The organism is Rouxiella sp. Mn2063 (genome assembly GCF_049319665.1).
GTDB lineage: Bacteria > Pseudomonadota > Gammaproteobacteria > Enterobacterales > Enterobacteriaceae > JBMOUD01.
In genome coordinates this window covers 1-57,671 of sequence record NZ_JBMOUD010000019.1, presented here as the reverse complement: position 1 = coordinate 57,671, position 57,671 = coordinate 1, and the positions used below count along the sequence as shown (strand labels likewise).

42 protein-coding genes (1 of these 42 running past the window's edge) are annotated in these 57,671 nt (G+C 48.9%); 21 read left to right on the top strand and 21 right to left on the bottom strand.

The genetic code is table 11. The annotated features are described in order from the left end of the window. Nucleotides 1-316 carry the 5' portion of a prepilin peptidase-dependent protein gene (locus ACL9RG_RS20415; RefSeq protein WP_422794483.1) on the bottom strand. 278 nt of this gene lie to the left of the window's left edge, so the window shows 316 of its 594 coding nt (coding positions 1-316); the start codon lies at nucleotides 314-316; its stop codon lies off the left edge, out of view. Between the two features lie 13 nt (nucleotides 317-329). Here ACL9RG_RS20415 and ACL9RG_RS20410 point away from each other — a divergent pair, with 13 nt between their 5' ends. Continuing rightward, complete coding sequence (locus tag ACL9RG_RS20410; protein WP_422794482.1) at nucleotides 330-473, top strand: hypothetical protein; 144 nt, start codon at nucleotides 330-332, stop codon at nucleotides 471-473. 12 nt (nucleotides 474-485) lie between these two features. On the opposite strand, the gene thyA is transcribed toward ACL9RG_RS20410, so the two are convergent. The 4 genes from thyA to rppH all read right to left on the bottom strand — a co-directional run bounded on the left by thyA (nucleotide 486) and on the right by rppH (nucleotide 5,295). After that, nucleotides 486-1,280: a thymidylate synthase gene (gene thyA / locus ACL9RG_RS20405; RefSeq protein WP_422794481.1), complete on the bottom strand. Its 795-nt coding sequence runs from the start codon at nucleotides 1,278-1,280 to the stop codon at nucleotides 486-488. Between the two features lie 6 nt (nucleotides 1,281-1,286). Beyond that, the gene (gene lgt, locus ACL9RG_RS20400; RefSeq protein WP_422794480.1) at nucleotides 1,287-2,156 is read right to left on the bottom strand and encodes a prolipoprotein diacylglyceryl transferase; all 870 of its coding nucleotides are present in this window, start codon (nucleotides 2,154-2,156) and stop codon (nucleotides 1,287-1,289) included. Nucleotides 2,157-2,509: 353 nt separating this feature from the next. After that, the gene (gene ptsP / locus ACL9RG_RS20395; RefSeq protein WP_422794479.1) at nucleotides 2,510-4,756 is read right to left on the bottom strand and encodes a phosphoenolpyruvate--protein phosphotransferase; all 2,247 of its coding nucleotides are present in this window, start codon (nucleotides 4,754-4,756) and stop codon (nucleotides 2,510-2,512) included. Nucleotides 4,757-4,767: 11 nt separating this feature from the next. Beyond that, nucleotides 4,768-5,295, bottom strand: coding sequence for an RNA pyrophosphohydrolase (gene rppH / locus ACL9RG_RS20390; RefSeq protein WP_422794478.1), 528 nt, complete (start codon nucleotides 5,293-5,295; stop codon nucleotides 4,768-4,770). Between the two features lie 698 nt (nucleotides 5,296-5,993). Here rppH and mutH point away from each other — a divergent pair. The 3 genes from mutH to ACL9RG_RS20375 all read left to right on the top strand — a co-directional run bounded on the left by mutH (nucleotide 5,994) and on the right by ACL9RG_RS20375 (nucleotide 8,312). Further along, complete coding sequence (mutH, locus tag ACL9RG_RS20385; protein ID WP_422794477.1) at nucleotides 5,994-6,680, top strand: DNA mismatch repair endonuclease MutH; 687 nt, start codon at nucleotides 5,994-5,996, stop codon at nucleotides 6,678-6,680. A 188-nt stretch (nucleotides 6,681-6,868) separates the two neighbouring features. Next, on the top strand, nucleotides 6,869-7,087 hold the full coding sequence (locus tag ACL9RG_RS20380) for a YgdI/YgdR family lipoprotein (RefSeq protein WP_422794476.1): 219 nt from the start codon (nucleotides 6,869-6,871) through the stop codon (nucleotides 7,085-7,087). 184 nt (nucleotides 7,088-7,271) lie between these two features. Continuing rightward, nucleotides 7,272-8,312 carry an NADP(H)-dependent aldo-keto reductase gene (locus ACL9RG_RS20375; RefSeq protein ID WP_422794475.1) on the top strand — a complete coding sequence of 347 codons (1,041 nt, stop codon included), beginning with the start codon at nucleotides 7,272-7,274 and terminating at the stop codon, nucleotides 8,310-8,312. An 88-nt stretch (nucleotides 8,313-8,400) separates the two neighbouring features. Here the strand turns inward: ACL9RG_RS20375 and lplT are convergent, their stop codons facing one another. From lplT to ACL9RG_RS20360, 3 genes are all read right to left on the bottom strand, one after another. Further along, nucleotides 8,401-9,603 (bottom strand): lysophospholipid transporter LplT, encoded by a 1,203-nt coding sequence (gene lplT, locus ACL9RG_RS20370; protein WP_422794474.1) that lies wholly within the window; start codon nucleotides 9,601-9,603, stop codon nucleotides 8,401-8,403. Beyond that, nucleotides 9,600-11,768 carry a bifunctional acyl-ACP--phospholipid O-acyltransferase/long-chain-fatty-acid--ACP ligase gene (gene aas, locus ACL9RG_RS20365; RefSeq protein WP_422794473.1) on the bottom strand — a complete coding sequence of 723 codons (2,169 nt, stop codon included), beginning with the start codon at nucleotides 11,766-11,768 and terminating at the stop codon, nucleotides 9,600-9,602. Before aas ends, lplT begins: the two co-directional genes overlap by 4 nt. A 747-nt stretch (nucleotides 11,769-12,515) precedes the next feature. After that, nucleotides 12,516-13,595 (bottom strand): linear amide C-N hydrolase, encoded by a 1,080-nt coding sequence (locus ACL9RG_RS20360; RefSeq protein WP_422794472.1) that lies wholly within the window; start codon nucleotides 13,593-13,595, stop codon nucleotides 12,516-12,518. A gap of 150 nt (nucleotides 13,596-13,745) precedes the next feature. On the opposite strand from ACL9RG_RS20360, the gene ACL9RG_RS20355 reads away from it, so the two are divergent. Continuing rightward, nucleotides 13,746-14,633, top strand: coding sequence for a LysR family transcriptional regulator (locus ACL9RG_RS20355; protein WP_422794471.1), 888 nt, complete (start codon nucleotides 13,746-13,748; stop codon nucleotides 14,631-14,633). A gap of 171 nt (nucleotides 14,634-14,804) precedes the next feature. Then, a complete protein-coding gene (galR, locus tag ACL9RG_RS20350) occupies nucleotides 14,805-15,809 on the top strand; it encodes an HTH-type transcriptional regulator GalR (RefSeq protein WP_422794470.1) in 1,005 nt (334 codons plus the stop codon). Nucleotides 15,810-15,838: 29 nt separating this feature from the next. Here galR and lysA read toward each other — a convergent pair whose 3' ends face one another. Continuing rightward, nucleotides 15,839-17,110: a diaminopimelate decarboxylase gene (gene lysA, locus ACL9RG_RS20345; protein ID WP_422794469.1), complete on the bottom strand. Its 1,272-nt coding sequence runs from the start codon at nucleotides 17,108-17,110 to the stop codon at nucleotides 15,839-15,841. A gap of 189 nt (nucleotides 17,111-17,299) precedes the next feature. Here lysA and ACL9RG_RS20340 point away from each other — a divergent pair, with 189 nt between their 5' ends. After that, on the top strand, nucleotides 17,300-18,256 hold the full coding sequence (locus ACL9RG_RS20340; RefSeq protein WP_422794468.1) for a LysR family transcriptional regulator: 957 nt from the start codon (nucleotides 17,300-17,302) through the stop codon (nucleotides 18,254-18,256). A gap of 8 nt (nucleotides 18,257-18,264) precedes the next feature. Here the strand turns inward: ACL9RG_RS20340 and ACL9RG_RS20335 are convergent, their stop codons facing one another. Both ACL9RG_RS20335 and ACL9RG_RS20330 read right to left on the bottom strand, forming a co-directional pair. Further along, nucleotides 18,265-19,416, bottom strand: a complete 1,152-nt coding sequence (locus ACL9RG_RS20335) for an MFS transporter (protein ID WP_422794493.1) — start codon at nucleotides 19,414-19,416, stop codon at nucleotides 18,265-18,267. A 404-nt stretch (nucleotides 19,417-19,820) separates the two neighbouring features. Beyond that, nucleotides 19,821-20,732: a LysR family transcriptional regulator gene (locus ACL9RG_RS20330; RefSeq protein ID WP_422794467.1), complete on the bottom strand. Its 912-nt coding sequence runs from the start codon at nucleotides 20,730-20,732 to the stop codon at nucleotides 19,821-19,823. Nucleotides 20,733-20,851: 119 nt separating this feature from the next. Here ACL9RG_RS20330 and ACL9RG_RS20325 point away from each other — a divergent pair, with 119 nt between their 5' ends. After that, entirely contained in the window at nucleotides 20,852-21,727 is an 876-nt protein-coding gene (locus ACL9RG_RS20325) for an MBL fold metallo-hydrolase (protein WP_422794466.1), read from the top strand. An 839-nt stretch (nucleotides 21,728-22,566) separates the two neighbouring features. On the opposite strand, the gene ACL9RG_RS20320 is transcribed toward ACL9RG_RS20325, so the two are convergent. Further along, entirely contained in the window at nucleotides 22,567-23,283 is a 717-nt protein-coding gene (locus tag ACL9RG_RS20320) for a tetratricopeptide repeat protein (protein ID WP_422794465.1), read from the bottom strand. Nucleotides 23,284-23,423: 140 nt separating this feature from the next. On the opposite strand from ACL9RG_RS20320, the gene ACL9RG_RS20315 reads away from it, so the two are divergent. The 7 genes from ACL9RG_RS20315 to ACL9RG_RS20285 all read left to right on the top strand — a co-directional run bounded on the left by ACL9RG_RS20315 (nucleotide 23,424) and on the right by ACL9RG_RS20285 (nucleotide 34,983). Further along, the gene (locus ACL9RG_RS20315; RefSeq protein WP_422794464.1) at nucleotides 23,424-25,163 is read left to right on the top strand and encodes an ABC transporter ATP-binding protein/permease; all 1,740 of its coding nucleotides are present in this window, start codon (nucleotides 23,424-23,426) and stop codon (nucleotides 25,161-25,163) included. A 1,081-nt stretch (nucleotides 25,164-26,244) separates the two neighbouring features. Then, on the top strand, nucleotides 26,245-27,375 hold the full coding sequence (locus ACL9RG_RS20310; protein ID WP_422794463.1) for an efflux RND transporter periplasmic adaptor subunit: 1,131 nt from the start codon (nucleotides 26,245-26,247) through the stop codon (nucleotides 27,373-27,375). Between the two features lie 10 nt (nucleotides 27,376-27,385). Next, nucleotides 27,386-30,535: an efflux RND transporter permease subunit gene (locus ACL9RG_RS20305; RefSeq protein ID WP_422794462.1), complete on the top strand. Its 3,150-nt coding sequence runs from the start codon at nucleotides 27,386-27,388 to the stop codon at nucleotides 30,533-30,535. After that, nucleotides 30,528-31,937, top strand: coding sequence for an efflux transporter outer membrane subunit (locus tag ACL9RG_RS20300; RefSeq protein WP_422794461.1), 1,410 nt, complete (start codon nucleotides 30,528-30,530; stop codon nucleotides 31,935-31,937). Before ACL9RG_RS20305 ends, ACL9RG_RS20300 begins: the two co-directional genes overlap by 8 nt. Before the next feature lie 517 nt (nucleotides 31,938-32,454). Further along, nucleotides 32,455-33,105 carry a hypothetical protein gene (locus tag ACL9RG_RS20295; RefSeq protein ID WP_422794460.1) on the top strand — a complete coding sequence of 217 codons (651 nt, stop codon included), beginning with the start codon at nucleotides 32,455-32,457 and terminating at the stop codon, nucleotides 33,103-33,105. Between the two features lie 468 nt (nucleotides 33,106-33,573). Then, the gene (locus ACL9RG_RS20290; RefSeq protein WP_422794459.1) at nucleotides 33,574-34,224 is read left to right on the top strand and encodes a hypothetical protein; all 651 of its coding nucleotides are present in this window, start codon (nucleotides 33,574-33,576) and stop codon (nucleotides 34,222-34,224) included. A 279-nt stretch (nucleotides 34,225-34,503) separates the two neighbouring features. Next, nucleotides 34,504-34,983 (top strand): Hcp family type VI secretion system effector, encoded by a 480-nt coding sequence (locus ACL9RG_RS20285; protein ID WP_422794458.1) that lies wholly within the window; start codon nucleotides 34,504-34,506, stop codon nucleotides 34,981-34,983. 151 nt (nucleotides 34,984-35,134) lie between these two features. Here the strand turns inward: ACL9RG_RS20285 and ACL9RG_RS20280 are convergent, their stop codons facing one another. The 9 genes from ACL9RG_RS20280 to ACL9RG_RS20240 all read right to left on the bottom strand — a co-directional run bounded on the left by ACL9RG_RS20280 (nucleotide 35,135) and on the right by ACL9RG_RS20240 (nucleotide 50,398). After that, entirely contained in the window at nucleotides 35,135-36,022 is an 888-nt protein-coding gene (locus ACL9RG_RS20280; RefSeq protein ID WP_422794457.1) for a restriction endonuclease, read from the bottom strand. 1,197 nt (nucleotides 36,023-37,219) lie between these two features. Further along, on the bottom strand, nucleotides 37,220-38,632 hold the full coding sequence (locus ACL9RG_RS20275; protein ID WP_422794492.1) for an efflux transporter outer membrane subunit: 1,413 nt from the start codon (nucleotides 38,630-38,632) through the stop codon (nucleotides 37,220-37,222). Nucleotides 38,633-38,672: 40 nt separating this feature from the next. After that, nucleotides 38,673-41,798 (bottom strand): efflux RND transporter permease subunit, encoded by a 3,126-nt coding sequence (locus ACL9RG_RS20270; RefSeq protein WP_422794456.1) that lies wholly within the window; start codon nucleotides 41,796-41,798, stop codon nucleotides 38,673-38,675. Beyond that, nucleotides 41,799-45,020 (bottom strand): efflux RND transporter permease subunit, encoded by a 3,222-nt coding sequence (locus ACL9RG_RS20265; protein ID WP_422794455.1) that lies wholly within the window; start codon nucleotides 45,018-45,020, stop codon nucleotides 41,799-41,801. Beyond that, a complete protein-coding gene (locus ACL9RG_RS20260) occupies nucleotides 45,017-46,390 on the bottom strand; it encodes an MdtA/MuxA family multidrug efflux RND transporter periplasmic adaptor subunit (RefSeq protein WP_422794454.1) in 1,374 nt (457 codons plus the stop codon). Before ACL9RG_RS20260 ends, ACL9RG_RS20265 begins: the two co-directional genes overlap by 4 nt. 506 nt (nucleotides 46,391-46,896) lie before the next feature. Continuing rightward, complete coding sequence (locus ACL9RG_RS20255) at nucleotides 46,897-47,661, bottom strand: SDR family NAD(P)-dependent oxidoreductase (protein WP_422794453.1); 765 nt, start codon at nucleotides 47,659-47,661, stop codon at nucleotides 46,897-46,899. 15 nt (nucleotides 47,662-47,676) lie between these two features. Then, nucleotides 47,677-48,705, bottom strand: a complete 1,029-nt coding sequence (locus tag ACL9RG_RS20250; RefSeq protein ID WP_422794452.1) for a ketopantoate reductase family protein — start codon at nucleotides 48,703-48,705, stop codon at nucleotides 47,677-47,679. Between the two features lie 15 nt (nucleotides 48,706-48,720). Continuing rightward, nucleotides 48,721-49,416: a creatininase family protein gene (locus ACL9RG_RS20245; protein WP_422794451.1), complete on the bottom strand. Its 696-nt coding sequence runs from the start codon at nucleotides 49,414-49,416 to the stop codon at nucleotides 48,721-48,723. Further along, entirely contained in the window at nucleotides 49,406-50,398 is a 993-nt protein-coding gene (locus ACL9RG_RS20240; protein WP_422794450.1) for a GntR family transcriptional regulator, read from the bottom strand. Before ACL9RG_RS20240 ends, ACL9RG_RS20245 begins: the two co-directional genes overlap by 11 nt. A 320-nt stretch (nucleotides 50,399-50,718) precedes the next feature. Between ACL9RG_RS20240 and ACL9RG_RS20235 the strand changes: the two genes are divergently transcribed. From ACL9RG_RS20235 to ACL9RG_RS20210, 6 genes are all read left to right on the top strand, one after another. Continuing rightward, nucleotides 50,719-52,311 carry an ABC transporter substrate-binding protein gene (locus tag ACL9RG_RS20235; protein WP_422794449.1) on the top strand — a complete coding sequence of 531 codons (1,593 nt, stop codon included), beginning with the start codon at nucleotides 50,719-50,721 and terminating at the stop codon, nucleotides 52,309-52,311. A 98-nt stretch (nucleotides 52,312-52,409) separates the two neighbouring features. Continuing rightward, a complete protein-coding gene (locus ACL9RG_RS20230; RefSeq protein WP_422794448.1) occupies nucleotides 52,410-53,348 on the top strand; it encodes an ABC transporter permease in 939 nt (312 codons plus the stop codon). Beyond that, nucleotides 53,345-54,196 (top strand): ABC transporter permease, encoded by an 852-nt coding sequence (locus ACL9RG_RS20225; protein WP_422794447.1) that lies wholly within the window; start codon nucleotides 53,345-53,347, stop codon nucleotides 54,194-54,196. Before ACL9RG_RS20230 ends, ACL9RG_RS20225 begins: the two co-directional genes overlap by 4 nt. Nucleotides 54,197-54,316: 120 nt before the next feature. Continuing rightward, nucleotides 54,317-55,381, top strand: coding sequence for an ABC transporter ATP-binding protein (locus ACL9RG_RS20220; protein WP_422794446.1), 1,065 nt, complete (start codon nucleotides 54,317-54,319; stop codon nucleotides 55,379-55,381). 1 nt (nucleotide 55,382) lies between these two features. Next, nucleotides 55,383-56,381, top strand: coding sequence for an ABC transporter ATP-binding protein (locus ACL9RG_RS20215; protein WP_422794445.1), 999 nt, complete (start codon nucleotides 55,383-55,385; stop codon nucleotides 56,379-56,381). Between the two features lie 26 nt (nucleotides 56,382-56,407). Then, nucleotides 56,408-57,370: an isoaspartyl peptidase/L-asparaginase family protein gene (locus tag ACL9RG_RS20210; protein WP_422794444.1), complete on the top strand. Its 963-nt coding sequence runs from the start codon at nucleotides 56,408-56,410 to the stop codon at nucleotides 57,368-57,370. Nucleotides 57,371-57,671 lie beyond the last annotated feature (301 nt).

Below are 57,671 nucleotides of genomic sequence, written 5' to 3'. Positions count from 1 at the left end.
CCCAAAGTATCGCGGTGCTGTTATGCCAGTTGGTGTAAGCCTGTAGTCCTGTCAGATAGAGACGTAATTGCTGAACACTTTGTTCTAATTTCAAGGCCTGTTGATACCCCTGCCATCCTCTTATCATCCACAGGCTACACAGCGCGATCAGTCCCAAAACCATCATAATTTCAATCAGCGTCATACCTTGTTCATTTTCCAGTGTCTGTTTTTTCATACGCTGAATGTTATGCGCAGCCGGGTTTATCACCAGCGGGTTTACTGATGTTTGCGGCACATTACGCAAGGTTTTTCCGGCAGCATAGGTAACCGACATTTAAGGATGCGGCATGCTTGGCAAAATTAAGGATGATGCAGACAAAGCGCTAGATTTTGCTCAGCAAATCAGTAGCAATAGTCGAGAAGGAAATAGGATGTGGTTAAATAAAACAAAAAAATCGCCTGACCGAGATCAGGCGATTTCAAGCAACTAACAAAGAGAGTTATTAGATAGCAACCGGGGCTTTAATCGCCGGATGCGGGTCATAACCTTCCAGCTCGAAGTCTTCAAAGTTGTAATCAAACAGCGAATCTGGCTTACGTTTGATTATCAATTTTGGTAAGGCGCGAGGTTCACGGCTTAATTGTAGATGCGTTTGTTCCAGGTGATTGCTGTAAAGATGGGTATCACCACCTGTCCAGACAAAATCGCCAACTTCCAAATCACATTGTTGCGCCATCATATGTACGAGCAGCGCATAACTAGCAATGTTGAATGGCAAACCCAGGAAGATATCGCAAGAGCGTTGATAGAGCTGACAAGACAGCTTGCCATTCGCCACATAGAACTGGAAAAACGCATGGCAAGGCGCCAAAGCCATTTGGTCCAGCTCACCCACGTTCCAAGCCGAAACAATAATACGGCGAGAGTCTGGGTCTTGTTTCAGTTGCGTGAGCACTTTAGCAAGCTGATCAATCTGTGTGCCATCAGAGGCACCCCAAGCGCGCCATTGCTTACCATAAACAGGGCCAAGGTCGCCGTTTTCATCGGCCCACTCGTCCCAGATAGTGACTTTGTTGTCACGCAGGTAAGCAATATTGGTTTCGCCTTTCAGGAACCATAACAACTCGTGAATGATCGAGCGCAGGTGACAACGCTTGGTTGTCACCAATGGAAAGCCATCTTGCAGATTGAAACGCATCTGATGACCAAAAATCGACAAGGTGCCGGTACCGGTACGGTCAGCTTTTGGTGTGCCTTCATCAAGCACTTTTTGCATTAAATCCAGATACTGTTTCATTTTACCTCACGACAATTGTTTCTGCGGGCGACGGTAAGCCCAGATAACCATAATCAGTCCGAAGACAATCATAGGAATAGAGAGAATTTGTCCCATGCTGATAATGCCGTCAAACAGGCCAAGCTGAGCATCAGGCTGGCGGAAGTATTCGACGATGATGCGGAATGCACCGTAGCCGATCAAGAACAGGCCAGACACACTACCAACAGGACGAGACTTGCGAATGAATACGTTGAGAATGATAAACAGCACAACGCCTTCAAGCAGCAATTCATAAACTTGTGATGGATGACGCGGCAACACGCCGTATTGATTAAGCAGCGGCAACCATTTTGGATCAGCAGCGGCTATAGCAATATCTTCCTGACGAGAACCTGGGAATAGCATCGCCCAAGGCACATCAGTAGTAACACGGCCCCACAGCTCGCCATTAATGAAATTACCCAAGCGACCGGCGCCTAAACCAAAAGGAACCAATGGGGCAATAAAGTCAGAAACCTGGAAGAAAGAACGCTTAGTACGGCGAGCGAAAATCAACATCACGGTGATCACACCCAACAAACCACCGTGGAAGGACATTCCACCGTCCCATACCTTAAACAAATACAGTGGGTTATCGAGGAATAGCGGCAGGTTATAGAACAACACATAGCCGACTCGGCCACCGATGAATACACCGAGAAAACCAGCATAGAGCAAGTTTTCCACTTCTTCTTTTTTCCATCCGCTGCCCGGTTTGTTGGCACGACGGGTTGCCAACCACATGGCAAAAATAAAGCCAACCAGGTACATCAATCCGTACCAGTGTAGAGAGACCGGACCTACAGAGAAAATGACCGGATCAAACTTGGGAAACGCCAGATAGCTATTACTCATCTATCACCACAACTTGTTGATTATTTTAGCCAAGAAGCCTCCACCGCATTGCACGCAGGTGAAAACACAAATTCAACGTCAGGAAATAACAATTTCGCCCAAAAAACGTATTTACTGCCTTATTTCAACGTAATACGGTCGCTGCGAAGAGTGTTAAGGGTCTGCAGGATGCGAATGATAGCACAATTGAATTAGGCTCAGGGCAGCGTTAAAGGAAAGTAATGTAAAGAAAAGTCCCAAGATACGACAGATGAAACCTTAGCAGCACCAAGGTCAGTTTCTCTATGGCCTTGGCGGCATTTTCCTTTTAATTATTTGTAATAAAACAGCTTTAGTATCATCTGCATTGAGAACTATTTTCCGCCGCGAATCAATCCGCCGAGCCCACGTCGCTCCATAAAAGCAGAGGTCATGTGGCGAACATCTGTCGTAAATTGTGCTTGCAGCACCTGCTGAGCTAGCTCCTGCGCATCGGCCAAATCAATATGTCTAAACAGGTATTTGATACGCGCGACACTGCGGCCATTCATACTAAAGCTGCGGTATCCCATACCAGCCAGCAACAATGCTCCCATAGGATCACCGGCCATCTCGCCACATAAACTCACGTCAAGACCACTGGCATTGCCTTCGGTATTGATGTGTTTCAACACGCGTAGCATCGCCGGATGCAGGCTATCATATAAACCAGCAACCCTTGTGTTGTTGCGATCTACTGCCAGCATGTATTGCGTCAAGTCGTTAGTCCCTACCGAGATAAAATCAACCCGGCTTGCTAATGCAGGCAACATAAATACCATTGACGGTACTTCAATCATGATACCAATCCGTGGCCTTGGCAGGTCATAGCCCAAAGACTCTTGCACTTCACGCGCGGCACGGTCGATCAAACGGCGAGCTTCGTCGATCTCTTCCAGGCTGGTGATCATCGGTAACAAGATCCCCAAATTACCTGTCGCCGCATTAGCACGCAGCATTGCGCGCAATTGGATCAAAAATATTTCGGGTTGGTCAAGGGTGATACGAATACCACGCCAGCCCAAGCAAGGGTTTTCCTCACTGATTGGCATGTAAGGCAATTGCTTATCAGAACCGATATCCAGCGTACGCAAAGTAACCGGTTTCGCCGGGAACAGCTGCAACATCCCTTGATATTGCGCGACTTGCTCTTCTTCAGAAGGGAAGCCACTTTGCAACATAAACGGAATTTCTGTGCGGTATAAGCCAACACCGTCGACACGACCACCAAAGAGTTTTTCGTGATCGGCACTCAGCCCGGCATTGAGCATTACCTGAACCCGCTCACCACTCTGGAATACAGCAGGCTGCTCAACATTGTTTTCAGCTCGCTCACTCAGCTCGATTTCTTCGCTGATTAAGCGTTTATATTCTTTAACTAATACCGGCTCAGGGTCGATCAATAACTCGCCACGGTAGCCGTCAACGATCAGCTGGCGCTGGTTGAGCAGCGAAGGCTGGATATCTGCCCCCATTACCGTTGGCACGCCCATCGCACGTACCAAAATCGCAGCATGCGAGTTGGCGGCACCGTCTCGCACCACCACGCCTTTCAAACGCTCTTGCGGCACTTCAGCCAGTAACGTTGCGGTAAGTTCGTCGGCGACCAGGATAAAGTGTTCAGGCCACTGCGTCTCCCCCTGGAAATTATCGTCGAGATGGAAGACCAGGCGCTGACCTAACGCACGTAAATCGCTGGCACGCTCACGTAAATAAGTATCTTGCAGGCTGGCAAATTGGGCAGCGAATTCCTCCACCACCTTTTTCACGGCCCACTCGGCTACCGCGCCATTATCCACCTCAGAGAATAATTCACGTTTGAGGCGCGCATCATTGAGCAGGTGGGAATAAAGGTCGAATATAGCCGCACTTTCTTTTTGTGCGCTGGCGGTAAAACGTTTACTGAAACGTCGGAACTCAGCGCCCGCATCTTCTAAGGCACGAGTTAAACGTTCACGCTCGCGCTCAGTATCTAGCGTCGAGGCCATATAAACATTATCAAGCGAAGGCTGGTTGCTATCTTGCCAACCAATACCAATCGCGACCCCCGGAGAGGCGGCCAGTGCACGAACTCGCGTCTGGCGAAAACGGCCATAAAGCACATTAAGCTGCGCTTGAGAAAGGATCCCCGCCATTTGTGTCGCGAGCGTCACCATGAAGGACTCTTCCCCTTCATCAAACTGGCGATGTTCACGCTGCTGGATGACCAATACGCCCAGTAGCTGGCGGCGATGAATAATCGGCACACCCAAGAATGAGCGGAACAGGTCTTCTTTTACCTGGGGAATATATTTAAAGCTCGGGTGGCTTTGCGCATCAGCGAGGTTGATAGGCTCGGCAAGACGCCCCACTAGCCCGACAATACCTTCGTCAAATGCCAGAGCAATAGTACGCCCACGAGGCTTTTTCAAACCTCGCGTCGCCATCAGGTAATAGCAACGACGGTCGTTATCTGCCAGATAGATAGAACACACTTCTGTGTCCATCGCCTGACAGGTTTCATTGACCAATACATCCAGCGCATCAGTAAGGCTGGATGCCATCGCGACCTTTTCAACAATTTCTCGCAAACGCGTAAGCATTTCTTGGTAATTTAGCCTCTTTTACGGCGGTAAGCGGGTGGTGTCCTGTTAACAGGTAATTCCTGTAACGGCATCACGGTTGTGGAAAACTCTTTCATTACCCGGCGGTACACATCGCGTTTAAATGACACGACTTGACGCACCGGATACCAGAAACTCACCCAGCGCCAACCATCAAACTCAGGTGTACTACTACGTTGCATATCGATGTCAGCATCATTACACATCAGTTGCAGCAGAAACCATTTTTGCTTTTGGCCGATACACACCGGCTTTGTGTCCCAACGCACCAAACGTTTTGGCAATTTATAGCGCAACCAGTTGCGGGTCGAAGCCAGAATACGAACATCCTTTCTGTTTAAACCCACTTCCTCAAACAATTCACGATACATGGCTTGCTCTGGGGTTTCGCCGGGGTTAATCCCCCCTTGCGGAAACTGCCATGAGTGCTGTCCATATCGCCGGGCCCATAACACTTGCCCCTGCTTGTCACAGATTACGATACCAACATTCGGGCGGTAGCCATCATCATCGATCACCGGACTACCTCAATAAGCTTTAAAATGCATAGATGTACTGATTGTTTCACACTACCAACAGACGGTAAACCACTGGTTACACTCGCTGACTTACCAACATTACTGGGATAACTTGTCATTTTATCTGAAGTTATAAACAGAGTGGCCGAGTAAAAGCCAATTTTATTCACTTTTTCTGTGGATAGATATGTGCAGAACTTAAGAATAATCAGGGTAAAACTATTTATCACTGGATATGAACCATTAATGACAATAAAAATAAACACATTAAAAACAATAAACTAAATCAAAAAACCAGCTTATACAGAACATAATTAACGTCGACCAAACTACGCACGATCCACACCTGACTAAAGATCAACCAATGTGGTTTTTATCCACAGATTGTTGGCAATACTTGGTCAGATATGGGACAAACCTGTAAAAACAGTGGGTCGTCAAGCCTGTAAATCGAACCAGTAATCCTTAAAATGTGGGTTATCCCACAAATCTGTGGATAACTAGGGGGAAGATCCTGTTCATTGTCACCGTTAACGGGTGATCAACTTACTTTACTCACATCGACAATAAGAATAAATCTGAAAAAAAACCATTTTAAATCATGCTATTATTCATCTTAATCACAGGGTAGAGATTTAATTCTCAACCCCTGCCATTTAGCGTATGATTTTTAATCAGTTTCGCGGAAACTTTTATTTATGTCATTCCCCATACCAATGCAGACGTCTCCAGAAGATCAGCAAGCCCTATTACAACGGGCACAATCGTTGTCAGGTTTTTCTCTGGGTGAGCTAGCAACACAGGCTAATTTAGCCATTCCACCCGATTTAAAACGCGAAAAGGGATGGGTTGGGATGCTGTTGGAAACTTATCTCGGCGCTAGCGCAGGGAGTAAACCAGAGCAAGACTTTCCAGAAATCGGTGTTGAGCTAAAAACAATTCCTATTGATGCGCAGGGTAAACCGTTAGAAACCACTTTCGTTTGCGTCGCGCCATTAACCGGCAACAGCGGCGTAACTTGGGAAAACAGTCACGTCAGACACAAATTAGCTCGAGTATTGTGGATACCGGTCGAAGGCGATCGCCAAATCCCGTTATCCGAACGGCGGGTCGGTTCACCATTAATGTGGAGCCCATCGGTAGAAGAAGAGCAGCAACTGCGTCAGGATTGGGAAGAGTTGATGGACTTAATTGTGCTGGGAAAAGTGGAAACGATTACAGCACGTCACGGCGAAGTATTACAACTACGCCCCAAAGCCGCCAATAATAAGGCTAGAACCGAAGCTATCGGTGAATTTGGCCAACCTATCATGACATTGCCTCGGGGTTTTTACCTGAAAAAGAGTTTTACCGGCGCATTGCTCGCTCGACATTTTTTGCTGTAATAAATTGGAGAATAGCGGAGAAATTCGTTTATTAAGCATCGAGAAAATACGCTTTATCGTCCAATGGCGCATGCAGCGCAAAGAATGTATTAAAAATAGGCGCAATACTCGATAATCGCCTACTATTTTGTAGGCTGTTTGCTAGTCTGAATATTGATTTTCTACTTGGCAAAAAAATGGGAGCAACAATGAAAATAAGCCTAAAATGTGTAAGTGCACTGCTAGTGGCATTTGCTTTGGCAGGATGCGCCAGCAATTATGTGATTGCGACTAAAGATGGCGGCATGATCCTGACACAAGATAAACCTCAGTTAGATAAAAAAACCGGTTTAATTAAATATACCGATGAACAAGGTAATGAACGTCAGCTAAATGCTAACGAGATCACTCAAGTGATCAAACGTTAATAATGCCCTTGGCTGGCAGTATCTGCTGCCAGCTAGCTAAATGCGATAAATTCAATTGCTTTGCCATCCCCGCTACTTTCCCCATTAGATTCCCTTGTATATAGTCGTTACAGGCTCTTGGCCTTGTGTATCGTCGTTAAAGGCCGCAGGCCTGACATCCTCAAGAAACAAAGGAAGATCGGTAATGCAATATCATCGAATACCTCATAGTGCTTTAGAAGTGAGCCTTTTAGGTCTGGGTACCATGACTTTTGGTGAACAGAATAGTGAAGCCGAAGCGCACCAACAGCTTGATTACGCTATTGCCTCTGGTATCAACTTTATTGATACAGCTGAAATGTATCCCGTTCCCCCACGCCCAGAAACCCAAGGCCTGACTGAAAGCTATATCGGCAGTTGGATTAAAGCTCGTGGCAACCGAGATAAAATTATTCTCGCCAGCAAAATCGCCGGCCCTATTCGCGGTAACGATAATCATATCCGCCCGGGTCAGAGCCTGGATCGTAAAAATATCCGTGCCGCATTAGATGCCAGCCTGAAGCGCCTAAATACTGACTATGTGGATCTTTACCAGTTGCACTGGCCACAACGCCCAACCAATTTTTTTGGCAAGCTTGGCTATCAATATACTGAAAATAACTCGCCAGTGACGCTGCTAGAAACCTTAGAAGCGCTGAATGAACAAGTACGTGCCGGTAAGATTCGCTATATCGGCGTGTCTAATGAAACCCCTTGGGGCGTGATGCGCTATCTGCAACTGGCTGAAAAACACGACCTGCCACGTATCGTCTCAATTCAAAACCCATATAGCCTGCTAAATCGCAGTTTCGAAATAGGTTTGGCTGAAATAAGCCAGCATGAAGGCGTTGAATTGCTGGCTTACTCTTGTCTGGGCTTTGGTACCTTGAGCGGCAAATACCTCAATGGAGCGAAACCGGAGGGGGCACGTAATACCTTGTACAGCCGCTTCACCCGCTACTCGTCACCACAGTCAGAAGCGGCTATCGCCGAATATGTTGCACTGGCTAAGAAGCATAATCTTGACCCGTCGCAGATGGCACTGGCTTTCGTGCGTCAACAGCCATTCGTTGCCAGTACCTTGCTAGGGGCAACAACCCTTGAGCAGTTGAAGGTAAATATCGCCAGCCAGGATTTAACGCTTGGTGCGGAGGTGCTCGACGCACTGGAAAGCATTCACAAGCGCTTTACGATCCCGGCGCCGTAATTTTTCCTCGCTGAAAAAAAGGGGCGCGATATAAATCGCGCCCCTTTTTACATTAAGGCCCATTACGTTAAGGCCTGGTCGCACTTAACTAGTGGCGAGGCTGACGCACCTTCCACCACCACAGCCCAACAATCGCTAACGCAAATATCACACCAAAACCTGCGCCGATACCAATGACCGGAACACCTAGCTTTACCACCAGCGAATAGAGGCCGAGCATTAATAGCATGGCGGTATTTTCGGCCAGATTTTGCACCGCAATCGCATTACCTGCACCTACGGTTTCTTTGCCACGATGCTGTAGCAACGCATTAAGCGGCACAACAAAACTGCCCCCCAATATGCCAATCAGGATCAGTAAAGCGTAGGTATTCATCATGTTATGTTGCAGCGCAAAGACCACCACTGCTACCCCCATAGCGATACCAGCCGGCAAACAACGATTGACAGTTTTTAAGGTGATCAATTTCGCGGCAATACCGGCACCGACAACGACGCCAATAGCTACCATCGCATTCAACAGCGGCGGCGTCGCACTATCAGTGATATGTAGAGCAGCCGGTACCCAAAGTACCAACAGCAAACGTAGCGTTACGCCCGCGCCCCAAAACAGGCTGGTGCCGATCATCGAAAAGCGTATCTCGCTATCTGCCCACATTGCACGGCAAGCGCTAAAAAAGCCCGCAGCCATCTTATAAGGATTCCAAGAATTCCCCGGTCGCGCGGCCGCCAGTTTAGGAATAAACATGTTAGCCCAAACCGCACCGGCATAAGCGGCAACGCAGACAATCAGCGCGGCAATCAAACTGGCGTCAACCAGCACGCCGCCTATTACAGAACCCAATAAAATGGCGGCAATAGTCGAACCTTCCATTACGCCATTGGCTTTCACCAGCTGTTCGCCCGTAGTGATTTCGCCAAGAATACCGTATTTGGCCGGTGAATAAGCTGCCGCGCCAACGCCGACTAGCGCATAACCGAGGAAAGGATTAAGCCCGATGCAAATCATTAACGTACCGAGCAATTTGAGGATGTTAGACGCCATCATCACTCGTCCTTTGGCAAAGCTATCGGCAAACTGCCCGACAAAAGGAGCGAAAATAATATAGGCCGCCACAAATCCCATTTGCAGTACCGGCTGACTCCACTCGGGATACTTCTGCTGGATAATCAATGCCAGCGTCACAAACAGCAGCGCATTGTCGGCGAAAGCTGAGAGAAACTGCGCAAAAATCACCGCAATCATGCCGCGAGACATCAATGGTGATTCGCTTTTTACCGCCGACTTCATTGTTTACTCTCCGCTTTTTCCGCCATTTCCCGCAGCGTAACAAAATCTGGTTTACCGCTGCCCAGCAGCGGCAATGCTTTAATGACACGAATATCACGTGGCACAGTTAATTCTGGCAGCCCTAATTCTCGAGCGGCTTTCGACAACGCGTCACGCTGTAATTGGACATCGGTAGTAAACAACACTAATGCTTCACCTTTGCTGCTATCGCTACGTGAGGTTGCCGCATGTTGTCCATCTGGCGAAGCGGTGATAGCCAACTGTTCTACACTTTCCAGCGATACCATTTCACCGGCCAGTTTGGCAAAACGTTTAACACGGCCACGAATAGCGCAGTAGCCCTGTTCGTCGAGCGTGACAATATCACCAGTATCATACCAACCTGCCTGCATTTCACCGGCGGCATTCTCAGCCTGAGGTAATTCAAGCACGCCCGGATTTTCTACCCGTAAATAGCCTTTCATGATATTCGGCCCGCGTAACTGTAAACGCCCGCCTTGATCAATACCCGGCACCGGGATCAGGCGCGCTTCCATTGCAGGTAAGATCCTACCAACGGTATTAGCCTTAGCAGACATCGGCACGTTAATTGCCACCACTGGCGCACACTCGGTCACCCCGTAACCTTCAAGGATGCGAATACCGAATTTGTCCTGCCAGATTTTCTTGGTGCTTTCGGCCAGTTTTTCCGCGCCTGCAACTACATAGCGCAAGCGCGCGAAATCATAAGGATGGGCAAAACGCGCATAATTGCTAAGGAAAGTCGATGTGCCAAACAGCACATTACAGTTCTGGTCATACACCAGCTCAGGCACGATGCGATAATGCAGTGGACTCGGATAAAGAAAAATGCGTGCTCCGGTCATTAACGGTGTTAATAAACCGACGGTCAGACCAAACGCATGGAACAACGGCAGAGAAGACATAAAACGGTCGCGCGGCGTAAAATCGGCTACTGTGCGAATTTGCTCGACGTTAGCCAGCAGGCTGGCGTGCGAATGCACCACGCCCTTAGGATTACCTTCAGAGCCAGAGGTGAATAATACCAATGCAGCATCATCGGCACGCTGGGGCAACATAGCACGACGCGGGAACACCAGATGGAACAAGATCCACAGCTTATCGTCGCGGGTAACGGTATCTTTCAGATCTTCAAGATAGACCCAGTTAGCTTCGGGAACTTGCTCAGGTAAGTGAGTGAGTTTGCCTTTCTCCAGAAACTGACGCGACGTTACGATAGTCGCAATTTGTGCCGCTTTCATGGCGCTTTTCAGTCCTTTCGCGCCAGAAGTATAATTCAGCAAGGCAGGAATACGGTTACGCATGGAGGCGCCGAACAACGCTGCCGCCATAATTGTAGCATTGGGTAATAGCATCCCAACATGTTCACCCTCGCGGGTAAAACGCTGTAAAATCCGGCTCACGCCAAGAGATTTTTTCAACAACCCTTGATAGCTATCTTCTTTAAACGAAACATCGGCGATACAAGGTTTCCAGCGCCCATAGCGCGTTTGTGCAGAGAGCAACGCTTGATACAAGGTTTCTGGCTCACGGGTGGCCATCCGCGCTGACATCATCACATCATGCAGGCGTTCTCCGGCCAATACACGGCGTTCTCGCGCACGTGGAGCATCAGGCATGGGTAGCGTCAGAGGCGGTAAAATATTAATGGTGATTTTAGGAAACAGGCGCAGTTTGAAGCTGCCAAAGAGGCGCCCAAAAAAAGTAAACTCCGCACCGTCGATACGAACAGGTATTACCGTCGCCTGCGATTTTGCGGCAACAAAAGCGGCACCATCGTAGATTTTCATCAATGAGCCGGTCACAGTGATACGCCCTTCAGGGAATACCACAACCGGACGGCCTTTTTCGATTTCTCGCACCAGACGCTTTATCGCCATTGGCTTGGTAGGGTCAAGCGGCACAAAATCAACATAGGCTTTAAGCCAGCGCATGTACCAGGTTTCGGTAATGTTGGAATAGACCGCAAATACAGGTTTAACAGGCAAGAATAACGCTAAAAGTGCGCCATCAAGAAATGAGACATGGTTAGGTGTAATCAGCAGTTTCTGATGATCAAAACGCGCATGATCAGGCGTTACGCTAACCCTAAAAGCAATGCGGAAAATCATCCGCAACAGCTTGAAAACAACATTGTAGATCATTCCCATCTCCTTATGAGTTTTCCCTTGTTTTACTAGGGACAAGGGATAAAAAAGGAAAGAATACTCTATAACACAGCGGATTGACGACTTTTAGGTTTAATTCTTGAATATCAGAGATCAAGGCAAAAAAAAAACCTACGCATCTGCGTAGGTTGGTGCAAATATAATCGGTTTCAACATAAATGTTACGTTGATTGATTCACCAATCAATACCTCTGGGATCACCAACTCTAGAGATCTGTCGCACGTTCCTCCACTCAACAATCGCAAGTTTGCTACGCAAAATGCAACCAAGTGTAAAAATAATCCTAACCATGTAAATATCACTTTGAAATTTCGGATAAGGAGAAATGAGTCGGGCAACAAAACATAAAAGCGTAGAAAAAATAATAAATGGCGGGCAAAAAAAAACCTACGCATCCGCGTAGGTTGGTGCAAATGTAATCGGCTTCAACCAAGAAACTATCGCGACAAAATTTTTCACGATAGAGGCTAGGTTGATGATTCACCAATCAATACCTCTGGGACGTTCAATGTATCCGCTAAGCCTGTCAGGCAACTAGCTGGCAATCGCAACATTGCACCGCAAAGTGTAACCAGCAATGTATAGTCGTCATACTTGATACTGTCTCTGCGTTGATTACATTACCCGGCCCATTAGTGGATACTGCTAGCAGATGTGCCACTTACCTGAATCGCTAAACCTCAGTAAGCTCATCAGGACGTGCTCCCTTAACACAAGGCCAATTATTTGGCTTGCGCCAACACGTTTCCTTCCCAGCCTTTCTGGGCATAATCATTTAGATGCTCGATTTTTTTCACCGGTTGGCCGGCGTTGAAATTAATTTCCGCCAGAGAAACCCAAATCTGCGCGGGTGCATAAACCGATTTAAAGTGATATTCGCCATGACTGAGGTCAGAGATAGTCGTCCAATAAGTGCCAATACCTTTATTCTGATCGGGACGTTTAGTGTATTTCGCGTACATATCAATAACCTTCTGCTCCCCCGGCTCCGTAGGGGAACCAATCGGGTAAGCTACGTTATTCATCACCGTCTGAATAAAGCCCTGCGCCTGGTTTTTGTTGTCTGGTTTTGGCAGGTTTTTAAGGTCATAGCTGGCACGAACTAAACGCTGGTCGGCATCTAATCCACCGGGAATTTCACTGCGTTTGGCATGCTGATACTTAGCCAGATTTTTAAGCTGTTTGTCGTAAGATGGCGGGTTAGTCATGACTCGGTAATCTTTATTGTGATAGATATTCACCTTACCGTTATCGATCTCAATGATCGCAGAGTCACCGCTCACATCTTCAATAGCGATATGCTTGGTGTCAGAAGCATAATCAATCGGTACTAAAACCGCGCTAAGACGAACGTCATTACTGATGGCTTTCACTGCCTGCTCAACCGTCGAGAAATTATCTAAAATATAGCTCAACCAGGCACGGCTCTCGATAACAGGCTTATCTTGATGGGCTTTCTCATCCTGGCTACCGTGAGTGTAGAACAGCGTGTGTCCTGCTAATCCTTTCTCATTCATACCATCCATTGGGAACACGCCATCGGCATACACCACCACGCTGCCATATTGCGTTTTCCACTGCGCAGCATTTTTAGCATCACCGCCGTTATGTTCAATGCCGCGAGGTGTAATCACCAGCGCCGGATCAACCGGACCGAAGAAATCCAAATTACGGGCACTGACCATATAACCCGGATACATATTCATAAACGCACGGGTACAAGCCTCAGCACCGCTGACAACACTGGCACTGAGTGCTGCACCAACCAACAAAGCTGAAATGGTCTTAGTATGCTTTTTCATATTGCTTCCTTATTTTTTCACTGTCCTATGCAGGGCATGTTCATTGCCACCGCTTTTCAATGCAGCGATAGTAAAGCGACAATCGCCTCTGTTAGAGTGCATTAACGGGGGAAATCCCCCCGTAAAAATTCAAGGAGCGAATAGGAAAAGATGGCGCAAATACGGTTTTCATTGGCACAAATTGAAGCCTTCACCAGCGTCTGCGAAGCAGGCAATTTGACGCAGGCGGCTAAACGATTAAGAAAAGATCGCACTACCGTCAGCGAATTGATCGAGTATTTAGAATTAGACCTCGGTTATGCGCTGTTTGATCGCAGCACTCGCCCGTTACAACTTACCGCCGCAGGCCAGCGCCTCTATCGTCAGGCTCGTTTATTTCTACAAGAAGCAGAAGCCTTTAATTTATTAGCTGAGCAGATCCCACAGCAAGTCAGTCAACAACTCACCTTATGCTATGACCCTTTCACACCGCGTCCCTTCTTAGTAGAACTAACCCAAGCCTTACACCAGCAAGGGATTCGGCTCGATTTATTAATGATGGAACGGGCTGATGCTGAGTTAGCTTTAGAAAAGGGAAACGCCGATATGGGGATCTATCAGGCCGTTAACCGTTCAATCAGTGAAAAGTTTAAATGGCGTGCCGTCGGCGCTATTGAATTTGCCGCGTATGCCCGCGAGGGATTTTTCCCCACCTCAACACCGGTTCCGCTGTTGTCACTGGCCTCCAGCATGCAGCTTATGCCCTTTAGACACTTGCCAGATCCAATGGCTAAACGCCTGCAGATTTCCGATCATATTCAGATCGTCAATGAGCTGGCATTGTTACAATCCTTACTGGCTTTGGGGCAAGGTTGGGCGTTTTTACCTACCCATTTACAGCCGCAACAATCTCCACAGGTCGTGCAATGGGATACCGAATTAGGGCAACGTGGATTGCTTCATCCGATGGTCGCACTGTGGAAACCTGGGGCGGGGGCGGAATTGCTCAATATTGTTGAGCAAATGCAGCAAATTTATGGCCGCTACGAATCAGAATAATAGTAGAAGTTTGTCAAGGAAACAGCTGAAAAATTAGCAATTTGCGTCTTTTCTAGCGGTAGCAGATTTTCATTTTAAAAGTTGCGATCGCTGTCCCTTGCGGAGCGTGTATTTTTCCGCAAAACTAACGGGCTATGTAAACGTTTACCCAAACAAAGTGATGGATTATTTATGGCTACGATAAAGGATGTCGCTCGGCTGGCCGGTGTTTCAGTAGCAACGGTTTCACGGGTGATCAACAACTCGCCAAAAGCGAGCGAAAATTCACGCCTGGCGGTATCTAATGCCATGCAGGAGCTGCAATATCACCCTAACGCCAATGCCCGGGCGTTAGCGCAGCAATCAACAGAAACATTAGGGTTAGTGGTTGCTGATGTTTCGGATCCATTTTTCGGGGTGATGGTAAAAGCGGTCGAAAAAGTGGCCTACAACACCGGCAATTTTTTGTTGATCGGCAATAGCTATCACAACATTGATAGAGAGCGTCAGGCGATAGAGCAGTTAATCCGCCACCGCTGCGCCGCGTTGGTGGTACATGCCAAAATGTTGCCAGAACAAGAGCTGACTAATCTGATGACTGAGATCCCTGGCATGGTATTAATTAATCGAACCCTGCCCGGTTTTGAGCAACGTTGTATCGCACTTGATGACCGTTATGGCGGCTGGCTGGCTACACGCCATTTGCTGCAACATGGTCATCAACGTATCGCCATTATCTGCTCAAACCACTCAATTTCTGACGTAAAAGACCGCTATCAGGGCCATATTGATGCTCTGCAAGAACACGGCATAAGCTTAGAAGAACGCTTGGTCGCTTACGGTGAACCAGATGAAGTCGGCGGAGAAAAAGCGATGACCGAGTTGCTTGGTCAGGGGAAAAACTTTACCGCGGTTGTTTGCTATAACGACTCAATGGCCGCTGGTGCATTGTCAGTTCTCAGCGATAACGGTATTGATGTGCCGGGACAGATTTCGCTCGTCGGCTTTGATGATGTGCTTATCTCGCGCTATCTGCGCCCTCGCCTGACCACTATTCGCTATCCAATAGTCGCCATGGCAAATCAGGCCGCACTATTGGCTTTAGCATTGGCACACAAAAAACGTCTGCCAGAAACGACCCATATGTTCAGCCCGACATTAGTAAGACGTCATTCAGTTGCTAATCACCGAGACTGACAGGAACATCAGCCTCGGTTAGTAGAGCCTTAGAATTGTTCTAAAGCCAGTAGTTCTTCGATGGTTTGGCGACGGCGAATTTGGCGAGCCACACCCTGTTCAAACAGCACTTCAGGTAACAATGGACGGCTGTTGTAGTTCGATGACATGGTGGCGCCATAAGCACCGGTATCGTGGAACACCAAGAGATCATCGATTTTCACTTCGCCTAATAAGCGTGTCTCCACCGCACCGCCCTCTTGCTGGGTAAAGACATCGCCTGATTCACACAGCGGCCCAGCAATCACCGATTCACGCTGAGTTTCGCTGCTAATATCACGTCCATCAGCTGGCAGCAAAGAGATATGGTGGTAACTGCCATATAGCGCCGGGCGCATCAAATCATTAAAGCCTGCATCGACTAACACAAAATGACGGCTGCCCATCTCTTTAATCGCACGTACTTGGGCCACCAACGCACCAGACTCGGCAACCAGGAAGCGACCTGGTTCGATTTCTAGCGCGACCGGATGCCCCAAATGCGCAGCAATTCGTTCGCGCGCGCCATTCCATAAACCATAATAATGCGCGGTATCAATAGTCTCAGCGCCAAAATGATATGGCGTAGACAAACCACCACCCGCAGAAATGGCTTCGATATCTTGCCCTAATTCAATCACTTGATTGACCATCGCATCACACACCTGCTCCAGATGTTGATAATCCACACCGGAGCCAATATGCATATGAATACCAACCAGTTTGAGCTGATAGCGCTTAATCTCGGCAAGCGCTTTTGGCAAATCGGCATACCAAATACCGTGCTTGCTGTTTTCACCGCCGGTATTGGTTTTTTGGCTATGGCCGTGGCCGAAACCTGGATTAACACGCAGCCACACCGGATGACCCGCTTTTTGACGGCCAATTTGCTCAAGCATATCGATAGAACCAGCGTTAACCGGAATGCCTAAATCAGTGACACGCTGCAATGTTGGACGATCGAGTAAATCAGCGGTAAAGACGATTTCGCTACTGCCATCAGCCTGAACTCCCGGCTGGAAACCGGCCAGCAGCGCACGTTCTATTTCGCCCAGCGACACCGAATCAACCCGCACACCTTGTTCACGCATCAAACGCAGAATATGGATGTTAGAGCAGGCCTTCTGTGCAAAACGAATCACATCAAACTGACGCAACTGACTAATACGCTGTTTGATAATTTCAGCGTCATAGGCCCACACCGGACAACCATATTGTTGGGATAATGCCAGAAGATTGGCGGCATTCAGCGCTGTACGGGTATCGTTTAAGGCAAAAGGCATGGAAATCTCCGATCAAAGGCTAATTCGTTCAGGCCAACGGCTTGTTCAGAACAACTGTTTGTTCGAGTCGACAAGCATGGCAACAATAGCGTCATTATGCCCGGCGAAAATTCGGGGATAAAATATCTATTTAGCCAGTATCTATTCATTTATGATATGGCTTTAGCTGCCCAGCCTAACGGTGTCACCATGTCGACCATTTCCCTGCGCCATATTGAGATTTTCCATGCCGTGATGACTGCCGGTAACCTGACCGAGGCAGCCGCGCTGCTGCAAACTTCACAACCCACCGTCAGCCGTGAGCTGGCTCGCTTTGAGAAACTGCTAAATTTACAGCTCTTTGAACGAGTAAAAGGACGACTTTATCCTACCGCGCAAGGTTTACGGCTGTTTGAAGAAGTACAACGTTCCTATTATGGGCTGGACCGCATTATCAGTGCCGCCCAAGGTATTCGTCAGTTTGAACAGGCTCAATTATCGATTGCCTGCTTGCCGGTATTTAGCCAATCACTGCTGCCTGTTATCTGTAAGCCCTTTCTCGATAGCTATCCCGATGTCAGCTTTAACATTATTCCGCAAGAATCTCCGCTGCTTGAAGAGTGGCTGTCGGCGCAGCGTTATGATCTGGGCATTACAGAAAACAGCCACACGCCAGCGGGCACTGAGCGGCAAGCCTTGCTGACCTTAAATGAAGTCTGTGTTCTGCCAGCCGATCACCCATTAGCGCAGAAAACCCGCCTGTCGCCTGCCGATTTTCAGGGCGAAAACTTTATTAGCTTGTCTGCGACCGATAGCTACCGCCAACTCCTTGATACGTTATTTAGCGAACGCGGTATCTTACGGCGCCAGGTCATGGAAACACACAGCGCATCGTCAATTTGCAGCATGGTGGCGCAAGGCGTAGGTATATCAATTGTTAACCCACTTACCGCATTAGACTATGCAGAAAGAGGGGTAACAGACGGCCAATTGTCGAAAAAAACGGGGATTGTAGTGCGGGAATTTAGCGAGCAGGTACCTTTTACCGTGAGTCTGATAAGGCCACTGCATCGCCCAGCTTCAGAGCTGGTATCGACCTTTATTGAGCATTGTCAGCAGCAGGCGAGGCGTTTTCCGCAGCGGCTTGATGCTGCCCTCGCCTGCTGAAAATAGACTTAAGCCTTTTTACGCGCCGCACGACGGAAGGTGATGGCACACAAAATAAAGCCCAGGAAAGCCAACGCCCCGGCAGCCAGCGGCACGGTTGCCAGGCCCATTCCACTAGCAATAACAACGCCGCCAACCCAGGCGCCTAACGCATTACCAACGTTAAAGGCAGCAATGTTTAGCGTTGAAACCAAATTCGGCGCGTTCTTACCATAAATCACCACGTTAATCTGTAGCGCAGGCACTGCGGCGAAGGCAACCATAGCCCAAATAAATAGCGTAATCTCTGCGCTAATCACATGCACGCTGGTCCAGCTAAATAGCGAGGAAAACACCGTAATAAAGACGAAGATTAGGGTCAGTGAAGTCCCTAAACGCCAGTCTGCCAAGCGTCCTCCCAGCACATTACCAACCGTCAATCCCACGCCAATCAAGAGTAAGGTCCAACTGACGCCGTGCGGAGTAATACCCGTAATATCAGTCAGCATCGGTGCAATGTAGGTAAACATGGCAAACATCGCGGCTGAGAATAACATGGTGATAGACAGTGACAGCCATAAGCCAACGCTTGCCAGCGCCGCGATCTCTTTACGCAGATCGGTCGCGTCTTCTTCTTTTTTATCCGGCAGATTTTTATATAGTGCGAATAGCGACACAATACCGATAAGACTCACTGCCCAGAACGTCGAACGCCAGCCCAGAGCCTGTCCAAGTGCCGTGCCTAAAGGTACGCCCAATACGTTAGCCAGCGTTAAGCCGGTGAACATCAAAGCTACGGCTGAAGCTCGGCGATTCGGGGCCACCAGATTAGCCGCAACCACTGCACCAATACCAAAGAATGCACCGTGACATAGCGCGGTGATCACCCGTGCCAGCATCAAGAAACCGTAGCTATAAGAAAACGCACACATCACATTACCGACGATAAAAATCACCATCAGCAACAACAGCGTTATTTTGCGTGGCAGCTTCGCTGTCAACACCGCCATGATCGGTGCGCCAATGGCTACCCCAAGCGCATAACCACTGATTAGCCATCCGGCTAATGGGATACTAACGTGCAAATCTAAAGCCACATTAGGTAACAGGCCCATAATCACAAATTCGGTGGTACCGATAGCAAATGCACTTAACGCCAATGCCAATAGCGATATAGGCATTTTTGCAGCAGGCGCAGTTGAAGCAGACATACTGACTCCCAGTTTTGGCAACCTCTTTCACCATTGTAATAGCGTTATGGGGTGAAATCGCTGTCGTTAAAAACAAATAACCGCTGGCCTATTAAGCAATAGGTCAAACGCGTGTTAATACAGAAAGGTGGAAATGGCAGGATACGAAACATCAGCAAGGAAATAATTTATCCATAAAGTTTATGTGTATTTATTAAGCTGACATTAACGTCAGATTTAGCATGTTTTTTCGGTAAATAGCTAGTGAACATCGCAGGCACAAAACAGAACTAAATAAATTCTCATGCTAACTAATTGAAGCCAAAGTATTTGTTAATATGTTTAAAAATGTATCCCCAATAAAACTCAAGTATGGCGGATAATAGATAAGAAGATTACTCCGCCACCAGCGATAGCCAACGCGGATGCTGATTGAACCATTCAACTAAGAAATCTAACAGGCTGCGCAACGTGGCAGGCATTTGCCGACGGGTAGAATAAATGGCATAGATACCCATTTTTTTCGGCTGCCAGTCGGGGAGTACCTGTTGTAATTGGCCGCTGGCAATAAGCGGAGCAGCAGAATAACGTGGCTGACAGACAATACCGGCCCCTTCTATTGCTGCCGATAATAAAAATAGCGATTCATTGGCGCTGAGATTACCACTGACAGGTACCGCAACATTTTTGCCATCACGTTCGAAATACCAAAGACTCTTATTGAAGTAAGAATAAGTCAGGCAATTATGCAAAGAGAGCTCTGATAATTCTCGTGGCGTACCATGAGCGGCTAAATAAGCCGGCGCCGCGCAGAGCACCGAACAGCATTCGGCCAGTGGGCGAGCGATAAGATTCGGATCTAACTCATTGGTGATACGCAACGCTAAATCGATACGCTCTTCGACTAAATTGATGGTGCGATTTTCTAATTGCAGATCGATAGAAACTTGAGGATGACGGCGTAAAAACTCGGTAACCGCAGCCACCACAACCCCCTGCGCCAAAGATTGCGAGCAACTCAAGCGGAGTAATCCGCGCAAGGCCTCCAGGCCATTATCCGCCACACTGTGCATTTCAGCAGTAACTTGCAAAAGTTTGCGGCAGCGGATCAAGGTATTTTCGCCCGCATCGGTCAACCCAAGCTTGCGTGTAGTACGATGTAATAGCCGCGCACCTGACCATTTTTCCATTTCAGAAAGATAGCGCGTCACCATGGCACGCGACATATTCAGGTACTCGGCAGCACCAACCATACTGCCGCGCTCAACAATAGCGACAAAAACCTCTGCTGCGGTAACTCTATCCACGATATTAATTCGTCCGATTTATGCAACAAACAGTTGCGCATTATCTGGTTTTTCTTACGGAAGATGCAACCTATAGTAGTTACATCTTGTAATTATTTTACTTTTCTAAGGAAATTCTTATGCGCTTACTCCTGACGGGTTTGACTGCTCTCAGCCTTTTTTTCGGCACAGCTCACGCCGCTGAAAAACCAGCTAAATTGACCATGGAAGTTTATAACCCGGGCGAGAAGAGTATATTCCCCGTCTCGTCTGAGATTATTAGCGGCAATAAAAACGTCATGCTCATCGATGCGCAATTCCAGCGTAATGATGCTCAAATCCTGGTAGACAAAATTAAGGCGACCGGTAAAAACCTCACCACTATTTATATTAGCCAGTCAGATCCTGATTTCTATTTTGGTCTGGAAACGCTACATAAAGCCTTCCCCGAGGCAAAAATTCTGGCAACCCAAGCCACCATCGACTTAATTAATCAAACCAAGAAAGAAAAATTAGCGTTCTGGGGTCCAAAACTCGGTGATAACGCACCGAAAGAGATTATTGTCCCTACTCCAGTGCAAGGCAAAACGCTGCACTTAGAAGGCAACCGCTTAGAGATAAAAGGCGTTTCCCCAGCAAGAACCTTCCTGTGGGTACCGGGGTTGAAAGCGGTAATCGGTGGCGTACTGGTTGATGGTGATAATATTCATCCTTGGGTTGCTGATACGCAAACCCAAACCGAACGCAATCAGTGGCTGACCTCGCTGGATCAAATTGCCTGGCTCAAACCAGAATGGGTAGTTCCTGGGCACTTCTTACCAGGCGCCTCACAGAGTCTGGCATCCGTTACCGCCACAAAAAAATACCTACTGAGATTAGAGAAAGAACTGCCGAAGGCTAAAGACTCAAAAGCGCTGATCGCCGCTATGAAAGCCGCCTATCCAAATCTTAAAGACGACAGCTCATTGGAGCTAAGTGCAAAAGTCCTCAAGGGCGAGATGAAGTGGCCACAATAGGGGAATTTGACCGAATTCTGGGCGGTTTCTTTAAGCCAGAAGGGCTTAACAACTTTTGGGTAATCTTAGTCCGAGATTAATTCGGTTTTGTAAAACCGGGAACGGTGAATATTTCGGTTTATTCAAGCTTGACCGAGCTTGGAGCGGTTTATCAAAACCAGAACGGTGAATATTTCGGTTTATCAGCTGCGGTTCTCAATATTAGGCCGCAGCCTAAACCGACCGAAGGGGCGGTAAGCGCCGCCCCTTCCGGCTTCCCGCGCTTTTTGCTACTTCAACATAGTATCCAGTGGAGGCCATGTTTCAGCGGCTTCCGTTATCGCGCAAATGCCAGCCTTACAGGCTCCCCGCCTCCGGGTTCAAGCCAACGATAAATCTATTGTCTTTCACCACTCCACCGGTGGCATTTTGAGTGCGCTTAGCGTTTTTTAAGGTCAAAGACAGTTTAGCTTTTGAAGTAAAAGCTTGGTGGCGCACTCAAAATTTCACTGACGAGTGGTGGAGAGATAACATCATTATCGTTAGCTCGAACCCGAAGGAAGGGATGGCGGAGCCATGAAATTTGCGCCTGTCGCGGTGGTACCTGAAACATAGCCTAATTGGAATACGATATAAATCAATGAAAAGGCGCGGGATTGCAAAGGGATGCGCCCTACATCCCTTTGCTCGGTTTCGGCCCGAAGGCTGAATTGAACACCGCATTTGAAGAACCGAAATTTGCACCATTCTGGTCTTAAAACCGCGCCAAGCTCGGTCAAGCTTGAATAAACCGAAATTTGCACCATTCTGGTTTGAGAAAATCGCATAAATCTCGGTCTAGATTTAAAAACGCGCCTGGCTTAAGACTCCACTCTTATGTAAGTCCCCTCGGCGCGGACATTGCGCCCAAACCCACAGTCACCGATGGTGCGCATCGCCAGGCTATCGCCGCTGAAGCTCATATGCACCGTGCAATGCTGTTCGCCATCAATAATATCGCCGGTTTGGTGATAGACCGCTTTACCATCTTTAATAGTGGTGATGGCAGAGAATGAACCGGTGGCCGGGCCGTAATACAGTGACGATACGCCCATGCTTAAGCCGCTGTATTCCACTTCAAACTGCTTACCGACGGATTTCACTTCTACAATATTCCAACTGCCTAATCCGGCATATTGCCAATACTCACCGACCGGACTAGGGCTAACAGGCAAGGCATCCAACTGCTGCTGAATCTGGTGGCGGTTGAACTCGGATTTTTTATCATCAGGTGCCAACATCAGCCAGGCATTGGCTTTGCGGTACATGCCCTGATGAATATAGGCTAACGCAATATTGTTATACGCCGTCGCAATCACCGACTTTGACAGGTGGCAGAATTCGCTCCAGGCAACTTGATCACGAAACAGATCCCGCGCTTTGAAATAATCTTGCTGTTGATAGGCAACATTGCCAGCCTGGCCGTATATACCGGCTTTCTGGCAATCGCTTTTAATGTCAGGTTCATCGATCTGGGCATAAGCAGAAGCACCGCACAACCACCCCATCACAACTATCACTGGCAACCAAACTTTCATGGCACTACCCTTCTTAATTCAACGCTGGCCAATCGCAATGCAAGACAAACATCCTTACATGTGCATAATTGCCCTATCACATACTGTGACTCATTCTTGGATGATGAATCAAAGTTAATAACATTTAAAAACGGCTATCTATGACTAAAAAACCTGGGAAATCTGCGCAATGGCGCGACGTTTGGAAACTCATTAAACCTTATTGGGTCTCACAAGAAAAATGGCGAGCATGGGGATTATTATCCACTATCGTCATTCTCTCCTTGGCCACTGTCTACATTAGCGTTTTGCTCAACGAGTGGAATCGTGTGTTCTATGATGCCTTGCAAAACAAAAATTATCCGGTATTTAAGCAACAGTTAATCCATTTTACCTGGCTCGCACTGATATTTATTGTGATCTCTATTTACAAGATTTATCTCGCTCAAGGGCTGCAAATGCACTGGCGTCGTTGGATGACTGCCGAGTATATGGATAAGTGGCTAGGCAATCACGCCTATTATTACACTGAGCATCAACATCAGGTTGATAACCCCGACCAACGTATTGCCGATGACTTGAATGCCTTAACATCCGGCACGTTATCGCTGGCATTAGGCTTGTTATCTAGCGTGGTCACCCTCTTCTCCTTCGTGGTGATCCTGTGGAATGTCAGCGGCCCGCTGTCGTTTGTTTTCTCGTCTTATCACATCACCATCCCAGGCTATATGCTGTGGTTTGCGCTGCTTTATGCCTTTATCGGCTCACTGATCATCTGGTGGATCGGCAGACCGCTGGTTAAACTTAGTTTCAATCAGGAATGGTTTGAAGCAAACTTCCGTTTCGGATTAATTCGTATTCGCGAAAATAGCGATGCGATTGCCCTGTATCACGGCGAGAAAAACGAGCGCGAGCAGTTAACTAACAAGTTCGAGTCGATCCGTTCAAACTGGTGGTCGATTATGCGTACCACCAAGCGCTTGAACGTTGCTTCTACGTTCTATGCCCAGTTCGCTAATATATTCCCGATCTTAGTCGCCTCTCCGCGCTATTTCGCCGGCGCTATCCAGTTAGGTTCGTTGATGCAAATAGCTTCCGCCTTTGGACAAGTTCAAGGCGCGATGTCATGGTTTGTTAATGCATTTAATGATTTGGCGAGTTGGAAAGCCTGCGTTAACCGTCTGGCAGGGTTTAATGCTGCCATTGATCAGGTCAATGCTCAGCCACGCGGTATTAGCGTCGGCGAGTCGGAAGCGCACGATCTGCAATTAAACGGGCTAACCCTGAATTTGCCGAATGGCAATACACTGTTTTCATCCGTTTCTGCCACCTTGCATCCTGCACAACGCGTATTGATTGCCGGACCTTCCGGCTGTGGTAAATCAACGCTACTGCGCGCCATTGCGGGTATTTGGCCTTACGGTTCGGGGGAGATAACCCTAGCGGCAAACAAATCCCATCTGTTCTTGCCGCAGCGTAGTTATATTCCTATTGGCTCGTTGCGCGATGCATTGACCTATCCTAACGCCGATTTAGGCCATACCGATGAGCGTCTGTGTGAAGTGCTGGCGTTGTGCCATTTAAGCTATTTACAGCCGGTATTAGATGAATATGCCAACTGGAGTCACCGCCTGTCGCCGGGTGAGCAACAACGCATGGCATTTGCGCGCGCTCTGCTGATCAAACCGGATATTTTATTCCTTGATGAAGCAACCAGCGCACTCGACGATGATACCGAACATCGTATGTATAACCTGCTGTTAGAAAAACTGCCGCAAACATCGATAGTCAGCGTCGCACACCGTAATACCGTGGCTCAATACCATGAGCAATGCTGGCGTTTTACCGCTGAAGAAAACGGCCAATCTACGATGACCACTTCGGTATTATTGAAAAGCTAAAGATAGGACGAGCGTTTTGCTCCCATCCTGAGGCGGCCCCTTGGTGTTAAATGATAACCAAGGGGCCGTTTGCATTTAATTATTCAAAGTAGGTAAATGGCGGTGATAAGCGCTCGCTATCACCGCCTTTTTAAACAGAACATAGCCATTTACCAAAGGGTTCAGCAGTGTGCTGACAGTCGCCCACATCGTTTCAAAATATAATTATCTGCACACAACAGACATGATACTGGCAGGCTATTTTGAGAAATTTCCCAGCAGTAAATTTTGTAGCCACCTGCGTAGTCAGTCTTGGCCGCTAGCACATGCGCAATGCTTTCAAATAACGATAATAATCCACGACATTACCGCGTTAGGCTGTAAGCCAAATAGATAAATAATAATACCTCCCCCAAAACATCTTCTCTCAGACCGAACAGACCAACCTCGCACAAATACATAAAATTAATTTATGAATTACATGCTCGGTTTTTCTTGGCAAAAGCGGGGGGCCTGAAGAGTGAAACTGTGAAGCCAACATGCATGGTGAACTTGCATTGCGAGTATAAAGAGAAGAGAGATCTGGCATGATTTTAAAAATAAAAAAAGCCCATATCGGACTATGGGCTAGTGTTGCGAACGTTCCATGCTCATGGATGCAACAAGTGCAAATGTGAGAACTGCTCGTTCTCAATACCAGAGTAACGACCATTGCTTAATACACAGAGGTATTTAACGTAAGGAAAAGATAAAATGTATAAATATATTTTTGTTGAACACCACAAAAAACATTAGAAATAGTAATATATCCACAGCATAAAATAGTCCTGCCTCGCTGCAAAAATAATCCCTCAAGTTATTATTCTCTTGATAAGCATCTTCAAGCTTTATCGTCCTGAAATTTTCCCAATGCCAAGTAAAGCCACATGCGTTTCAGCAAAAAAATTGACGAATTATTTGGCGATATCTGTTCACGAAATGCTTACAGAGGGAATGTACGGGCTCTCGTATAGTGTGAACTCCCAATGAGAATGATTGCTCTCAAACCCATCATGACCTCACAAAAGTCATACTTCTCAATCACACTTAGAGAGTGGATTCTATGCACCTGAAGGTTCTTTCTGTCAGTACTGTGGTACTTCTTTCGGCTTGCGATGGCAGCGGGGAAAATATCCCCCCCGCTCACCCCCCCGCCGTTGAAGTTGTTACTGTAGCTTCTCAGCCAATTACCCTAACGACTAGCCTACCAGGCTTGACTACTGCGGTTCGTAGCGCGCAAGTGCGCCCGCAGGTTAGTGGGATTATCCTTAAACGCAACTATGTTGAGGGCTCTGAAGTAAAAGCCGGCCAACAGATGTACCAAATCGATCCCTCGACTTATCAGGCGACCTACGACAAGGCATTGGCGACATGGAAAAGTGCGGCCGCGACTGCCAAACGTTATCAAGGATTAATTGATGCGCACGCCGTCAGTCGACAGGATTATGACGATGCCATCGCCGCGGAACGCGAAGATGCCGCAGATGTAGAAACAGCACGCGTTAATCTGCAATACACCAAAGTGTTGGCGCCAATTTCTGGTCATACCGGCCGTTCGCTGTATACCGAAGGGGCGCTGGTGACAAACGGCCAGACAGATTATCTGACCACTATCGATCAACTCGATCCTATCTATGTCGACGTCAGCGAATCGTCAGTGGATCTATTACGCCTGCGCAAAGCGTTAGCATCGGGCCAGTTAGAGTCGGCAGGGGCTAATTCGGCCAAAGTCACGCTCACACTAGAAGATGGCACGCAATATTCTCTGCCGGGCAAATTGCAATTCTCCGAAGTGACGGTGAATCAAGGGACGGATTCCGTCACCTTGCGCGCCACCTTCCCTAATCCACATGACGAGCTGCTACCGGGAATGTTTGTCCACGCCAAGCTAGAACAAGGCATCGATAAAAACGGCATTTTAATCCCACAAGAAGCCGTGCAACACGATACCAAAGGTGATGCCTATGTGGATCTGGTAGATGCGAAAAGCAATGTCGTCCAGCGCTACGTTTCGCTCGGCCAGATGATCGATGGCAAATGGCAAGTCACCTCGGGTCTGCAACTGGGTGACAAAGTGATCACCGACGGCCTACAAAACATTCGTATCGGCATCAAAGTGAATGCCAGCGAACGAAAAAAACGTAGTCCCGGGCCGGCAATAAATTTGTCGACAACTGATCCAACTGCGCAGTAGGGGAAGCGAGATGTCTACTTTTTTTATTAACCGCCCCATATTTGCCTGGGTCGTCGCGATAGTTGTCATGATCGCTGGCGTACTTTCGATAGTCGAATTGCCTATCAACCAATATCCCAATATTGCGCCACCGGCCATTTCTATTTCTGTCACCTATCCTGGTGCGTCTGCACAAACCGTGCAAAACACCGTGGTGCAGGTTATCGAGCAGCAGCTCAATGGCTTGGACAACCTGCGCTACATTGAGTCGCAAAGTAATAACGATGGTAGTACCTCGATCATCGTGACCTTCGATCAAGGCACCAATCCCGATATCGCCCAAGTGCAAGTACAGAACAAGGTGTCTCTGGCTGAACCACAACTTCCGGCTGAAGTCCTGAGCCAAGGGATGCGTATCGCCAAATATCAGGCCAACTTTATGTTAGTGGTAAGCCTGACGTCCAATAACCCAAAAATCAGTAACGCTGATTTAGGTAACATCTTAGTTTCTAAACTTGAAGATCCGATCACCCGAACTAAAGGCGTCGGTGACTTTGTGGTTTTAGGATCTGAATACGCCATGCGTATCTGGCTCGATCCGGCCAAGCTCTATAAATATTCACTGATCCCAAGCGATGTCACGAGTGCTATCAACGCACAAAATATCCAGGTTTCTTCCGGTTCTGTTGGCGGCTTGCCTACTATTCCTGGCGCTAAGTTTAGTGCGGCCATTATTGGTAAAAGCCGATTCGACAGTACGCAGCAATTCAAAGATATCCTGCTGAAAGTCAATCCTGATGGTTCTCAAGTACGCCTGAGCGATGTCTCTAACGTCAGTTTAGGGCCGCAGATTTACAGCATTTCAGCCACGATGAACGGCAAACCCTCTACCGGTATCGCGTTACGTCTGGCAACCGGCGCTAACGTACTCGATACGGTTAAAGCCGTGCGAGATACCGTTAATAGCTTGCAAGACTCGCTGCCTGATGGCGTTAAAGTCGTTTATCCATACGATACATCACCGGTGGTCAGCGCCTCGATTGAAGAAGTGGTCAAGACACTGATTGAAGCCATCATATTAGTGGTCTGCGTGATGCTGCTGTTCTTGCAAAACCTGCGTGCCACCTTGGTTACCGCGCTGGTTGTACCGGTGGTGCTACTGGGTACCTTCGGCCTCCTCAACGCCTTTGGTTTTTCGATCAACACCTTGACGATGTTTGCCATGGTTCTCGCCATCGGACTGCTGGTGGATGACGCCATCGTGGTGGTAGAGAACGTCGAGAGGATAATGCATGAGGAGAAACTCTCGCCAAAAGAGGCGACGATAAAATCGATGGGACAAATACAGGGCGCACTGTTTGGTATTGCGCTGGTGTTATCCGCGGTATTAATTCCGATGGCCTTCTTCGGCGGCTCAACCGGTATTATCTATCGCCAATTCTCGATAACTATCGTTTCCGCTATGGCATTGTCGGTAGTGATGGCGCTGATTTTCACACCTGCGCTATGTGCAACCATAATCAGACACAGTGAAAACGACACAAAATCGACTGGCTTCGCCGGTTGGTTTAACCGCAACTTTGATAAAGGCACCGAGAAATACACCAAAAGTGTCGCAGGCGTTATTTCGCGCCGAGGGATATTCCTGACCATTTATGTGGTCGTGGTTGTCGCCACCGGTTTCCTGTTCACTCGTGTTCCCACGACTTTCTTGCCTGATGAAGATCAGGGATTGATGTTGGTTCAAGCCACGTTACCTCCTAATGCCTCTGCGGAACGCACGCAACGCGTGTTAGACGAAGTCCGTAATCATTTACTGACGAAAGAGTCAAAAAGCGTCAGTTCGGTGTTTGCCGTTAATGGCTTTAGCTTTGCAGGTCGAGGCCAAAATATGGGGCTGGCTTTCGTAAAACTAAAAGATTGGAAAGATCGCCCAACGGCGGATTTATCCGTCGCCGCCTTAGCCAGTCGTAGCACCCAATATTTTAATACCATCAAAGATGCGCGCATATTCGCGATGGTGCCTCCTGCCGTTATGGAACTGGGGAACGCCACCGGTTTTGACTTCTATCTCGAAGATACGATGGATAGAGGTCATGAACAGTTGATGGCAGCGCGTAATCAATTCCTCAAACTGGCGTCGCAAGACAAACGCTTAATGGCGGTACGCCCGAACGGCATGGATGATGAACCGGAGTACAAACTCAATATTGATGATGAGAAAGCGCAGTCTCTCGGCTTGAGCATGGACACCATCAACAGCACGTTATCCGCCGTCTGGGGCTCGACCTATGTTAACCAGTTTATGTACAACGACCGTGTTAAACAGGTTTATATCCAAGGCCGCGCCTCGTCGCGTGTGACGCCAGAAGATCTAAAACAGTGGTACTTCCGCAATACCAACGGGCAAATGGTGCCTTGGTCAGCCTTTGGTAGTGGCAAATGGATTTATGGTTCCCCACGCTATGAGCGATTTAATGGGGTTTCAGCCGTCGAAATTATGGGGGCACCGGCTCCCGGCTATAGCTCCGGCGATGCAAGCAAAGCGGTGCTAGAGATTGCCGCTAAATTACCAAAAGGCTACAAAGTCGCCTGGCACGGGCTCTCTTATGAAGAACAGCAATCGGGTTCACAAGCACCGGCTTTGTATGCGCTGTCTGCGATTGTGGTGTTCCTGTGTCTGGCTGCGCTGTATGAAAGCTGGTCCGTACCGTTCTCCGTCATGCTGGTCGTGCCGCTGGGTATTTTAGGGGCGGTCGGCGCAGTGCTAATGCGTAATCTTTATAACGATGTCTATTTCCAAATCGGACTATTAACCACCGTCGGACTGGCAGCGAAAAACGCCATCCTGATTGTCGAATTTGCCAAAGATTTGCATGACAAAGAGGGCGTACCTCTGGTTGAGGCTGCCCTACAGGCGGCTAGGCTACGTATCCGGCCAATTATCATGACCTCAATGGCCTTTATCTTAGGCGTATTCCCGCTAACGATTTCCAACGGTGCGGGTGCCGGTAGCCAACACTCGATTGGTACCGCGGTCGTCGGGGGAATGATCACCGCCACCTTCCTGGCCGTGTTCTTCGTGCCGATGTTCTACGTATTCGTGGTTAACCTATTTACTCGTAAGCCTAAGCAACAAGGCACATCGCACTCTGCTATTGAGGAGTCACACCATGAATAAAGCGCGCTTTGCCCGGCCAGTGGTGTCTATGCTGACCCTATTGGTATTAGCGGGCTGTACTATGGAGCCAAAATATCAGCGCCCTGCGCTTCCGGTTGCCAGCAACTGGAACACCGCTAAGGGAGTCAATACTTCACCAACAGAAGATATCGGTTGGAGCCAATTCTTTAACCAGCCCGATATGCAGCAGTTAATCGCCTTATCACTGAAAAATAACCGTGACCTTCGGGTCGCGGCATTAAACGTCGATACGGCGCGCGCCGCGTTCCAGATTGACCGAGCGGCGTTATTCCCAACCTTGGATGCTAACGGCAGTAAAAGCGTTCAACGTTTACCGGCAGGCGTCGGCTCTGCCGGGCCAAACGGTACGATCAGCAACCAGTTCAGCGCGAATTTAGGCGTTTCGTCTTACGAGCTGGACTTGTTTGGCCGCGTGCGTAGCCTGCGTGATAAGGGATTAGAAACCTATCTCGCGACCGCTGCGACCCAGCGGGCGACGCAGATCAGTCTGGTATCTCAAGTTGCTTCAGGATATTTGAGTCTGGCGGCGGATAGCGATCTGCTAAAACTGGCGGTCGATACCGCGAAAAGCCAACAGGATTCTTATGATCTGACTAAACGCAGCTATGATGGCGGGATCTCGACAGCGCAGGATTTAGCACAAGCGGAAATGACCGTGCGCAGCGCACAGGCCGATATTGCACAATATACGCGTCAGGTGCGCCAAGATATTGACGCTCTCACCTTACTGGTTGGCACCACCATTCCGCCACGGCTGCTGGCGAACGCAACGCTCAATCAACACTGGAACTTCCCAGCCACACCGGCGGGATTACCTTCAGACCTGCTGACACGTCGGCCAGATATTATTGCCGCCGAGCATACGTTAAAAGCGGCCAATGCCGATATCGGTGCCGCTCGCGCCGCCTTCTTCCCAAGGATCACCCTGACCGGAACAGCAGGAACAGAAAGCAGCAGCCTAAGCGACCTGTTCCACGGTGGCAGCGGCGCCTGGTCGTTTATTCCGTCGATCAGCGTGCCAATCTTTGACGGTGGCGTAAATCTGGCAAATCTGCACATCGCCAAAGACACCAAAAAGATTGAGATCGCCAACTACGAGAAAGCCATTCAAACGGCATTCCAGGAGGTCTCTGACGGACTGGCGGGTGAAGCGACCTATAACGATCAGTTGACGTCCATTCAACAAGAAGAAGACGCCAACCAGCGGAATTACTCACTGGCGCAACTGCGCTTTACCAGCGGCGTAGATAATTACCTGACCGTACTTGTCGCCCAACGCTCGCTGTACTCAGCGCAACAGACCTTAATCACCACCAAACTGGGGCAACTTAATCAGGACATTAACCTGTTTAAAGCACTTGGCGGCGGCTGGAAGAAATAGAGTGTAACTTTTAGGGACAACGCCAGCAGGGGCTGGCGTTGTTGTTTGGCCATAGAGCAATGCACAAACATAGGGTAATTATAATCTATTTAAGAATCGATGAGGATGCTTAAGCGCTGCCTCACAGACTTCTTTAGCATTATTGAGTAACTCTTTCTGATCTTCCGACAAATATGGCAAATTGCATTCATGCAATGCCCACCCTATATTAAATTTAGTTTCGTTCACTTTCGAGTAGTCATCAATGATGGATTTGATGATCGTTTCACTGACAGTTTGATACACCATTAAAATAGTCTCTATTAAGAGGCCTCGGGAGTCGACGCCACTCTGGTCAAGCATAGGATCACGACAGTCAATTATGGGATATAAACTTTTGATATCGCGACTTTCATCGTTTTATGAAAATCTCTATGCATTATTTTCAGAAGAATCACACTAGACAGCTTCTCTTTTATGTTCCAGTCTTAGGCTTTATCCTGTTGCGCCATGACTAAAAAATGAAAAGAGATCTCTCATGCCAAGCAACGTTGATATAGCTAAGCGTATAGCTAAAATTCTCCTTTCCCCAGAGACAGCTGTGGGTCTTATCAACGGTATTTTATCCGTTCCAACCGATATCGGTTATCTAGCATTTGGTTTTATTGATACAGATAGTCGGCGCCTGCGCGAAACGGATAAGATCCGAATGGTGAGCGCCATCCGTTACGGAATTCTTGAAAACCAAAATATCAAAAATACTATTGAAACGGTTCTTAGGCTCTTTAACAAGGATGTACCCGAGGAAAAGCAGAATGCAATGTACAGTAAAACAACCGCTGCAATAGCTGGCAGGACACTAACAAACTCGATCATTTCCTCAAAACTTGCAGCTATCATTACACAACGAAGCACCGTCTTTATAAAAATTAAAGGGGGATTGATTGGAAATGTACTGTTAGCAGGAGGAATGGCTGAACGGAGTGTCTATACTTCAGAACGTCTGCAACTAAATAGTCCAGAAGTCTACAGTGCGTTAAGGCCCCAAAACTATGACTTACTTTACTTTCTTGCCGAACCAGTTTTAAATCCTTTTGTCGAGGCACTTAACGTAAAAAGAAATCAAGGAAAACCAGCTTTTGACCAAATTATCAATATGGTAGAGAGTGAAATTAATGCGAAAAAATGAACCAGTGAAATTGAGTTTAGGTAGGAGAGTTTTTCACACGCTAATTGAAACCGGTGCGTCACTATTGGGTGGCCTGCTTTTCTTTGTATGCTGCTACTGGTTCTTCCATTATGAAACCTGGCATGAAAGATTTATAGCCATTGGTTTGTCGGTGTTGGTTGTCTACATCATCGGTAAGATATTGCCAGATAGGCCTGAGTAATACCGAGATCAGGTTATTTTCGAGGCTCAACCTGTATGAGTATGAACGAGAGTCTTTAACTCGGATTTTTTCACGCCGATGAAATCAGCCTCTTTTATTCTTTTCTCCGATAGTACGATACATTTCACCAAACTATCCAATGTATGTTATATGCAATATATTACTCGGTGAATGTCTAATTGAATTTAGATCTGGTCAGGAGTAATGTGTCAACTACAATTCAATAAATAGGCAACTAGGACACGGATAAGTAAAGGATTATCACAATGGATGTTAATGATATAGCAACACGGATAGCCAATATAATTTTATCTCCCGACTCGATCACCGGGCTAATAAATGGGGCATTGACGGTACCGCTTGATTTCGGATATTTAGTATATGGTTATCTTGATACTGAATCCAGGTATCGACACGGAACAGAAAGAATAAGAATGGCAACAGCGATTAAAAATGACATTCTTAATCGTGAAAGTATAATGGAGTCCATATCAAATATATTTGATACCTTTAATCAGTCCGTGCCGGAGTCAGATCAAGACAAAGTATATAGGGCTATTATCTCCTCTATTATTGGTAGAATGGTTACGAATACAATAATTGCTAAGATTACTTCTGCCGTACTTGAACGAGTTTCATTTATTGCAGCAACGAGTAGTACAAAGCCCATAGCAATATTAAGTACAGTGCTGCTGTTAGGGGGGATGATAGAACGTTCGATAAGAACATCAGAAGATCTTCAACAAAACAACCCAGAAATATATGCTATTTTAAGACCCAAAGATTATGACCTACTTTACTTTTTGATTGAACCTGCAGTAAAACCATTTGTAGATGCTATCCATGCAAGGAAAACACATGGCGATACAACATTTAAAAAAATAATCGAACTGGTTGGGAAGAAAATAAATGCCTAACAATAAAAACAATTATAGATTTATTATAGGCTTGATTATTAAAATTAAACAGGCAACAATATTTATGCTTAATCAAGCATTTGATTTTATTATTGGGCCATTAGTTGTGATTGGTTCTATACTTTGCATTATGCTTTTTGAACCTTGGCCTTTAAAATTCGTCTGTATGTCGCTCTGGTTACTATTCATTTATCTATTATCCAAAACAATTGATAAGTTAAAACGTAGGGAGTAAATACTCAAATATAATTACCATTTTCATTATATAAGGATATATATATGTCAAATCCAGCTTATCTTTTCTTAGTGGATGAGAACGGTTCTCCAATTGTAGGTGACTCACTCGTCACAGGAAGAGTTGGTGCAATAGAATTAAGAACTGTAACGCATAACATGTTTATCCCAGCAGATGCGCATACAGGAAAGCTAACAGGGACAAGAGTTCATGAGCCTTTTGTCTTTCAAAAAGAATTCGATAAATCCACACCTTTATTATATCGAGCGTTAAGTACCGGTATAACGCTAAAAACAGCAACGATAAAAATGTATCGAATTTTAGAGTCAGGAATAGAAAGTGAATATTTTAATATTTTCTTAGAAAACGTTAAAATTACAGCAATCACTCCGCACCTACACCAGAGCGGTGTAACAGGAACGCATTTGGAAAATATTCAGATGCGCTATGAGTCAATAACATGGAAATATTGTGATGGTAATATCATCCACAAGGATTCATGGAACAATAGAGTAACAGCATAATACGCTGGCGAGCTAACTCCACTGATATAGCTCCCGGCTAATTAATTTATTACATCCGTTTTTGGTACTGAGCCGCCCACAGGGTTTTGGGCGGCTTTAAACGGAGAGTTAGCATGTAATAAATGTTTTCATGCTAATATACTTCAACAAATCATTTATTATTAATAAACTTCAAACCCGGATAAAGCTTATCAATGCTTATAAAATACTCACCTCTTTCAGCTGCATGGCGTATTTTCTTTTCAATAAGCTCAATCAAACTAATATTATTATTTAGCATATGGTACAGATCATAACCAGTGATGCAGATAATACGTTTATTTTTTCCCCATGCTTCAAATGCTTCAGATGAAAATCCTTGCCAACTGATGAACACTCCACGAGTCCATGTAGCCTTTTGATCAAGTTTAGATTGGAATATATGCAAATCTGGTGCGGATGTTTTCTGGCTATGCCATTTTGCTTCAACAAGATAGGTTTCATTATGTAAGAGAAAACTGCCATCAATTTGTTCGCCTATAATTCTAAAGCTAGGATTGGGTAAGAGGCGAAATGCAGAAAACAGCTCGTTAAGCCAAATTTCGAAACGATAGCCTCGTTGTTGAGGAGTCATCATTTTCATCGTTTCTAATTCGCTAATAAAATATAGGTAATTAGGAGCATTGGTTCTTTCGAGCGTAGGAGGAGCTATACCGACAGATGAGATAATATCTACATTTTTCAATCTTTCTATTAGATGTGAATATGATATTTCATCGGTCGGCATCATCGGGGGTACTTTCATTGTTTTGCGGTACGCCCAGAGCTTATCTAAAACTACTAAAACAGTTTCGCGATCAGACTTTTTAATGAAGCAACGTAAACGTTTTGCTTTTGAAGTTCCATCATCCTTATAAATATCGTTGTCAATATCAATAGATAATTCTTCTTCGAAAAATTCTCTCATTGTCTTGTTTGAAAAATCTAAGATGTAGCCAGCCCCATACACATTAACGAAAATCTCATCAAATAATTTTATATCTTGTGAAGTGAATTTCATTGCTGTCTGTCGTCTCTATGTTCAAAAGTAAAATCACTACAATGATCTTATAGATTCTAACACTACTTGCAATCTATCTGTTGAATATTTCGCTGTAATCAATTGATATTAAATTAAATTTCCAATATTTATTTTAGGCATATAGTTGTGTAATGAGTTCTAAATCAACGAATTTACTGCCTTTGGAGAGAGCATAGCAAAAGAACATAAAATAATTTACCCACCAGCTAAAAAATAAAACTAAAAAAAGTTAAAATCCTACTTCTGAGATCTCTCTTCCAGATCCCACCACAACTCACTGTAAATTCATCCAGCCTATTTTATTCACCATCTCATAGGAATAAAGTCATGTTGCTGCGGGAACATCCACAGCAGGAATTAGCGTTCCAGACAACACTTCTCGAGTGACTATTTACATTCAATCTCGAGGTTTAAAATGGCTGACATCACTTTAGAAATCAGCGAACCAGAAAGCTCTATTACTCTTTTCAGCGCATTAGTAACGGAAAAATCCACTTAAAACCTGACATAGTGCAAAATTACAGTCCATATGCCGGAAGGAAAGAAGCGCCTATTTTAAAAACAATTGGAGTTTGATTAACGGCAGTCCTGATTTTCCACCGTCCCTTACAGCGCTGTAAGTTACTATCAAGTTTCCACGTCTCACGCCGATAAATTCAGAGCACTATATTATTTTAAATTAAATAAATAGAGCATTAGATGGCAATAAAAATCAGTAGAGAACGCAGCAGCATTTAAAGGAGATTGAAAATGGTTGGAACAGTGAACCTTCCACATACTTGCCCTAATTGTAAGCAGACTACAGCGCGTACAGCAGGAGAATTACAAACCTTATTCGGATTCAGAACGATTCCTTCTGGCGCCACGAATCAAAGTTGGTGCCGAGATTGTCGCTCAAGCAAATAATCAGTTACAGACAACTAACAAAGCCCGTTATTAGGGAGAGTACACCGTTGGGGCCGTAGTGGGCTTGCCCACCGGAGCGCCCCTAGGCGTACTATGCCCGGCTATCTCGATATACCAGACAACATTGTCTAAGGGCTGCAAACAACTAACAAAGCCCGTTATTAGGGAGAGTACACCGTTGGGGCCGTAGTGGGCTTGCTCACCGGAGCGCCCCTAGGCGTACTATGCCCGGCTATCTTGATATTCCAGACAACATTGCCATCACGGCTTTCACTTCTTCCCGGCATCTAACCCTTGCCAGCCGCCACCTAACGCCACGATTAACTTCACGCTAGTGGTCATTTGCGTGCTGAGCAGCGATAGCACGCTCTGCTGCTGGCTAAGGCTGGTGTTCTCAGTAGTCGCGACATCAAGATAATCGATCATCCCGGCTTGATACTGATTGTAGGTCACGCGCGCGGACTCTTGTGCCGCATCGGCAGCGCGCTGCTGTGCCAGCGTCTGGCTATCTAAGGTATGTAACTCAACCAGATAATCCTCAACGTTCTGCATCGCGGACAGCACCGTCTGACGATAGCTGGCAACGTTAGCATCATAAGCCGCTTCAGCCTGCTCGACCTTGCCCCGCGTTGCGCCAAAATCGAGTACCGTTTGGCTCAGTTCCGGGCCAAGCGACCACACGCGGTTTGGCAGCGAGAACAGACTATGCAATGCATCACTGGTAAAACCACCGCTGGCGCTTAAGGTCAGGTCGGGATAATAGGCCGCCGTTGCTACACCAACCGCGGCATTGGCAGAAGCCATATTCCGCTCTGCCGCGGCAATATCAGGACGGCGCTGCAACAGCTGCGACGGCACACCCGGCGGAATAGCTGGCAGAGTAAATTTAATAGTTTTGGCTGGCAGACTAAAATCGGCCGGGGCTTTACCCATTAACACCGCAATCGCATGTTCGAGCTGTGCGCGCTGCCATTGCACTTGCAGCGCCGACGCACGGGTACTTTCCAACTGAGTTTGCGCCTGTGCCAAAGTGGCGCGTGAGGTATTGCCGCCTTGATACTGGTTTTGGATCACCACCAGGTAACGCTCATAAGCCTGAATACTGCGCTGATACAACGCGATTTGCTCATCCATTACCCGCAGTTGGAAATAATCCTGCGCCAGTTCAGACTGCGCACTCAGCGTCGCATCCGCTAAATCTGCTGCACTGGCCTGCGCGCTGGCTTTTTGCTGCTCGCTGGTACGACGCAGCTTGCCCCACAAATCCAGCTCCCAACTGGCGCTCAGCTGTGCCGACTGCTTATTGCTGGTACTCAGCGCCGTGCCGCTGCGCGTGCTGTCCATAGTAGCGTTAACCTGCGGCAACTGCTGGGCGCGAGCCTGAGTAACCAGTGCCTGCGCTTCACGATATTGCGCGGCGTATTGCGCGACATTCTGGTTGGAAATTTGTACCTGGCTGAGTAACGCCGACAGATCCGGGTCTTGATACACCGACCACCACTCGCCCTTCTGCTGATTATCTTGCGGGATAGCGGCGGTCCAGCCTTTGGCCTCTTTAAAGGCTAATGGCATCGTGACGTCAGGCCGTTTGTAATCCGGTCCGACCGAACAGGCGCTGACTAACAGTGCCAATGCCAGTGGAGCCAGTCGAAATGCCGTGCGGTGCGCGTTATACGATGTCATACCGGCTGTTACTCGCATTAAAAAGTGAAAAGAAAAAGGCTTATTCATGATGGCTTACCCCGTCAGGTTGAGTATGCGGACGTAGGCGGAACCACAAACGACGCGTCGCGCGGCTGATTCTATCCATATACAGATAAACCACCGGCGTAGTGAACAAGGTTAATAACTGACTCAGTGCTAAACCACCGGCAATCGCCAGTCCCAGCGGGCTGCGCAAATCGGCATCACCACCGCTGCCTAATGCCAACGGCAGAGCACCGAAGAAAGCAGCCAGCGTGGTCATCATGATCGGGCGAAAACGCATCAAACAGGCTTGCACGATCGCCTGCTGCGGCGTTAATCCCAATCGTCTTTCAGCATCCAGCGCAAAATCGATCATCATGATGGCGTTCTTTTTGACGATACCGATCAACAGCAAAATCCCTATCAAGGCAATCACCGTCAGCTGAGTATTGGTCATGATCATCAGCAGCAAGGCGCCCAGCCCGGCTGACGGCAAGGTAGATAAAATGGTCAGCGGGTGAATGTAGCTCTCATACAGCATGCCGAGCACGATATATACGGTCATCAAGGCGGCCAAAATCAGCCAAGGCATCTGCGTCGCAAAGGCATCGGCGGCTTGTGCCGTCCCGGCATAACTGGCCTGAATCGTCCCCGGCAAACCGATTTGCGCCATCGCAGTTTTGATGGCTGCCTGTCCTTCTTCCAACGCGACGCCATCGGCTAGGTTAAAGGCAATGGTGGTCGTCGCTGACTGCCCCTGATGCGCCACTGATAACGGCGCATTGGCTCCACTGAAACTGGAGAACGCAGACAGCGGGATTTGCTTACCGGAATCGGTGATGACAAACAGCTGATTCAGCACATTAGGATTGCTGGTGTAATCATCGGTCAGGTTCATCACTACGTGATACTGGTTGAGCGTTTTATAAATGGTCGCGACCTGGCGCTGGCTAAACGAGTTATTGAGCATGGCGTCAATGGTTTTCACATTCACCCCAAGGCGCGTGGCGCGATCGCGGTCAATATTGAGCATCACTTCCTGTCCACCGTTTTGCGCGTCGGAATCCACGCCGGTCAGTTGCGGCAGTTTTTGCAATGCGTCTTTGACCTTCGGCCCCCACTCGCGCAATAGCGCCAGATCGTCAGCTTGCAGACTGTATTGATATTGCGCATTGGCGCTACGGCCGCCGATACGTAAATCCTGCACGGCCATCAGGAACATCTGCGCGCCCGGCAGCTTGGCAGTCTCCATCATCACCCGGTTGGCGATTTCATTGGCCGTCGATTTGCGCAAGTTGTAATCCTTCAGACGCACAAAGAAGTAAGCCGTGTTGCGTGAGCCAAAGCCGCTGCCACCGGCCGAACTCATCACCGTTTCGACGTCTGGGTCATTCTGAATAATTTGGCTGTACTTCATGATCTGCGGCTCAATCGACTGGAACGAGGTGTTCTGGTCGGCGCGCAGCATCCCCATCAACATGCCGGTATCCTGATTCGGGAAAAAGCCCTTTTCGACCACGGTATAAAGATAGAAATTGAGTACTATCGTCAGGAACAGACCAAACAGCGTAATCAACTGATGGCGCATCACCCAATTCAGCCCTTTGGAGTAGCCGGACAGCAGCGCGTTTAGCCCACGTTCGATCAACCGATAGAGTCGCGGCTGGCGCTTTTCTACCGGGGCTCGACGACCAAGGAAACGGGCGCATAACATTGGCGTCAATGTCAGTGAGACGACCATCGAAATCAGCAGCGAAATCGTCAGCGTAACTGCAAACTCGCGGAACAATCGGCCAACAATACTGCCCATCAGCAGCATCGGGATAAATACCGCCACCAGCGATAACGTCATCGACAGCACGGTAAACCCGACCTCTTTCGAGCCCTTAATCGCCGCACGTACCGGCCCTAAGCCCTCTTCAATATGACGGGTAATATTTTCCAGCACCACAATGGCGTCATCGACCACAAACCCAGTGGCGATAATTAACGCCATCAGCGACAGATTATCTAAGCTGTAACCGAGCAGATACATCACCGCGCAGGTACCGATTAACGATACCGGCAGCGCCAGCGCCGGGATGATCACCGCCCGCAAATTGCGCAGGAAGACAAATACCACGGCGATAACCAGCAGCGTTGCTTCCAGCAAGGTTTTTTCGGTATCGCGCAATGATGCCGATACCGTTGGTGAACGGTCCAGGCCAAGATTAAGTTGCACATCTGCCGGTAACTCTTTTTGCATCGTCGGCAATGCCGCCTTAATGGCTTCGATAGTATCCAACATGTTGGCACCGGCCTGCCGGGTGACGCTGATCATTACCGACGGTGTGCTATTGAAATAACCAACGTTAAATTTGTCTTCAACCGAGTCATACACGTGCGCGACATCGCTTAAACGGATCGCTGCCCCATTCACATAGGTGATAATCAGGCTTTGATACTCTTTAGCGGTACTTTGCTGGCCGTTGCCTTCGATCATCCACGACTGACTGCCGCCCTGTAATACCCCTTTCGGCAGATTGGTGGTGTTATTAGCAATTGCCTGACGCACGGTATCGAGCGAAATACCGTAAGAGCTGAGCGCCTGAGGATGCAAGTCGATACGCACGCCGGGTAACGCGCTGCCCACCAGCGATACCTGCCCCACGCCGTTAATCTGCGCAATGTTTTGCTGTAGTTTGCTGGAGGCAATATCGTACAGCTCGCCTTTGCTGCGCGTCTTGGAAGTCAGCGCCAGCATGATAATCGGCGCATCGGCAGGGTTGGCTTTACGATAAGTCGGCATCGACGGCATGCTACTTGGCAGCAACGCGCGTGAAGCGTTGATTGCGGCCTGTACGTCGCGGGCCGCCCCGTTGATATCGCGGTCTAAATCAAACTGCAACACAATGGAAGTTTTGCCATTAGAACTGCTGGAGGTCATTTCATTGACCCCGGCGATTTCCCCTAACGCACGTTCCAGCGGTGTCGCAACCGTCGCCGCCATGGTTTCCGGGTTGGCCCCCGGCAAGCTGGCGCTGACCAGAATCACCGGGAAATCCACCTGCGGCAGCGGCGCAACCGGCAATAAGCGATAACCCAGCAAACCGAGCAGGATCACCGCCATCATCAGCAGCAGGGTTGCCACCGGCCGGAAGATAAAGAAGCGCGAAATATTCATTTATTCCGCCTGTGCCGCAGCTGTTCTGCGGTTCGGCCGCCAGCGCTGTGCCAGACGATCAAACATCAGATAAATCACCGGCGTCGAGAACAGCGTCAGCACCTGGCTGAAGATCAACCCGCCGACGATCACCAGCCCGAGCGGTTGGCGTAGTTCAGCCCCCGAACCACTCGCCAGCATCAGCGGCAATGCACCAAGCAGCGCCGCCATCGTGGTCATCAATATCGGTCGGAAACGCAGTAAACAGGCCTGATGAATCGCCTCACGCGGCGACAGATGCTGTTTATGTTCCGCCTCCAGCGCAAAGTCGATCATCATAATGGCGTTCTTTTTAACAATACCGATCAGCAATATCACCCCAATCAGAGCAATCAGGCTGAACTCGGTGCCGCTAAACAGTAACGACAGCAGCGCACCGACCGCCGCCGACGGCAGCGTGGAAAGAATGGTCACCGGGTGAATAAAGCTCTCGTAGAGAATGCCCAGCACCACATACATCGTTAGTAACGAGGCAAGGATCAACCACAGCGTATTGCCAGTAGCGTTATCAAACGACTCCGCCGCGCCCTGGTAATGCAGCGTCACGGTATCCGGCATGCCAATGGCTTTCACCGTATCCCGAATAGCCTGCTGCGCTTTTTCCAGCGAGTAATCATCTTTGAGGTTAAACGACACCGTTACCGCCGGGATCTGGTTTAACCGCGCCTGTGATAGCGAACCGGTACGCATATGAATAGTGGCAATCGAGGTCAATCTCACCATGCCGGTTGTACCGGAGGTGCCACTCGTCGTGCTGGCCGAGGCCGAACTGGAGTTATTATCGGTGCTGCTAGATGTACTGGTTGAGTTACTGTCACTGCTGCTGGTGCTGGTCGTTGTGCTGGTATTACCGCTGTTAGTCGCCAGATAGATATCATTAAACGCATCTGGCGATTGCTGATATTTCGGCGCAACTTCTAATACCACACGGTACTGATTGGACTGGGTAAAAATGGTCGAAATCAGCCGCTGACCAAAAGCGTTATACAGCGCGGTATCAACGTCGGAAGCGGTAATTCCGTAACGGGCTGCCGCATCGCGATTAAGCTCAACATAGGCAACCTGTCCCTGGGTTTGTAAGTTGCTCACCACGTCGCTAAATTCCGGCAACGCGCTGAGTTTATCGAGCAGTTTCGGCGTCCAGGTCAGCAGATTTTCGCTATCGGTATCATCAAGCGTGAACTGGTATTGGCTTGGCGTAACCTGATCATCAACGGTTAAATCCTGCGATGCCTGCATATATAGCTGAATACCCGGGATCGACGCCGTCTCTTCTTTCAAACGCGCGATCACCTGCGCCGCACGGTCGCTACGCTGATCAAAGGGTTTGAGGTTGATCTGCAAGCTGCCGCTATTCAAGCTGGTATTATTGCCATCGATACCAATGGTCGATGCCACACTCTCGACATCTTTGTCCTGCAAAATCACATCGGCTAGCGCTTGCTGGCGACGTCCCATTTCGCTAAAGGAGACGCTTTGCGAGGCGCGAGTGATCCCTTGGATCATCCCGGTATCTTGCGAAGGGAAGAAGCCTTTCGGCACGGCAATATACAGCAATGCCGTCACGGCAAAAGTTGCCAGCGCGACCAGTAATGTCAAACGCTGATGGTTGAGCACTACGGTTAACATACGGTCGTAACCGGCAATCAGCTTATCAAACATCTGCCCGCTTTTACGGTAAAAACGGCTCTGCTTCTCTTCCGGGATATGGCGCAGTAAATAGGCGCACAGCATCGGCGTGAGGGTCAATGATACAAACATCGACACCATAATCGATACCGCCAGCGTGATAGCAAACTCACGGAACAGACGCCCAACGATATCGCCCATAAACAGCAGCGGGATCAGTACCGCAATCAGCGAGAAAGTCAGCGAGATAATGGTAAAGCCGATCTGCTTCGAGCCTTTCAGCGCCGCCTGCATCGGCGTTTCGCCGTCTTCTAAACGGCGGCTGATATTTTCCACCACCACGATGGCGTCATCGATAACAAATCCGGTGGCTATCGTCAGCGCCATCAGCGACAGATTGTTGAGGCTGAAACCCGACAGATACATCACGCCAAAGGTGCCCACTAACGACAAAGGTACCGCCAGGCTTGGGATCAACGTTGCCGCTACATTGCGTAAGAACAGGAAGGTCACCATCACCACCAGCGCAATAGAGAGCATCAGCTCAAATTGCACGTCGTGTATCGACGCACGAATGGTCTGGGTTCGGTCAGAAAGAATGGTGACTTTAATGGAGTTGGGCAGCGCCGACTGTAATTTCGGTAGCTGTGCTTTAATGGCATCGACGACCGCAATGACGTTAGCACCCGGCTGGCGCTGAATATTAATAATGATCGCCGGCTGCTTATTAGCCCAGGCTGATAAGTATTGGTTTTGGGGCGCGTCACTAATCGTGGCGATATCGCGTAAACGCAGCGCGGCACCGTTGTTATAAGTCAGTATCAAATTGCCGTAATCGGCCGCTGAGCGCAGCTGGTCATTGGCATCAATGGTAATGGAATGATGCGGTCCATCAAAACCACCTTTCGAACCATTGACGTTACTATTGCTAATCAGTGTGTTGACCGATTCCAGCGTCAGATTATGGGCTGCCAGCGCGCTTGGGTTGACCTGCACACGCACCGCAGGCTGTTGCCCACCGGCCAATGTCACCATCCCAACGCCAGAAATTTGCGACAGTTTCAACGCCATGCGTGTGTTAACTAAATCTTGCACCTGGGTCATTGGCAGCGAATTTGAAGTCACCGCCAGCGTCAGTACCGCTGCATCCGCCGGGTTAACCTTTTTATAGGTTGGCGGATTAGGCAGATTAGTGGGTAACAGGTTATTCGCCGCGTTAATCGCTGCCTGAACTTCTTGCTCAGCGACATCAAGTGACAAGTCGAGCGAGAATTTCAGGGTAATTAAAGAAGAGCCGGTCGAGCTGGTAGAGTACATTTGGCTCAACCCGGGCATCTGCCCGAGTTGACGCTCTAATGGTGCGGTGATCCCAGATGCCATCACATCAGGGCTGGCGCCAGGATTAAGCGTGGTGACCTGAATCGTCGGGTAATCAACCTCGGGCAATGCTGAAACCGACAGCATGTTGTAGGCAAAAATCCCCGACAGCAGCACACCAATCATTAACAGAATAGTGGCGACCGGCCTTTCGATAAAGATGCGAGATGGATTCATTTCGACTCGCTATCTTGGCTGTGTTTAACGCGTTGAGGGTCAGCCTGCTCAGATGGCTCCTGTTGCCCCGGTTGCGGGCGCGTGGTGGCATCAGCCGCCGTGGCAGGCTCGGCAGCATTTTGGCCGTTGGCAGTGACAATTTGCACTTTATCGCCATCATTCAAGCGGTCAATACCGTTGGTAACCAACATATCGCCAGGTTCGATTCCTGACAGGATAGCAACCTGGTCGTTACCAAAATCTGGCCCGGCTTTTACTTGCTTACGCAACACGGTGTTATCTGGTTTCACCAGATAAACAAAATCACCATCGCCACTCAATTGCAGTGCGGCGGATGGGATCACCGTTGCCCCTTTCAGCGTACCAACCTGCAAGCGCGTATTGACGAACTGATTCGGATACAGTGCCTCATCATCATTATCGAATAACGCCTTGAGTTTCACGCTACCGGTGCTGGTATCAATTTCGTTACTGATAAACGAAAGCTTACCCTGTGCCAGTAAATTATTGCCATTTTCGTCAAAGGCGGTGGTCTGCAATGTCTGACCGCCACGCAACGCTTTCAGCAGCGTTTGCAAATTACTTTGCGGCACGCTGAAGGTCACCGCAATTGGCTGGGTTTGCGTAATAGTGACAATGCCGGTAGAGCTGCTGCTTGACACCATATTTCCCGGATCAACTAAACGTAATCCAACATATCCGCTGACCGGCGCAGTAATACGTGCAAATTCAATATTAAGTTTTGCCGCCGCAATTTGTGCCAAATCGGCTTTTACCGCCCCGGCATATTGTCCTGTGGTCGCAATCTGGGTATCGAGATCCTGGCGAGCCAATGAATCCTGAGCGAATAATTTTTTATAGCGGGCTAAGGTTAATTCAGCGCTTTTCAGTAATGCCTGATTTTGTGCCAAATCGCCCTGATATTGATCCAACGTTGCTTGATAGCTGCGCGGATCTATTTGCGCTAATAGCTGCCCTTCTTTCACCTTTTGTCCTTCGGTGAAATAAACCTTCATCAACTGCCCGTCAACGCGACTGGTTACTGTCACATTCGCATTCGCCGTTACCGTACCCAGCGCACGAAGATAAACCGGCACATCGGCAACCGTGGCTTTACCAGCCTGAACGGGTGTGGCACCGCCGTTCATTGCCATGCGCATGGCCCGCATATTGGCGTTTCGGCCTCCGCCGCCGTTGCCTCCGCGATGTTCACCGCGCTGGCCTTCGCCGCGATGTGCCATCGGGCCACCTTCAGGCGTTTGGCGATTATGGAAAAAGAAGAACCACACCAGGAGCACCAGCAGAATAACCGCCAGCAGGAACCATAACTTTGTACGTTTTTTCGAGCTTGACGGGGCAGTTGGCAGCATAAGTTTCTTAATTTCGCAGTGATATTTAAATGGAAAAGTTGAAATAAGCGTTTCAACAAGAAATTTTATTATCCAGAAAATAAACCAAAACTGTTTTTAGGACATCGTAAAGGTTCAGTAAGCAATTCAAATATAATATGTCGAGATTGCAGTTAATTTACATCGTCTTAGTGGAAAGATCATTATGGGATTATTACTTATAGAAACCAACAAAGAAGGTTGAGGAAAATTACTGGCGGGTATTTATCTTGGAACGGCGCGAGTTCGCTCGCTTGGCCGATAAGATGCGCTATTTAAGGCCAAGATCAAAAGGATGAAGGCCAGAGGTCAAAAGACAGGCTATTGGATTCTGAACGAAAACTAATAGATCAATAAAGGGCGAGAGACAACTGAGGTTATTACGATAAAAGAAACGCCGACGAACGGCGGCGTTGATATACCGGTAATACTGGATGCCATCTCTGCGTTAGCTGCATGACTCCCCATCCTTGGGGCTTACGCTGAGATTATTTGCCGCCATCGACGCTGAGTATTTGGCCGGTGACCCAGTTAGCCCAGTCGGAAGCAAAGTAGAGAACCGCATGAGCGATATCTTCTGCGACGCCAAGGCGTTTGAGGGCGATACGTTCTATTAGCTGGCGCTGCCCTTCTTCACCCATCGCCTCCCACTGCTTTTCGGTGGAAGGGTTGCTGCGGATAAAACCGGGGGCAACGTTATTAACGGTAATATTCCACGGGCCGAGTTCGTGGGCTAACTGGCGGGTTAAGCCAATTTGTCCAGCCTTGGCACTGGCATAAGCCTGAATACCGGTCAGGCTGATTTCTAATCCAGCGCGGCTGGAGATATTGATAATACGGCCAAATTTATTGTGTTTCATGGCGCTGACTGCCGCTTGCGACATCAAAAATGCGCCGGTCAGGTTGACGTTAACAATCGCCTGCCACTGTTCAAAAGTGACGTTTTCAAGCGGCTGACCTTGCTGACCGACCACGCCACCGGCGTTATTTACCAGCGTATCAATCGATTGACCTTTAGTGTTTAACTCATCAAATAAGGCTTTCACCGCCGCCGCATCGCTGATATCCAGCAGCCGCGCCTGGCAGTTTTCACCGCATAACGCCGCCGTTTCTTCAACTAATTGCTGCTGAATATCACAGGCGATAACTGACGCACCGCGTGCAGAAAATGCTTGAGCAATCGCGCGGCCAAAACCTTGGGCAGCGCCCGTCACCAACACGCGACGGCCGGTAAAATCAAAACTGTTTTGCATGGTAGAGTCCTGTAATTAGATATCCAGCAGAGCCAACGTTTCTTGCGACTGCGGCAACTCACCGCGTTCCACCTGATGAATCAGCGCCACTAATTGCGTAGTTAACGCCATCGGCAAATTGAAACGCGCGCCAATAGGAATAGCGCAAGCAATCTGGGCATCAACTTCAGTCGGACGCTTACGCACCGCTAAATCACGCCAGATGCCAGAATGAGATTTCGCCGAACGGCGGTTATGCGCCACCATGTCATCAAAGGACTTTTGAGTTTGCTCTGGGCAGGCATCGGGTAAGAACGCCTGCGGGTCAAACCCGTCAAAGGCCTGCAGTTTGATATTCTGCGCCGCAGCCAGCTCGCCAATTTCTAGCGATAACCTTGTCAATACCGGGCGACACTGCGGCGTGGCAAACACATCGGCAATGCTGTCGTTGGTTAATGCCGTCGCAAATAGCAATGCGCCATAAATCATCTTGGCCCACAAAAAACCCCAGATGTTATCGGTTAACACCGCCGCGCTATCAAGCGTTTGTAACAGCGAGAACAGGTACTCGGTACGAGGACGCGTTATCCCATCAAGCTCACCGATGACCACCGCGCCGCGCCCACCGTGGTGAATCACCCCCGGTTCGAGAAAATCCGCGCCAAAATTCAGGAAGGCACCGACGGTGCGCTCAACACCAACGACCTCGGCAATACGGTGTTCATTAAGACCGTTTTGAAGCGAAACCACGCAGCCTTGCTCAGCAAGATGCGGCGCAATATCTGCCATCGCCGCTTCGGTATGATGAGATTTTACCGCCAGCAGGATGCAGTCAAATTCACCGACCAGCTGTTCTGGCAAAAAAGCCTGCGCCTCGAGCCTGAAATCGCCCATTGGCCCGGTTATCTTCAACCCTCGCTGATTAATCGCCGCAACATGTTCTGCTACGTTATCGACAAAGATCACCGGCTGGCCTGCGCGAATAAATGCCGCGCCGATCACCCCACCAATCGCGCCGGCTCCCCAAATCACCATCGGTTGTAATGCTTGCGTATTCTCTGACATGCGGCCACTTCCCCGTTATAAGGTGTCGATAATCTCGCGCAGTTCATCCACTGCGGTGCGCCAGATAGCCAGCATTTCATCATCTGCACGCTGGTAGTAACCGCCGTAGTTACCATCACCAAGATAGGCACGCACGCCTGCCGGGTCTTTTTTGCGTAATTCGCTCAGGCTTATCATTGGCTTGCGGGTATCTGGCATCTCAACACCGGTCAGGCGTGTCCAGGGAAAGTTTTCCATCCACGAAGCATGGGAGGCAATAGGGTCAATGTCAGTGACTTTCGCCCACGTTGCTGGCGCGTTCCACCAGTTATGAAACTGAATCGTGATGCCAGGATTATTCACCATCCACTCATTGATCATATTTTGCGCCGGCGAGTTACCGCCATGACCATTCACAAACAGAATGCGCCGAAAGCCTTGGCGTTTCAGGTTGTTGAGGATGTCGTTAATCACACCGATATAGGTCTGCATACTCAGGCTAATGGTGCCGGGATAATCACTGAACGCCGGTGTCATCCCAAAAGGCAGCACAGGAAACACCGGCACGCCCGACAACTCTGCAGCATCAAGCGCGACTTTTTCTGCCAGAATCGAATCCACCGACAGGCTGAGCATAGCGTGCTGTTCGGTACTGCCAAGCGGCACAATGACCCGGTCATCGGTTTGCAGGTAGCGCTCGAGCTGCTGCCAGTTCATCTCACTAATTCTCATTGGGTTCCCTAGTGTTGGACGATGTTAAAAGGCCCTGCTGCAATAATGGGATAACCACCCGCTGGATCTCACCTGCGTCAGGAACATGGCGATACTCAAAGCAGTGCTGGCCGACGCCAAGCTGCTCGCCTAATGATTCGGCGCCGGTGGCATAGACCAACGCATCGGTTTGTTTCATCAGGCTATCGAGTTTTGGATCATCACGTTGGGTAACCGTGACAGAATGCACATGTGGAGCGAATCGCTGAACGCCATTGGCCATCAGCGAGGTAAATTCTGGAAAAATAGAGACCACCAGCACCTTGGCGAGAGGGTCGAGTGACGCCAGAGAGAGTCGGGTCGTTTCTGATGGAATAAAGCTGATATTGAGCAGCGGTTGTCCTGGGAGTAATTGACTCACCTCACGTCGACGGTGCGCAAAAGTCAGCAGCAGATCGGCACCGCTGGCTCGCTTGCGTAAAGCTTCATCCTGATTAAGCTCCGATACAGTTGTCGACTCGATATCGGCAATATCCCCCAAGGTTTCGGCAATCGCCTCTGCATAATCACGGGCGGATTGCACAAAGTTGCCGATTAAAAACACCTTTTTCTTCTGCAATTTCCGCTGACGATCGTTAAAACGGCTGCTGACTAACGCACCAAGATCATTGGCATTGATCCCCAGCGCTAAACCACAATCGATCACCTTATCCACCTGCTGATGCAAATCGTCGAGATCTTGAATACCCGCGCTTTGTAGTACACTTGCATCGGCAATAAAGGTTCCTGAGCCGGGCTTGCTGTACACCAGTTCGGCTTCTTTCAATTCTCGATATACCTGCGCCACCGTCATCGGTGCAACGCCAACCAACTCCGCCATCTCTCGCACTGAAGGCAACTGCTCGCCGGGCTTTAGTGCGCCAAAGGTAATGGCATATTCGATCATGCCCCGCAGTTGAACACCCAGGGGAAGAGAAGACTGTCGATCGAGATGAAATTCCATATCCTGCCTTAATAACTGTACTGGTCTGATAATACATTACTGCTCTATTTTGCAGCAACGCAAGAGTAAAAAAGAAAAAAACTTTAAAAAGTGTACTGACATATTAGAAATACCGATTTTGTTGCATTTTTTTTGCGCTAATTATTGACAACGAGTGAGCAATGCTACAAATATCGTATTGGTTCATTAGAACAGATAGGCCATGTGCCGTGAATAACAAGATTCAATGAACCCACGTAATACCTTGTCTTAGCCCTTTGCTAAGACCCAAGCAACTTCATGACGGGCACTTCATTTCTGACGAATTAGAGGGCATGGCAATGACAATAATACGAAAATTGACCTTGGCAGCGTTACTGACAGCAGGCGTACTCAACGTTTCTGCCTCACAAGCTGCCGATCAGATCCATCGTGGTGGCACTATGGTGTATGGCCGTTACGCCGACAGTATCTTCCTTGAGCCGGTATACACCGAAGATAACTACGATATCTGGATCCTCTCTAACCTGTACGACACGCTGTTACACCCAACCAACGATGGTAAAGGCATTGAGGCGGGGTTAGCGACGGCATGGAAAGTGTCTGACGACGGCAAAAGCGTCACCTTAACGCTGCGCCAGGGCACTAAATTCTCCGACGGTACGCCGATCACCGCAGAAGATGTGAAATGGTCACTCGAGCGTGCCAGCAAGCCGGGTAACGGCATTTGGCAATTCCTGGTCAGCGCAATCGATAGCGTAAGCATCAGCGATCCGCAAACCGTGGTGATCCATCTTTCTCATCCAGATCCGGCGATCTTGAGCGCATTAACGGTATTCAATACCTCGATCATGCCATCGAAAGAATTTGAAGCGGAACCGGGGAAAACCGATCACGATAAAGCGGTAGCCTTTGCGCAACATCCTGTCGGTTCCGGCCCGTTTGTGCTGAAATCCTGGCAGCATAACTCCACCATGAATCTGGTACGCAACCCGTATTACTGGGCGAAAGGGGCGGATGGCCAATCCCTGCCGTACCTGGATGGCATCAAATTTGAAATCATCCCTGACGATGCAACCCGCATCCTGAAACTGCAATCAGGCGAGCTGGATGGTGCTGAGTTTATTCCTTATTCTCGCGTTAAAGAGCTGCAAGGCGATCCATCGCTCAATATGATGCTCTATCCGTCAACCCGCGTGGAATATGCTAACGTCAACGCTCGCCCACAAATCGACGGCAAGCCAAACCCGTTGGCGAACCCGAAAGTGCGTCAGGCACTGAATTACGCCATTGATAAAGATGCCATTATCCAACTGGTGACGTTCGGTATCGGCAAGCCGATGACCTCCTTTATGTCGACCTCTACTCCGCTCAACTCCGGCACCAAACCGCTGTATCCGGTCGATGTAGCAAAGGCGCAGCAACTGTTGAAAGAGGCCGGTTATCCGAATGGCTTTAGCACTAGCCTGATGATCCTGTCTGGTAACGAAGATGACATCAGTATTGCCACCGCCCTGCAACAAATGTGGTCGCAGATTGGGGTTAAACTGTCGATTAATCAGGTCGATGTCGCAACGCGCACTGACAACTATCGTAAAGGTAATTTCGAGATGCGCCTGTCGCCGTGGACTGACGATATTGCCGACCCGAATGAAATCACCACCTACTTTGCCTATTCGAAAAACATTCAGGCATTGCACTCCGGCTGGAAAGACGACCATTTAGATGCACTGTTTGAAGCCTCGCAAAAAGAGATCGATCCGGCTAAGCGTGCGCAAGATTACAAACAAATTCAGGATATCTACAACACTACCGGGCCAAGCATTCCGCTATATGAAAGCTCCTACCCGGTAGCGCTGAAGAAAGATGTTCACGGCTTCGTGCAGATCCCACTGGGGAACAACATCTTTACCGAGACCTACCTGCAAAAATAATTCTAATAAGACTGAGGAAATGCAAGGCAGCGCAGACTGCCTTGCTCCCAGACAGGGACGTTTTGTGAATGATGTCAGCATGAAACCAGGAGGCACAGGTGCCTGAGTTTGCCTATATCCTGAAACGGATATTATTGATTATTCCCACACTGCTGGTGATTCTGGTGGTGACATTTACGCTGGTGCGTCTGCTACCGGGCGATCCGGCCAGCGCCATGATTGGCGACCGAGCGACCACCGCCGACGTCACCCGTATCAATGCACAGCTCGGTTTGAATAAACCGTTGTTAGTACAGTTTTATGATTTTGTTCGCCAGGTCGCCAGCGGCAATCTGGGTACTTCTTATTCATCACACGCGCCGGTAACCCAAGTCATTGCCGAACGTTTGCCGGTTACCTTGTTACTGACCGCCATGGCTGGCGTGATGGCGCTTCTCATGGCGATACCGCTGGCGTTTATCTCGGCATTGAAACGCAACAGCGTGGCCGATGTGGCGATTCGCGGTACGTCGCAAGTCACTTTATCGATGCCGACGTTTTATATCGGGCTGGTCTTGCTGACGCTGCTTTCGGCTAAATTGCATTGGTTCCCGGTCGGTGGCTATGGCGATACTTTTGGGCAAAAACTGTATCACCTGTTTTTACCGGCGTTGACGCTGGCCGTGAGCATTACCTCAATCCTGATTAACAGTCTGCGTAACTCAATTATTGCCGTGCTGGATGCTGAATACATCACCTTTGCTCGCGCCAAAGGATTAAACAGCCGGGTGATCTTGCTGCGCCACGTACTGCGCAACTCGCTGATCCCAATGTTGACGCTCTTCGCATTGAATATGGGCACCACCATCGGCAGCGCGGTGATCACCGAAACCGTCTTTGCCGTACCGGGCATTGCCCGCTTGATGGTCGATAGCATTTTCAGCCGAGATTACCCGATGGTACAAGGCTTGGTGATCGTGCTGTCGGTACTGGTGTCGCTGATATTTCTGATCACCGATATCGTGCAGGTAATGATTGACCCACGGAGAGCAAGATGAGCGAACTGATCACCCAACGTTCACTGACCCGTTCATGGCGACGACACCTGCCGCTGTCTTCACTACTCGGCTGTGTCATAGTGCTATTTACGCTGGTGGCCGCATTCTTCCCACACTGGATCACCAGCTATAACCCGCTGGCTTTTGATTTTCGCGCCATCCTAAAAGGGCCGAGTCTGCAACACTGGTTCGGCACCGATAACTTTGGCCGCGATATCTTTGCCCGGGTGATCTACGCCTACCAGGTTGATCTGCAAATCGCCTTCTTTACCACCTTGTTCCCGATGATTTTCGGTACCTTGGCCGGATTGTTAGTCGGCTATTTTGGCGGCATTGCCGACGTGCTGTTTCAACGCATTGTTGATGCTGTGATCACGTTTCCATTGCTGGTGTTGGTAATTGCTATTGTGGCAATCCTCGGCCCAGGCCTGAACAGCATGTACATCGCGGTGGGCATCATTTATTGGGTGTTCTATGCCCGCCTGATCGCCGGTGAAGTCAGTGTACAAAAGCGCCTTGATTATGTTGCTGCCGGTAAAGTGATGGGTTATAGCCCGCTGCGCATTATCTTTCGCCACGTGCTGCCCAACGTCATTACTACCACGCTTGTGTATTGGATGACCGATATGGCGCTGGCTATCTTGCTTGGCTCTAGTCTGGGCTATCTCGGCCTTGGTGCGCAGCCACCCGCCGCTGAGTGGGGCGTATTGATCGCCGCCGGTAAAAACTTTATGGATACCGCCTGGTGGATCACTATTTTCCCCGGTATTGCCATTGTGGTCACCGGACTAGGCTTTAGCCTGCTAGGCGACCTGATTGCCGACTGGTTACGCCCCGGCCATCGTTGAGCGCGCTTAGGTTGATCGAGCGAGCAGCTCACGATAGTTGATCCAAATAGTTGATCACGGTTAATAACAGCGGGCCTTGTCAGCCAGACGAGGCCAACGCCACAGATGCGAGGGCGACTCATGCCTAACACAGCAATGCCTGACACGACACATAATGAAGAAGCACTTAATCAACCTCCAGCGGCCGATAGCCTGCTACGCGTCAGCCAATTAAACACTCTGATCCATACGCCACGCGGTACGTTGCGGGCGATTCAGGACGTGAGTTTTAGCTTACAACCTGGCGAAATCTTGGGATTGGTTGGTGAATCCGGTTCGGGGAAAAGCGTCACCTTGCGCTCTTTGTTGCGGGTGATGCCAAAAACCACCGATATCTCCGGGTCTGTCCAGTGGCAAGGTCGTGAACTATCCGACATGCCGCCAAAAGAGCTGCGAGCGGTACGCGGCGGCGAAATCGCGATGATTTTCCAGGAACCAATGATCGCCCTAAACCCGGTATTAACCGTGTGGCGACAAATTGATGAAAGCCTGGCGGCGCATACTGACCTCAATCGAAAACAGCGCCGCGCCCGCGCCATTGAGCTGTTAAATCAGGTGGGTATACCGGCACCAGAAATGCGGGTTGATGATTATCCGCATCAGTTTTCTGGCGGTATGCGTCAACGGGTGATGATCGCTATCGCGCTGGCGGGTAATCCGCAGTTATTACTTGCCGATGAGCCAACGACCGCGCTGGACGTCACCATTCAAGAGCAGATCCTCAAACTGCTGTCGACCCTGCGTGATGAATTGGGTATGGGCATGATCTTCGTTACCCACGATCTGGGTGTCGTCGCCCAGCTGTGCGATCGCGTCGCGGTGATGTACGCCGGACGCATCGTCGAGAATGCGCCTGTGGCCGAGATTTTCAGCCAACCACGCCATCCTTATACTCAAGGGTTAATGGCTTCAGTGCCGCAAACCGGCGGTGAGCGTACGCCGCTGCTGTCGATTGAAGGTACGCCGCCATCGCTGCTAAACCTGCCAAAAGGCTGTAGTTTCAGCCCACGCTGTCGTTATAAAACCGCACGCTGCGAGCAGGAAGTTCCTATCCTGGACAGCCTGAATACGCAGCATCACGTGGCCTGCCATCATTATGCCGACTTGCCTGCTGCCACCACTTTGCAGCCAACATCAGGAGCCTGAGATGAGCGAAACGACCTACTCACCGAATCTGTCGATCCTCAGCGTAGAAGATGCGATGGTGCACTTCCCATTGGCTTATCCGCTGCTGGACCGCTTGCAAGGTAAACCGCGAAAATATGTGCAGGCGTTAAACGGCGTGCGCCTTGAGATGCAGCGTGGTGAAACGCTCGGCATCGTTGGCGAATCCGGCTGCGGTAAATCCACCCTCGCCCGCGCAATGGTCGGTTTGCTCGAGACCAGTGACGGTAAAATTCGCTTTAACGGCAAAGATATTTCCGCACTACAGGGCAAAGCCCGGCGCAGCTTTAACCGTCAGGTGCAGATGATTTTCCAAGACCCGTACAGTTCACTTAATCCACGAATGACCGTGGGTCAGATGCTGACCGAGGCGCTATCAGTACATAACATGTGCCCGAAAGCGCAGATCCCGGCGCGTATACTTGAACTAATGGAGTTAGTGCGTCTGCCCGCTGACGCCATCGACAAACTGCCGCACGAGTTTTCCGGCGGCCAGCGCCAGCGTATTGGTATCAGCCGCGCCTTAGCGGTGCAGCCCGACGTATTGATCGCTGATGAACTGGTTTCTGCGTTGGATGTCTCCGTTCAGGCGCAAGTGGTGAATTTACTGCTCGATTTACAGCAAAAACTCTCTTTAAGCGTACTGTTTGTGGCACATGACTTACGGCTGGTACGTCATATTTCGCACCGCGTCGCGGTGATGTATCTGGGGGAAGTGGTCGAAGTTGGCGATACCGAAACGCTGTATCAAACGCCGCTGCATCCTTATACTCAAGCGCTATTAAACGCAGCACCGAGTATGGACCCGAACGAGCGCGGTAAAAATGTCAGCCTGACCGGCGAGCTGCCAAGCCCGCTATCACCTCCGTCCGGTTGTCGCTTCCATACCCGCTGTCCGCACGTCACCGAGCGTTGCCGAACCGAACGCCCGATATTAGCCCAAAAACCCGGTGGGCAACACGTTGCCTGCCATCTTGTTTAACGCGCTGAGCAATGGAGCAATCTGTCATGACTGAACACCACATTCCTTATTCTTTGGCATTGCACGGCGGCTGCGGCGTGATGGCCCCAGAAGATATGACCCCGACAGAATGGGAAGAAGCGCGTGAGCATCTCAAACAAGCATTGCGCGCCGGGTGGCACGTTCTTAGCAGCGGCGGCACCGCCGTTGACGCAGTACAAGCCACCGTATTAGTGATGGAAAACTCTATCTATTTCAACGCCGGTTATGGTGCGGCACTCAATAGCGACGCCGAACACGAATTGGATGCGGCGATTATGGATGGCGAAACGTTGGCCGCTGGTGCCGTGTGCGGCGCGCGCCATATCCGTAACCCGGTGCTGGCCGCCCGCCGCCTGCTCGATTTAGGAGAAAGCGTACTGCTTACCGCTGAGGGGGCCGATAATTTTGCCAAACAACAAGGTCTGGAATGTGTTGAGTCGGATTACTTCACCACGCCACGCCGCCTTGCGGCATTAGAATCTATGCGCCGCCACCAGCAGGCTGGCACGTATAAAGCCGCCAGAGAATCGGAGAAACACGGCACCGTTGGCGCAGTGGCTCGCGATATTAATGGCCATCTGGCAGCGGCAACCTCTACCGGCGGTTACACCAATAAACCAGCGGGACGCATCGGCGACAGCCCAATCATTGGTGCAGGCACTTACGCCCGCGACGGTGTGTGCGCAGTATCTGGCACCGGCCAAGGGGAATTCTTTATTCGTCATGTGATGGCTTACGATATTGCCGCCCGTATGAGTTACGGCGGTGAAACGCTGGAACAAGCGGCCAATAAATTAGTATTAGGTGAATTCAAACAACTCGGCGTGGGCGCGGGTGCTATTGCGATTGATGCTCACGGCAACGTTTGTGCACCATATAACACGCTGGGGATGTTCCGCGGGTGGGTTCTGCCAAATGGGATGGCGGTCGTCGCCACACACGATGAGTTGTTTGAGTTTGTACTGTAAACACAATCCGCCTGATAAAAACGTCATCCTCAGCGTTAATCATTGGGGATGAGTCACACTCGCAGCGAGTTTGATGACTGTGTCACAAGCCAACGGCAGAGTAAAAGCAGTCAGATATCGAACTTAAGCGGGCAGTTCCAGTGGTTGATATGCTGTATGGTCAGAACAAGCACTCAAGTTGTAGCATAATAAAGTTCTTCAACTTGAGTGGAGCCGGGTTAAATTGTAAGTATCCCAGCTTTAGTTCCAGGCACTTTTTGAGACTTCCGGGTTTTCAGCCATCAGCCGGTATTCTTCCGGT

Coding starts and splice junctions, on each gene's coding strand:
- ACL9RG_RS20410 (WP_422794482.1), top strand. CDS start 330: ATGCTTGGCAAAATTAAGGATGATGCAGACAAAGCGCTAGATTTTGCT.
- thyA (WP_422794481.1), bottom strand. CDS start 1,280: ATGAAACAGTATCTGGATTTAATGCAAAAAGTGCTTGATGAAGGCACA.
- lgt (WP_422794480.1), bottom strand. CDS start 2,156: ATGAGTAATAGCTATCTGGCGTTTCCCAAGTTTGATCCGGTCATTTTC.
- ptsP (WP_422794479.1), bottom strand. CDS start 4,756: ATGCTTACGCGTTTGCGAGAAATTGTTGAAAAGGTCGCGATGGCATCC.
- mutH (WP_422794477.1), top strand. CDS start 5,994: ATGTCATTCCCCATACCAATGCAGACGTCTCCAGAAGATCAGCAAGCC.
- ACL9RG_RS20380 (WP_422794476.1), top strand. CDS start 6,869: ATGAAAATAAGCCTAAAATGTGTAAGTGCACTGCTAGTGGCATTTGCT.
- ACL9RG_RS20375 (WP_422794475.1), top strand. CDS start 7,272: ATGCAATATCATCGAATACCTCATAGTGCTTTAGAAGTGAGCCTTTTA.
- lplT (WP_422794474.1), bottom strand. CDS start 9,603: ATGAAGTCGGCGGTAAAAAGCGAATCACCATTGATGTCTCGCGGCATG.
- aas (WP_422794473.1), bottom strand. CDS start 11,768: ATGATCTACAATGTTGTTTTCAAGCTGTTGCGGATGATTTTCCGCATT.
- ACL9RG_RS20360 (WP_422794472.1), bottom strand. CDS start 13,595: ATGAAAAAGCATACTAAGACCATTTCAGCTTTGTTGGTTGGTGCAGCA.
- ACL9RG_RS20355 (WP_422794471.1), top strand. CDS start 13,746: ATGGCGCAAATACGGTTTTCATTGGCACAAATTGAAGCCTTCACCAGC.
- galR (WP_422794470.1), top strand. CDS start 14,805: ATGGCTACGATAAAGGATGTCGCTCGGCTGGCCGGTGTTTCAGTAGCA.
- lysA (WP_422794469.1), bottom strand. CDS start 17,110: ATGCCTTTTGCCTTAAACGATACCCGTACAGCGCTGAATGCCGCCAAT.
- ACL9RG_RS20340 (WP_422794468.1), top strand. CDS start 17,300: ATGTCGACCATTTCCCTGCGCCATATTGAGATTTTCCATGCCGTGATG.
- ACL9RG_RS20335 (WP_422794493.1), bottom strand. CDS start 19,416: ATGCCTATATCGCTATTGGCATTGGCGTTAAGTGCATTTGCTATCGGT.
- ACL9RG_RS20325 (WP_422794466.1), top strand. CDS start 20,852: ATGCGCTTACTCCTGACGGGTTTGACTGCTCTCAGCCTTTTTTTCGGC.
- ACL9RG_RS20320 (WP_422794465.1), bottom strand. CDS start 23,283: ATGAAAGTTTGGTTGCCAGTGATAGTTGTGATGGGGTGGTTGTGCGGT.
- ACL9RG_RS20315 (WP_422794464.1), top strand. CDS start 23,424: ATGACTAAAAAACCTGGGAAATCTGCGCAATGGCGCGACGTTTGGAAA.
- ACL9RG_RS20310 (WP_422794463.1), top strand. CDS start 26,245: ATGCACCTGAAGGTTCTTTCTGTCAGTACTGTGGTACTTCTTTCGGCT.
- ACL9RG_RS20305 (WP_422794462.1), top strand. CDS start 27,386: ATGTCTACTTTTTTTATTAACCGCCCCATATTTGCCTGGGTCGTCGCG.
- ACL9RG_RS20300 (WP_422794461.1), top strand. CDS start 30,528: ATGAATAAAGCGCGCTTTGCCCGGCCAGTGGTGTCTATGCTGACCCTA.
- ACL9RG_RS20295 (WP_422794460.1), top strand. CDS start 32,455: ATGCCAAGCAACGTTGATATAGCTAAGCGTATAGCTAAAATTCTCCTT.
- ACL9RG_RS20290 (WP_422794459.1), top strand. CDS start 33,574: ATGGATGTTAATGATATAGCAACACGGATAGCCAATATAATTTTATCT.
- ACL9RG_RS20285 (WP_422794458.1), top strand. CDS start 34,504: ATGTCAAATCCAGCTTATCTTTTCTTAGTGGATGAGAACGGTTCTCCA.
- ACL9RG_RS20280 (WP_422794457.1), bottom strand. CDS start 36,022: ATGAAATTCACTTCACAAGATATAAAATTATTTGATGAGATTTTCGTT.
- ACL9RG_RS20275 (WP_422794492.1), bottom strand. CDS start 38,632: ATGACATCGTATAACGCGCACCGCACGGCATTTCGACTGGCTCCACTG.
- ACL9RG_RS20270 (WP_422794456.1), bottom strand. CDS start 41,798: ATGAATATTTCGCGCTTCTTTATCTTCCGGCCGGTGGCAACCCTGCTG.
- ACL9RG_RS20265 (WP_422794455.1), bottom strand. CDS start 45,020: ATGAATCCATCTCGCATCTTTATCGAAAGGCCGGTCGCCACTATTCTG.
- ACL9RG_RS20260 (WP_422794454.1), bottom strand. CDS start 46,390: ATGCTGCCAACTGCCCCGTCAAGCTCGAAAAAACGTACAAAGTTATGG.
- ACL9RG_RS20255 (WP_422794453.1), bottom strand. CDS start 47,661: ATGCAAAACAGTTTTGATTTTACCGGCCGTCGCGTGTTGGTGACGGGC.
- ACL9RG_RS20250 (WP_422794452.1), bottom strand. CDS start 48,705: ATGTCAGAGAATACGCAAGCATTACAACCGATGGTGATTTGGGGAGCC.
- ACL9RG_RS20245 (WP_422794451.1), bottom strand. CDS start 49,416: ATGAGAATTAGTGAGATGAACTGGCAGCAGCTCGAGCGCTACCTGCAA.
- ACL9RG_RS20240 (WP_422794450.1), bottom strand. CDS start 50,398: ATGGAATTTCATCTCGATCGACAGTCTTCTCTTCCCCTGGGTGTTCAA.
- ACL9RG_RS20235 (WP_422794449.1), top strand. CDS start 50,719: ATGACAATAATACGAAAATTGACCTTGGCAGCGTTACTGACAGCAGGC.
- ACL9RG_RS20225 (WP_422794447.1), top strand. CDS start 53,345: ATGAGCGAACTGATCACCCAACGTTCACTGACCCGTTCATGGCGACGA.
- ACL9RG_RS20220 (WP_422794446.1), top strand. CDS start 54,317: ATGCCTAACACAGCAATGCCTGACACGACACATAATGAAGAAGCACTT.
- ACL9RG_RS20215 (WP_422794445.1), top strand. CDS start 55,383: ATGAGCGAAACGACCTACTCACCGAATCTGTCGATCCTCAGCGTAGAA.
- ACL9RG_RS20210 (WP_422794444.1), top strand. CDS start 56,408: ATGACTGAACACCACATTCCTTATTCTTTGGCATTGCACGGCGGCTGC.